Annotated in this window: 59 protein-coding genes (2 of these 59 cut by a window edge); 23 read left to right on the top strand and 36 right to left on the bottom strand. The window is 69.7% G+C overall.

Annotation, left to right across the window (positions count from 1 at the left end):
- Positions 1-305, top strand: partial view of a DUF1295 domain-containing protein gene (locus L324_RS18575; protein ID WP_037309650.1) — the final stretch only. It extends 481 nt beyond the left edge of the window; 305 of the gene's 786 nt are visible here — the last part of the coding sequence; its start codon lies beyond the left edge, outside the window; its stop codon occupies positions 303-305.
- Here L324_RS18575 and L324_RS18570 read toward each other — a convergent pair.
- Positions 292-801 carry a DinB family protein gene (locus tag L324_RS18570; protein WP_037309647.1) on the bottom strand — a complete coding sequence of 170 codons (510 nt, stop codon included), beginning with the start codon at positions 799-801 and terminating at the stop codon, positions 292-294. The two genes, L324_RS18575 and L324_RS18570, sit on opposite strands and share 14 nt — an antisense overlap.
- Positions 802-1,011: 210 nt before the next feature.
- On the opposite strand from L324_RS18570, the gene L324_RS18565 reads away from it, so the two are divergent.
- Positions 1,012-2,331, top strand: a complete 1,320-nt coding sequence (locus L324_RS18565; protein WP_081736391.1) for a wax ester/triacylglycerol synthase family O-acyltransferase — start codon at positions 1,012-1,014, stop codon at positions 2,329-2,331.
- A gap of 225 nt (positions 2,332-2,556) precedes the next feature.
- Here the strand turns inward: L324_RS18565 and L324_RS18560 are convergent, their stop codons facing one another.
- From L324_RS18560 to gltB, 4 genes are all read right to left on the bottom strand, one after another.
- The gene (locus L324_RS18560) at positions 2,557-3,948 is read right to left on the bottom strand and encodes a class II 3-deoxy-7-phosphoheptulonate synthase (protein WP_037309643.1); all 1,392 of its coding nucleotides are present in this window, start codon (positions 3,946-3,948) and stop codon (positions 2,557-2,559) included.
- 80 nt (positions 3,949-4,028) lie between these two features.
- The gene (locus L324_RS18555) at positions 4,029-4,961 is read right to left on the bottom strand and encodes a trypsin-like serine peptidase (protein WP_037309642.1); all 933 of its coding nucleotides are present in this window, start codon (positions 4,959-4,961) and stop codon (positions 4,029-4,031) included.
- Positions 4,962-5,186: 225 nt separating this feature from the next.
- Complete coding sequence (locus L324_RS18550; RefSeq protein WP_037309641.1) at positions 5,187-6,695, bottom strand: glutamate synthase subunit beta; 1,509 nt, start codon at positions 6,693-6,695, stop codon at positions 5,187-5,189.
- The gene (gltB, locus tag L324_RS18545; protein WP_037309640.1) at positions 6,688-11,256 is read right to left on the bottom strand and encodes a glutamate synthase large subunit; all 4,569 of its coding nucleotides are present in this window, start codon (positions 11,254-11,256) and stop codon (positions 6,688-6,690) included. Before gltB ends, L324_RS18550 begins: the two co-directional genes overlap by 8 nt.
- Positions 11,257-11,576: 320 nt before the next feature.
- Between gltB and L324_RS18540 the strand changes: the two genes are divergently transcribed.
- Both L324_RS18540 and L324_RS18535 read left to right on the top strand, forming a co-directional pair.
- Complete coding sequence (locus L324_RS18540) at positions 11,577-12,362, top strand: SDR family oxidoreductase (RefSeq protein ID WP_037309637.1); 786 nt, start codon at positions 11,577-11,579, stop codon at positions 12,360-12,362.
- Between the two features lie 189 nt (positions 12,363-12,551).
- The gene (locus tag L324_RS18535; RefSeq protein WP_037309634.1) at positions 12,552-13,616 is read left to right on the top strand and encodes an NAD(P)H-dependent amine dehydrogenase family protein; all 1,065 of its coding nucleotides are present in this window, start codon (positions 12,552-12,554) and stop codon (positions 13,614-13,616) included.
- Positions 13,617-13,902: 286 nt separating this feature from the next.
- Here the strand turns inward: L324_RS18535 and lgt are convergent, their stop codons facing one another.
- From lgt to L324_RS18495, 8 genes are all read right to left on the bottom strand, one after another.
- Positions 13,903-14,988, bottom strand: a complete 1,086-nt coding sequence (gene lgt / locus L324_RS18530) for a prolipoprotein diacylglyceryl transferase (RefSeq protein ID WP_037309632.1) — start codon at positions 14,986-14,988, stop codon at positions 13,903-13,905.
- 29 nt (positions 14,989-15,017) lie between these two features.
- Entirely contained in the window at positions 15,018-16,187 is a 1,170-nt protein-coding gene (locus L324_RS18525) for a M20 metallopeptidase family protein (protein ID WP_037309630.1), read from the bottom strand.
- A complete protein-coding gene (locus L324_RS18520) occupies positions 16,184-17,326 on the bottom strand; it encodes an amidohydrolase family protein (RefSeq protein ID WP_037309628.1) in 1,143 nt (380 codons plus the stop codon). The genes L324_RS18525 and L324_RS18520 overlap by 4 nt, the downstream gene beginning before the upstream one ends.
- A gap of 660 nt (positions 17,327-17,986) precedes the next feature.
- Positions 17,987-18,778, bottom strand: coding sequence for a tryptophan synthase subunit alpha (trpA, locus tag L324_RS18515; protein WP_037309625.1), 792 nt, complete (start codon positions 18,776-18,778; stop codon positions 17,987-17,989).
- Positions 18,775-20,004, bottom strand: a complete 1,230-nt coding sequence (trpB, locus tag L324_RS18510) for a tryptophan synthase subunit beta (protein WP_051173963.1) — start codon at positions 20,002-20,004, stop codon at positions 18,775-18,777. The genes trpA and trpB overlap by 4 nt, the downstream gene beginning before the upstream one ends.
- Positions 20,001-20,810 carry an indole-3-glycerol phosphate synthase TrpC gene (gene trpC / locus L324_RS18505; RefSeq protein WP_005155232.1) on the bottom strand — a complete coding sequence of 270 codons (810 nt, stop codon included), beginning with the start codon at positions 20,808-20,810 and terminating at the stop codon, positions 20,001-20,003. Before trpC ends, trpB begins: the two co-directional genes overlap by 4 nt.
- Positions 20,811-21,002: 192 nt before the next feature.
- The gene (locus L324_RS18500) at positions 21,003-21,578 is read right to left on the bottom strand and encodes a Trp biosynthesis-associated membrane protein (RefSeq protein WP_081736392.1); all 576 of its coding nucleotides are present in this window, start codon (positions 21,576-21,578) and stop codon (positions 21,003-21,005) included.
- On the bottom strand, positions 21,571-23,133 hold the full coding sequence (locus L324_RS18495) for an anthranilate synthase component I (RefSeq protein ID WP_037309619.1): 1,563 nt from the start codon (positions 23,131-23,133) through the stop codon (positions 21,571-21,573). The genes L324_RS18500 and L324_RS18495 overlap by 8 nt, the downstream gene beginning before the upstream one ends.
- A 95-nt stretch (positions 23,134-23,228) precedes the next feature.
- On the opposite strand from L324_RS18495, the gene L324_RS18490 reads away from it, so the two are divergent.
- Positions 23,229-23,834 carry a TetR/AcrR family transcriptional regulator gene (locus tag L324_RS18490; RefSeq protein WP_037309616.1) on the top strand — a complete coding sequence of 202 codons (606 nt, stop codon included), beginning with the start codon at positions 23,229-23,231 and terminating at the stop codon, positions 23,832-23,834.
- 21 nt (positions 23,835-23,855) lie between these two features.
- On the opposite strand, the gene L324_RS18485 is transcribed toward L324_RS18490, so the two are convergent.
- From L324_RS18485 to hisF, 7 genes are all read right to left on the bottom strand, one after another.
- The gene (locus L324_RS18485; RefSeq protein ID WP_037309613.1) at positions 23,856-24,734 is read right to left on the bottom strand and encodes a hypothetical protein; all 879 of its coding nucleotides are present in this window, start codon (positions 24,732-24,734) and stop codon (positions 23,856-23,858) included.
- Positions 24,731-25,465: a hypothetical protein gene (locus tag L324_RS18480; RefSeq protein ID WP_037309610.1), complete on the bottom strand. Its 735-nt coding sequence runs from the start codon at positions 25,463-25,465 to the stop codon at positions 24,731-24,733. The genes L324_RS18485 and L324_RS18480 overlap by 4 nt, the downstream gene beginning before the upstream one ends.
- Before the next feature lie 199 nt (positions 25,466-25,664).
- Entirely contained in the window at positions 25,665-26,141 is a 477-nt protein-coding gene (locus L324_RS18475; RefSeq protein WP_037309607.1) for a hypothetical protein, read from the bottom strand.
- Positions 26,142-26,375: 234 nt separating this feature from the next.
- Positions 26,376-26,738 carry a DUF1304 domain-containing protein gene (locus tag L324_RS18470; RefSeq protein WP_037309605.1) on the bottom strand — a complete coding sequence of 121 codons (363 nt, stop codon included), beginning with the start codon at positions 26,736-26,738 and terminating at the stop codon, positions 26,376-26,378.
- Positions 26,735-27,097 carry a phosphoribosyl-AMP cyclohydrolase gene (gene hisI, locus L324_RS18465; protein WP_037309602.1) on the bottom strand — a complete coding sequence of 121 codons (363 nt, stop codon included), beginning with the start codon at positions 27,095-27,097 and terminating at the stop codon, positions 26,735-26,737. Before hisI ends, L324_RS18470 begins: the two co-directional genes overlap by 4 nt.
- Positions 27,087-27,476: a hypothetical protein gene (locus L324_RS18460; RefSeq protein WP_037309600.1), complete on the bottom strand. Its 390-nt coding sequence runs from the start codon at positions 27,474-27,476 to the stop codon at positions 27,087-27,089. Before L324_RS18460 ends, hisI begins: the two co-directional genes overlap by 11 nt.
- The gene (gene hisF, locus L324_RS18455) at positions 27,473-28,246 is read right to left on the bottom strand and encodes an imidazole glycerol phosphate synthase subunit HisF (protein ID WP_037309597.1); all 774 of its coding nucleotides are present in this window, start codon (positions 28,244-28,246) and stop codon (positions 27,473-27,475) included. The genes L324_RS18460 and hisF overlap by 4 nt, the downstream gene beginning before the upstream one ends.
- A 38-nt stretch (positions 28,247-28,284) precedes the next feature.
- Between hisF and L324_RS18450 the strand changes: the two genes are divergently transcribed.
- The 9 genes from L324_RS18450 (at position 28,285) to L324_RS18410 (ending at position 35,121) form a co-directional block, all read left to right on the top strand.
- On the top strand, positions 28,285-28,887 hold the full coding sequence (locus L324_RS18450) for a TetR/AcrR family transcriptional regulator (protein ID WP_037309595.1): 603 nt from the start codon (positions 28,285-28,287) through the stop codon (positions 28,885-28,887).
- A 10-nt stretch (positions 28,888-28,897) separates the two neighbouring features.
- A complete protein-coding gene (locus tag L324_RS18445; RefSeq protein ID WP_037309593.1) occupies positions 28,898-30,115 on the top strand; it encodes a phytase in 1,218 nt (405 codons plus the stop codon).
- 91 nt (positions 30,116-30,206) lie between these two features.
- The gene (locus L324_RS18440) at positions 30,207-30,716 is read left to right on the top strand and encodes a sigma-70 family RNA polymerase sigma factor (RefSeq protein ID WP_037309590.1); all 510 of its coding nucleotides are present in this window, start codon (positions 30,207-30,209) and stop codon (positions 30,714-30,716) included.
- The gene (locus L324_RS18435; RefSeq protein WP_037309587.1) at positions 30,713-31,711 is read left to right on the top strand and encodes a hypothetical protein; all 999 of its coding nucleotides are present in this window, start codon (positions 30,713-30,715) and stop codon (positions 31,709-31,711) included. The genes L324_RS18440 and L324_RS18435 overlap by 4 nt, the downstream gene beginning before the upstream one ends.
- A gap of 28 nt (positions 31,712-31,739) precedes the next feature.
- Positions 31,740-32,654, top strand: coding sequence for an NADP-dependent oxidoreductase (locus L324_RS18430; protein ID WP_037309585.1), 915 nt, complete (start codon positions 31,740-31,742; stop codon positions 32,652-32,654).
- Positions 32,651-33,211: a putative glycolipid-binding domain-containing protein gene (locus L324_RS18425; RefSeq protein WP_037309582.1), complete on the top strand. Its 561-nt coding sequence runs from the start codon at positions 32,651-32,653 to the stop codon at positions 33,209-33,211. Before L324_RS18430 ends, L324_RS18425 begins: the two co-directional genes overlap by 4 nt.
- A 48-nt stretch (positions 33,212-33,259) precedes the next feature.
- A complete protein-coding gene (locus tag L324_RS18420) occupies positions 33,260-33,994 on the top strand; it encodes an ABC transporter ATP-binding protein (protein WP_037309579.1) in 735 nt (244 codons plus the stop codon).
- Positions 33,991-34,725 carry an ABC transporter permease gene (locus L324_RS18415; RefSeq protein ID WP_037309577.1) on the top strand — a complete coding sequence of 245 codons (735 nt, stop codon included), beginning with the start codon at positions 33,991-33,993 and terminating at the stop codon, positions 34,723-34,725. Before L324_RS18420 ends, L324_RS18415 begins: the two co-directional genes overlap by 4 nt.
- Before the next feature lie 9 nt (positions 34,726-34,734).
- Positions 34,735-35,121 carry a PPOX class F420-dependent oxidoreductase gene (locus L324_RS18410; protein ID WP_037309574.1) on the top strand — a complete coding sequence of 129 codons (387 nt, stop codon included), beginning with the start codon at positions 34,735-34,737 and terminating at the stop codon, positions 35,119-35,121.
- Positions 35,122-35,167: 46 nt separating this feature from the next.
- Here the strand turns inward: L324_RS18410 and L324_RS18405 are convergent, their stop codons facing one another.
- The 3 genes from L324_RS18405 to hisH form a co-directional block, all read right to left on the bottom strand.
- The gene (locus tag L324_RS18405; protein ID WP_037309571.1) at positions 35,168-35,518 is read right to left on the bottom strand and encodes a DUF1330 domain-containing protein; all 351 of its coding nucleotides are present in this window, start codon (positions 35,516-35,518) and stop codon (positions 35,168-35,170) included.
- Positions 35,519-35,723: 205 nt separating this feature from the next.
- Positions 35,724-36,461 carry a bifunctional 1-(5-phosphoribosyl)-5-((5-phosphoribosylamino)methylideneamino)imidazole-4-carboxamide isomerase/phosphoribosylanthranilate isomerase PriA gene (gene priA, locus L324_RS18400; protein WP_037309567.1) on the bottom strand — a complete coding sequence of 246 codons (738 nt, stop codon included), beginning with the start codon at positions 36,459-36,461 and terminating at the stop codon, positions 35,724-35,726.
- A gap of 103 nt (positions 36,462-36,564) precedes the next feature.
- Positions 36,565-37,185 carry an imidazole glycerol phosphate synthase subunit HisH gene (gene hisH, locus L324_RS18395; RefSeq protein ID WP_037309564.1) on the bottom strand — a complete coding sequence of 207 codons (621 nt, stop codon included), beginning with the start codon at positions 37,183-37,185 and terminating at the stop codon, positions 36,565-36,567.
- Positions 37,186-37,320: 135 nt separating this feature from the next.
- Here hisH and L324_RS18390 point away from each other — a divergent pair, with 135 nt between their 5' ends.
- From L324_RS18390 to L324_RS18380, 3 genes are all read left to right on the top strand, one after another.
- Complete coding sequence (locus L324_RS18390) at positions 37,321-37,500, top strand: hypothetical protein (protein ID WP_037309560.1); 180 nt, start codon at positions 37,321-37,323, stop codon at positions 37,498-37,500.
- Between the two features lie 72 nt (positions 37,501-37,572).
- Entirely contained in the window at positions 37,573-38,745 is a 1,173-nt protein-coding gene (locus L324_RS18385; RefSeq protein ID WP_037309558.1) for an acyl-CoA dehydrogenase family protein, read from the top strand.
- Between the two features lie 42 nt (positions 38,746-38,787).
- Positions 38,788-39,456 (top strand): NIPSNAP family protein, encoded by a 669-nt coding sequence (locus L324_RS18380; protein ID WP_037309557.1) that lies wholly within the window; start codon positions 38,788-38,790, stop codon positions 39,454-39,456.
- Here L324_RS18380 and L324_RS18375 read toward each other — a convergent pair.
- The 3 genes from L324_RS18375 to L324_RS18365 are packed head-to-tail and all read right to left on the bottom strand — an operon-like array spanning position 39,442 to position 41,467.
- A complete protein-coding gene (locus tag L324_RS18375) occupies positions 39,442-39,870 on the bottom strand; it encodes an NUDIX hydrolase (protein WP_037309553.1) in 429 nt (142 codons plus the stop codon). The two genes, L324_RS18380 and L324_RS18375, sit on opposite strands and share 15 nt — an antisense overlap.
- Before the next feature lie 9 nt (positions 39,871-39,879).
- Positions 39,880-40,770 (bottom strand): transketolase family protein, encoded by an 891-nt coding sequence (locus tag L324_RS18370; protein ID WP_037309549.1) that lies wholly within the window; start codon positions 40,768-40,770, stop codon positions 39,880-39,882.
- A gap of 4 nt (positions 40,771-40,774) precedes the next feature.
- Positions 40,775-41,467, bottom strand: coding sequence for a thiamine pyrophosphate-binding protein (locus L324_RS18365; RefSeq protein WP_037309546.1), 693 nt, complete (start codon positions 41,465-41,467; stop codon positions 40,775-40,777).
- A gap of 53 nt (positions 41,468-41,520) precedes the next feature.
- Between L324_RS18365 and soxR the strand changes: the two genes are divergently transcribed.
- Both soxR and L324_RS18355 read left to right on the top strand, forming a co-directional pair.
- The gene (gene soxR, locus L324_RS18360) at positions 41,521-41,982 is read left to right on the top strand and encodes a redox-sensitive transcriptional activator SoxR (protein ID WP_037309544.1); all 462 of its coding nucleotides are present in this window, start codon (positions 41,521-41,523) and stop codon (positions 41,980-41,982) included.
- A 46-nt stretch (positions 41,983-42,028) separates the two neighbouring features.
- Positions 42,029-42,574: an RNA 2'-phosphotransferase gene (locus tag L324_RS18355; RefSeq protein WP_037309541.1), complete on the top strand. Its 546-nt coding sequence runs from the start codon at positions 42,029-42,031 to the stop codon at positions 42,572-42,574.
- Positions 42,575-42,605: 31 nt separating this feature from the next.
- On the opposite strand, the gene L324_RS18350 is transcribed toward L324_RS18355, so the two are convergent.
- Positions 42,606-43,187: a TetR/AcrR family transcriptional regulator gene (locus L324_RS18350; RefSeq protein WP_037309540.1), complete on the bottom strand. Its 582-nt coding sequence runs from the start codon at positions 43,185-43,187 to the stop codon at positions 42,606-42,608.
- A 160-nt stretch (positions 43,188-43,347) separates the two neighbouring features.
- Here L324_RS18350 and L324_RS18345 point away from each other — a divergent pair, with 160 nt between their 5' ends.
- Positions 43,348-45,522 (top strand): MMPL family transporter, encoded by a 2,175-nt coding sequence (locus L324_RS18345; protein WP_037309536.1) that lies wholly within the window; start codon positions 43,348-43,350, stop codon positions 45,520-45,522.
- Positions 45,523-45,720: 198 nt separating this feature from the next.
- Here L324_RS18345 and ybiA read toward each other — a convergent pair whose 3' ends face one another.
- The 5 genes from ybiA to hisD form a co-directional block, all read right to left on the bottom strand.
- Positions 45,721-46,359 carry a riboflavin biosynthesis intermediates N-glycosidase gene (gene ybiA, locus L324_RS18340; RefSeq protein ID WP_235783566.1) on the bottom strand — a complete coding sequence of 213 codons (639 nt, stop codon included), beginning with the start codon at positions 46,357-46,359 and terminating at the stop codon, positions 45,721-45,723.
- A 58-nt stretch (positions 46,360-46,417) separates the two neighbouring features.
- Positions 46,418-46,573, bottom strand: coding sequence for a CG2302 family histidine operon protein (locus L324_RS43105; RefSeq protein WP_162835868.1), 156 nt, complete (start codon positions 46,571-46,573; stop codon positions 46,418-46,420).
- A 121-nt stretch (positions 46,574-46,694) separates the two neighbouring features.
- Positions 46,695-47,294 (bottom strand): imidazoleglycerol-phosphate dehydratase HisB, encoded by a 600-nt coding sequence (gene hisB, locus L324_RS18335; protein ID WP_007029930.1) that lies wholly within the window; start codon positions 47,292-47,294, stop codon positions 46,695-46,697.
- The gene (locus L324_RS18330; protein WP_037309532.1) at positions 47,291-48,391 is read right to left on the bottom strand and encodes a histidinol-phosphate transaminase; all 1,101 of its coding nucleotides are present in this window, start codon (positions 48,389-48,391) and stop codon (positions 47,291-47,293) included. Before L324_RS18330 ends, hisB begins: the two co-directional genes overlap by 4 nt.
- Positions 48,388-49,713 (bottom strand): histidinol dehydrogenase, encoded by a 1,326-nt coding sequence (gene hisD / locus L324_RS18325; RefSeq protein WP_037309529.1) that lies wholly within the window; start codon positions 49,711-49,713, stop codon positions 48,388-48,390. The genes L324_RS18330 and hisD overlap by 4 nt, the downstream gene beginning before the upstream one ends.
- An 84-nt stretch (positions 49,714-49,797) precedes the next feature.
- Here hisD and L324_RS18320 point away from each other — a divergent pair, with 84 nt between their 5' ends.
- Positions 49,798-50,592 carry a carbon-nitrogen hydrolase family protein gene (locus L324_RS18320; RefSeq protein WP_037309730.1) on the top strand — a complete coding sequence of 265 codons (795 nt, stop codon included), beginning with the start codon at positions 49,798-49,800 and terminating at the stop codon, positions 50,590-50,592.
- Here L324_RS18320 and L324_RS18315 read toward each other — a convergent pair.
- Complete coding sequence (locus L324_RS18315; RefSeq protein ID WP_037309525.1) at positions 50,540-51,028, bottom strand: Lrp/AsnC family transcriptional regulator; 489 nt, start codon at positions 51,026-51,028, stop codon at positions 50,540-50,542. The two genes, L324_RS18320 and L324_RS18315, sit on opposite strands and share 53 nt — an antisense overlap.
- 69 nt (positions 51,029-51,097) lie before the next feature.
- On the opposite strand from L324_RS18315, the gene L324_RS18310 reads away from it, so the two are divergent.
- Entirely contained in the window at positions 51,098-51,994 is an 897-nt protein-coding gene (locus L324_RS18310) for an SMP-30/gluconolactonase/LRE family protein (RefSeq protein WP_037309522.1), read from the top strand.
- A 90-nt stretch (positions 51,995-52,084) separates the two neighbouring features.
- Here L324_RS18310 and L324_RS18305 read toward each other — a convergent pair whose 3' ends face one another.
- From L324_RS18305 to eccB, 3 genes are read right to left on the bottom strand one after another with little or no spacing between them, the layout of a single operon-like run.
- Entirely contained in the window at positions 52,085-52,741 is a 657-nt protein-coding gene (locus L324_RS18305; RefSeq protein ID WP_037309519.1) for a response regulator, read from the bottom strand.
- Complete coding sequence (locus L324_RS18300; protein ID WP_235783565.1) at positions 52,738-53,460, bottom strand: response regulator transcription factor; 723 nt, start codon at positions 53,458-53,460, stop codon at positions 52,738-52,740. Before L324_RS18300 ends, L324_RS18305 begins: the two co-directional genes overlap by 4 nt.
- A gap of 14 nt (positions 53,461-53,474) precedes the next feature.
- Positions 53,475-54,899, bottom strand: a complete 1,425-nt coding sequence (gene eccB, locus L324_RS18295; protein ID WP_037309513.1) for a type VII secretion protein EccB — start codon at positions 54,897-54,899, stop codon at positions 53,475-53,477.
- Positions 54,900-55,045: 146 nt separating this feature from the next.
- Here eccB and L324_RS18290 point away from each other — a divergent pair, with 146 nt between their 5' ends.
- Positions 55,046-55,160: the beginning of a type VII secretion protein EccE gene (locus L324_RS18290; protein WP_037309511.1), read on the top strand. 959 nt of this gene lie beyond the right edge of the window; the window shows 115 of its 1,074 coding nt (coding positions 1-115); it begins with the start codon at positions 55,046-55,048; its stop codon lies beyond the right edge, outside the window.

Here is a 55,160-nt window from a genome sequence, read left to right as displayed (position 1 = left end):
GGTTCAAGGCCGATCCGGACAACAAGGGGAAGGTGCTCGACAAGGGGCTGTGGCGGTACACGCGGCATCCCAACTACTTCGGGGACGCGTGCGTGTGGTGGGGCCTTTACCTGCTCGCGTGTTCGAGCTGGGCGGGGGCGGCGACCGTGCTCTCCCCGGTCGCGATGACGTACACGCTGGCCAAGGGCACCGGAAAACCTTTGCTGGAAAAGGGATTGCGGCGCTCCCGGCCGGGATACGCGACCTACGTCGAACGCACCAGCGGGTTCTTCCCGCTGCCCCCGCGCCGCGTCACTCCCCGGTGAGCCCGTCGATCAGTTCGCGCAGCAGGTCGAGGTGGCCGGCGTGCCTGCCGGTCTCCTCGATCATATGCGTGACCACGAACCGGACGTTGACCTTGCGGTCGCCCCGGAACTCGACCTCGTCGTCCAGCCCCATCCTGGCGACGACCTGGCGGCTTCGTTCGCACTCGGCCTCGTAGGCGGCGATCAGCCGCTCGATCGGGGTCTCCATGGCGACCCGGAATTCGGCGTCCGGATCGACCTCCAGCGCCTCCTTCCAGACGTCCTCGGCGCCGTCGAGCACCACGGTGAACCAGTACTGCTCGACGAGGGTCAGATGCCCGAGCAGACCGGCGACGGTGGTCAGTTCGCTGGGGACGAGCCGGCGCCGGGCCTGCTCGTCCGTGAGGCCCGAACACTTCCACACGACCGTGGCGCGGAGGAAGTCGAGGAAGCCGTTCAGCTGGGTGCGCTCGTCGCCGGTGAGCGGCGGTTCGGGACGCTTCGGTTCGTCGGTCATGGTGCTGCAGTCTGCCGGTTTCCTCGGATGATCCGCTAACGAGTCACCCCTGTCCACCATCTGCCGCAGAGCGGTGGTCCATGTCCGAACATGATCCCATCGTTCGAGTGAAACCAGCGGTAGTTAGCGCCCGCGAAACATGACGACCACCCGCCCGTCATGTCAGGCTGGTGCAGTGGGTGCCATACCCGGAGCACCCAGGAAAGGCAGATGATGTCAGGCCCCCAGCTGAGCGCACTCGATGTCGCTTTCCTTTGCCTGGAAAGCGAAACGACGCCCATGCACATGGGCGCGGTGGTCACCTTCCGTCCGCACGGGCAGGTGCACGCGCGTAAGCTGATCGCGTTGCTCGCCGAACGTGCCGCGCGCATCCCGAAGCTGCGCCAGCGCCCCCGCACCGCGCTGTTCCCACCCGGCGCCGCGATCTGGGCCGAGGACCCGGATTTCGTTGCCAGTGAACATATTTCACATCATCACCTGAGTTCCCTGTACGAACCGGACCCGCTGTCCGCCCACGCGTCACGCTGGATGGGACGGCCGCTCGACACCGGAAAGCCCTTGTGGGACCTGCAACTCGTCACCGGCCTGCCGGACGGCGAGTTCGCGCTGCTGCTGAAACTGCACCACGCGCTCACCGACGGGGCGGGCGCGTACGCCGTCGCCGCGGGTCTGCTCGACGAACTCCCCCGCCCGCCCAGGCGGGCGCACAGCGGCGCCGAGCCACCCGCGCCACGCTCCCCTGTGGACGCCGTCAAGGACGTCCTCGGCGCCACCCTGGCCCAGGCCGGGGAGTCCGCCGGGATCGCCTCGTCGGTCGTCCGCGCGACCCGCTCGCCGCTGTCCCCGATCAGCGCGCCGCCGTCGACCGAACGACGGCTCGGTTTCGCCCGGCTCGACACCGCCGACCTCCGGCGGATCCGCCGGGCCCACGGCGGCACCGCCAACGACGTCGTGCTGGCGATCCTCGCCGGTGCGCTGCGCGAATGGATGATCAACCGCGGCCAGCGCGCCGACGACCGGACGCTGCGGGCGCTCATCCCGGTCAGCGTGCGCGGGCGGTCCGCCGAGCAGCTGGGCGGCAACAAGCTGTCCGGGTACCTCTGCGAGCTCCCGGTCGGCCTCGACCACCCGGTGGAGCGGCTGCTGGCCGTCCAGCGCGCGATGAGCCGGAACAAGGCCGCCGGTCCCGCCCGTGGCGCCGGCGCGTTCCCCCTGCTCGCCGACCGGATGCCGCCGATGCTGCACCGGCTCGGCAGCAGGGCCGCCGGGCTGGCCGCGCCGCTGCTGTTCGACCTCGTGGTGACCACGGTGCCGGTGCCGCCCAACCGGCTCACCCTGGACGGGACCCGGCTCGAAGGGGTGTACCCGTTCGTGCCGCTGGCGCCGCGGCAGGCGCTCGGGATCGCGGTGGCGACCTACCGCGACTCGGTCCACATCGGACTGCAGGCGAACGGGGCGGCTGTCCCGGACGTGGGCTCGCTGCGGGACGGGGTGCTCAAGTCGGCCGCGCGGTTGCTGGACGCCGCTTGAGCGGGTCGTGCCCCGCTCCCCTCGCGACCTGATCAAGCCCCGTCCGCCTAGCTGAAGGGCCCTTTCCCCTCATCTCACGCGGCGAAGGGCGCTTTCCCTTCATGCGATGAGGGGAAAGCGCCCTTCAGCCCCGGGCCGTAACCAGGATGAAAAGACGCCATGAAAGGTCCTTTCCTTGCAAATTTTGCAAGGAAAGGACCTTTCATGGCGCGCGTAGGGGCTAGGTCAGCCGCGAAGCATCTCGGCGACCAGGAAGGCCAGCTCCAGCGACTGCTGCGTGTTCAGCCGCGGGTCGCAGGCGGTCTCGTACCGGCCCGAGAGGTCCAGATCCGAGATCTCCTGCGCGCCACCGAGGCATTCGGTGACGTCCTCGCCGGTCAGCTCCACGTGGATGCCGCCCGGGTAGGTGCCGAGCTTGCGGTGCACCTCGAAGAAGCCCTGGACCTCGTCCACGATCCGGTCGAAGTGCCGGGTCTTGTACCCGGTGGAGGATTCGTGGGTGTTGCCGTGCATCGGGTCGCACTGCCAGATGACCTTGTGCCCGGACGCCTCGACCTTCTCGACGATCGCGGGCAGCACCTCGCGGACCTTGCCGTTGCCCATCCGGGCGATCAGCGTCAGCCTGCCGGGCTCGTTGCGCGGGTCGAGCCGCCGGACGTACTCGACGGCCTGCTCGGGCGTGGTCGTCGGGCCGATCTTGAGGCCGATCGGGTTGGCCAGCAGTTCGGCGAACGCGATATGCGCGCCGTCGAGCTGCCGGGTCCGCTCGCCCACCCACAGGAAGTGCGAGGACAGGTTGTACAGCTTGGGGTTCGCCGCGTCCGCGCGGTCCATCCGCAGCATGGAGCGCTCGTAGTCGAGCAGCAGCGCCTCGTGGCTGGCGAAGATCTCGGTGGACTGCAGCGAGGAGTCGGTGACACCGCAGGCCGACATGAACCGCAGGCCCCGGTCGATCTCCGAGGCCAGCGCCTCGTACCGCTCGCTGGCGGGCGAGGACTTCACGAAGTCCTTGTTCCAGTCGTGCACCTGGTGCAGATCCGCCATCCCGGCGCCGGTCAGCGCGCGGACGAGGTTCATCGCGGCGCCCGCGTTGGCGTAGGCGCGGATCATCCGGCCGGGGTCGGGCACGCGCAGTTCGGGCTTGGCGACGAGCGAGTTGATGATGTCGCCGCGGTAGACCGGCAGGCCGAGGGCGTCGGTGGACGCCGAACGCGGCTTCGCGTACTGGCCGGCGATCCGGCCGACCTTCACCACCGGGAGGCTCGCGCCGTAGGTGAGGACGACGGCCATCTGCAGCAGGGTGCGCAGGTTGGCGCGGATATGCGGTTCGGTGTTCGACTCGAACGTCTCCGCGCAGTCACCGCCCTGCAGCAGGAACGCCTCGCCGCGGGCGACCATGGCCAGCCGGTCGGAGAGCCGGTCGATCTCGGCGGGGACGGTGATCGGCGGCACGCTTTCGAGCACCCCGCGCACCCGCTTCGTCAGCTCGGGGTCCGGCCACTCGGGCTGCTGCGCGGCGGGCCGGGCGAGCGCGTCGTCGAGCCGGTTGCGCAGCTCGGGCGGCAGAGGAGGCAATTCGGGGAGCGTGTCGACGGGAACGTCCACTGTCCAGTTCACCGGCCCAGGATATGCCGGGCCGGAAGCCGCCCGCCCACCGGGACGAAAGTCCCAAAAGGTGGACGGGCGGTCCGGGACGGTCAGGCGGCCTGCGCCTTGTTGTAGAGGTTCTGGGCGTCGGTGCCGAAGTACGGACCGAACATGTACCCCGGCAGGAAGGTGTAGCCGAAACTGTTCACCGACGCCTGGACACCGGCACCGGTCGCCTCGCTGAAGTTGAGGAACCACGGGCCGCCGCTCGAACCACCGGTCATATTGCAGTTCATCCCGTGGTCCTTGGTCAGCAGGAAGTCGGTGAACGTGCTTCCGCTGCAGTAGATCAGCTTCGTCCCGTCGTACGGCGCCGCCGCCGGATAGCCGAACGTGTACATCGACTGGTTGCGCGCCTGGTTGAAGGCGATGCCCTGCGCGCCGACCACGTCGGTCAGCCGCTGCCCGTTGAGCGGGTTGACCACGGCCGCGCCGACGTCGTAGTTCATGTCCTCGCTCGCTTCCCACTGCGGAGTGGTCAGCGTGCTCTTCGCGGCCCAGGTGCCGTAGGGCGTGTTGCCGTTGTTGTAGCCGGGCGCGAAGGTCCAGTTGGTGTGCCACGCGCCCTGGTACTTCACGCAGTGCCCGGCGGTGATGACGACACTGCCGTTCGCGCTGGTGACCGCGTCACCGGAGCAGGACGCGTTCCGCCCGCCCATGGTGAAGAACACCCGGCCGGCGGTCTGCACGACCTTGCCGGCCCCGGTCCACGCGCCGCCGCCGTTGGGGATGCTCTGGATGATCGTGCTCTCGCCCTTCGCGACGTCCTTGAGCGAAAGGGGCGGGGCCTGGACCAGTTGTTCGATCGGCACCGCCGACCGCATCCGCTCGGGTGTCCAGTAGGCCGCCACCGCCTGCGCGTCGGCCGCCGCCTGATGATGGACCGGTCCGGCTTGAGCGGGACCCGCGACCGCCGTCAGCCCCGTCACCGCCAGCCCCACGAGCGCCGCCAGGATCCCCGTCCGGGAAGCCGTCCTCTTCATGGCATACCACCTTTCGCCACCGGTGAATTGCCGTATGACGTGCACGACTTTCTGAAAGTATTTGCCCTGCTACGGGGCGTACAAGCGGCCGTTCGGCCGCATCCGGGGCGACGTATGGGCCGTTCGGCCCAGCAGGACGAACAGGGTCCTGAAACAGGCTCGTGAGTGGTAATGACGGTTAGAACCGTCATTACCACTCACGAGACCCAAAGCTGTTCTGGAGCTTTACACCACCGCGAGCGGCAGCGCCGTGGGGTGCACCGGGGCCGGGAGGTCGGACGCGCCGGTGAGGTACGCGTCGACGGCGCTCGCCACCGACCGGCCCTCCGCGATCGCCCACACCACCAGCGAAGCGCCGCGATGCGCGTCACCGCAGACGAACACGCCCGGCGAGGAGGTCTGCCAGTCCGCGCCGCACGAGAGCGTTCCGCGTTTCGTCAGCGAAAGGCCGAGCCCGTCCAGCAACGGCATGTGCTCGACACCCTCGAACCCGATCGCGAGCAGCACGAGGTCGGCGGGCAGTTCCTCGACCTCGTCGTTGACCGGGGTCACCATGCGCTTGCCGGTCTCGGGGTCCTTGACCACGCGGACCTGCCGGAGTTCGACGGCACGCACGTTGCCGTCGTCGTCACCGATGAACCGGGTGACCGCGACGGCGAACTTGCGCTCGCCCGCCTCCTCGTGCGCCGGATAGGTGCGCAGGATGTACGGCCAGGTCGGCCACGGCGAGCGTTCGTCGTCCCTTGTGGACGGTGGGGTCGGATACTGGTCCAGCTGGGTCACCGAAAGCGCGCCCTGCCGGGTCGCGGTGCCGTACGAGTCGGCGCCGGTGTCGCCACCGCCGATGATGACCACGTGTTTGCCGGCCGCGTCGACCGGCGACGGGCCGTCGCCCTCGACGTACTTGTTGGCGGGGACCAGATGTTCCATCGCCAGGTGGATCCCGGACAGTTCGCGCCCCGGCGTCGTGGTGTCGTCACGGCCGCGCAGCGCGCCCACCGCGAGCACGACGGCGTCATAGGTGGCGCGGAGTTCCTCGACGGTCAGGTCGACGCCGACCTCGCAGCCGGTGACGAACTTCGTGCCCTCCTTGCGCAGCTGCGCGAGCCGCCGGTCGAGGACTTTCTTCTCCATCTTGAACTCGGGGATGCCGTACCGCAGCAGGCCGCCGAGCCGGTCGTCCCGTTCGTAGACGGTCACCTCGTGACCGGCGCGGGTCAGCTGCTGCGCGGCGGCGAGGCCGGCGGGACCGGAGCCGACGACCGCGACCCGCTGGCCCGACGACACCGCCGAGATCTGCGGCTGCACGTAACCGGCTTCCCAGGACTGGTCGGCGATCGTCTGCTCGACCCGCTTGATCGACACCGGCCCGCCGGACAGCGGTGAGATCGACAGGACGCAGCCCGCCTCGCACGGCGCGGGGCACAGCTTCCCGGTGAACTCGGGGAAGTTGTTGGTGGCGTGGAGCCGGTCGCTCGCCGCGGCCCAGTCACCGCGACGCACCAGGTCGTTCCACTCCGGGATCAGGTTGCCCAGCGGGCAGCCGGAACCACCGGAATGACAGAACGGGATGCCGCAGTCCATGCACCGCGAAGCCTGCTTGCGCACCTTTTCGTTGCGCTCGCCGGGTTCCACGTCGGCGTACACCTCGCCCCAAGTGGCGAGACGTTCCTCTTTGGACCTCTTCTTCGGCTCTTCGCGTTCGTACTTCAGGAAACCCGTCGGATCAGCCACGAGCGGCCTCCATGATCGCTTCGTCGACGTCGCGGCCGGCGGCGCGCGCCGCCTTCGCCGCGTCAAGGACACGCTGGTAGTCGCGGGGCATCACCTTGGTGAACGCCGCCGAACGACGCGGCCAGTCGCCGAGCAGCGACGCGGCCACGGCCGAACGTGTGAGGTCATAGTGTTTCTGCACGGTCTTCTTGAGCCAGGCGAGATCCTCGGACGTCGGGGTCAGGAGGTTCACCATCTCCTCGTTGACCCGGCCGCGATCGAGGTCGAGCACGTACGCCTCACCGCCGGACATCCCGGCCGCGAGGTTGCGCCCGGTCGGGCCGAGCACGACGGCCTGTCCGCCGGTCATGTACTCGAAGGCGTGGTCGCCGACGCCCTCGGCGACGACCACCGCACCGGAGTTGCGCACGCAGAACCGTTCGCCGACCTGGCCGCGCAGGAACATCTCCCCGCCGGTGGCCCCGTAGGCGAGCGTGTTCCCGGCGATGGTCTGGCCCTCCGCGGCGAACTTCGCGTCCGGATGCGGGCGCACGATGATCCGCCCGCCCGAAAGCCCCTTGCCGACGTAGTCGTTCGCGTCGCCGACCATGTCGAGCGTGATGCCGCGCGGCAGGAACGCGCCCAGCGACTGCCCGGCGGATCCGGTCAGCAGCACGTGGATCGTGTCCTCCGGCAGGCCCTCGCCGCCGTAGCGGCGGGTGATCTCGGACCCCAGCAGGGTGCCGACGGTCCGGTTCACGTTCCGCACCGGCAGTTCCAGTCGCACCGGATGCGCGTCCTCCAGCGCCGCCTCGGCGAGCTGGATCAGCGTCCGGTCGAGCGCGTGCTCGAGGCCGTGGTCCTGCCCGCGCGTGCGCCGCTTCGCCCCGCCGTACGGGGTTTCCGTCGGCATCTCGAAGATCGGCGAGAGATCGAGCCCGGAGGCTTTCCAGTGCTCGATCGCCTTGTCGGTGTCCAGCACCTCGGCGTGCCCGATCGCCTCGTCGAGGGTGCGGAAACCGAGCGCCGCCAGCGTTTCCCGGACCTCTTCGGCGACGAACCGGAAGTAGTTGACGACGTGCTCGACCTGTCCGGTGTACCGCTTGCGCAGCTCCGGGCTCTGGGTCGCGACGCCGACCGGGCAGGTGTCGAGGTGGCAGACGCGCATCATGACGCAGCCCTCGACGATCAGCGGCGCCGTCGCGAAGCCGTACTCCTCCGCGCCGAGCAGCGCGGCGATGACGACGTCGCGGCCGGTCTTCATCGCGCCGTCCACCTGGACGGTGATCCGGTCACGCAAACCGTTGAGCAGCAACGTCTGCTGCGTCTCGGCGAGGCCGATCTCCCACGGCGTCCCCGCGTGCTTGAGCGAGTTCATCGGGGAGGCGCCGGTGCCGCCGTCGTGGCCGGAGATCAGCACGACGTCCGCGTGCGCCTTGGACACGCCCGCCGCGACCGTGCCGACCCCGAGCGAGGACACCAGCTTCACGTGGATGCGGGCGTTCTCGTTGGCGTTCTTGAGGTCGTGGATCAGCTGGGCGAGATCCTCGATCGAGTAGATGTCGTGGTGCGGCGGCGGCGAGATGAGCCCGACGCCCGGCGTCGAGTGCCGCGTGCGGGCGATCCACGGGTAGACCTTGTTGGGCGGCAACTGCCCGCCCTCGCCCGGCTTCGCGCCCTGCGCCATCTTGATCTGGATGTCGTCGGCGTTGACCAGGTACTCGCTCGTGACGCCGAACCGGCCGCTCGCGACCTGCTTGATCGCGCTGCGCCGCTCCGGGTCGTAGAGGCGCTCGGGGTCTTCCCCGCCCTCACCGGTGTTGGACCGGCCGCCGATGCGGTTCATCGCGATGGCGAGGGTTTCGTGCGCCTCGGCCGAAATCGAGCCGTAGGACATCGCACCGGTGTTGAACCGCTTGAAGATCGCCTCGGCAGGCTCGACCTCGTCCAGCGGGACCGGCTCACGCGCGCCCTCGCGGAAGGAGAACAGCCCGCGCAGCGCGCCGCCCTGGCGGTAGAGCCGGTGCACCTCGTCGGAGTACTTCTTGTACACCTCTTCCCGGCCGGTCTTCGTCGCGTGCTGCAACAGGAAGACGGTCTCCGGGGTGAACAGGTGCAGTTCGCCCTCGCGGCGGTACGCGTACTCGCCGCCGGTCTCGAGTCCACGGTGGACCCGGTCGGTCGGGTTGTCCGGGTACGCGCGGCGGTGGCGGACGGCGACCTCTTCGGCGAGCACGCTCAGCCCGACGCCGCCGAGCTTCGACGACGTCCCCGTGAAGTACTCGTCGAGCAGATCCTGGGCCAGGCCGAAGGATTCGAAGACCTGGGCCGCGGTGTAGGCGCCGACGGTCGAGATGCCCATCTTCGACATGATCTTCAGGACGCCCTTCACGAGCGCCTTGACGTAGTTGCGGATCGCCTTGGCGGGCTCGATCCCGGTGATGGCACCGGTCGAGATCATGTCCTCGATGGTCTCGAAGGCCAGGTACGGGTTCACCGCCGCGGCACCGTAACCGAGCAGCAGCGCGATGTGGTGGACCTCGCGGGCGTCCCCGGTCTCGACGACCAGTGCGACGCGGAGCCTTTCCTTGGTACGCACCAGATGGTGGTGCACCGAGGAGACCAGCAGCAGCGACGGGATCGGCGCCATGCGGTGGTCGGAATCGCGGTCGGACAGCACGAGCGTGCGCGCGCCCGCCGCGATCGCCTCGGAGGCCTCGCGCCGGACCCGCTCGATCGCCGACGCCAGCGCGTCGGCCCCACCGTCCACTTCGTACAGTCCGGAAAGGACACTGCAGGCGAAGCCGGGAAGGTCGCCGTCGTCGTTGATGTGGATCAGCTTGGCGAGTTCGTCGTTGTCGATCACCGGATACGGCAGCTGCACGTGACGGCAGGACGCCGGGCCGGGGGCGAGCAGGTTCCGCTCCGGGCCCATGATCCGGCTCATCGAGGTGACGAGCTCTTCGCGGATCGCGTCCAGCGGCGGGTTGGTGACCTGGGCGAAGTTCTGCTTGAAGTAGTCGTAGAGCAGCCGGGAACGCTGCGACAGCACCGCGGGCGGGGTGTCGGAGCCCATCGAACCGATCGGCTCGGCGGCCTTGACCGCCATCGGCGCGAGCAGGATCTTCAGCTCTTCTTCGGTGTAGCCGAAGGAAAGCTGGCGCCGCAGCACCGAATCGTGGCTCTGCACGATGTGGTCGCGATCCGGCAGGTCGGCGATCTGCAGGAGACCGGCGTGCAGCCACCCCTCGTACGGGAGTTCCTTGGCCAGCTCGGACTTGACCTCTTCGTCGTCGACGATCCGGCCGGCCTCGGTGTCCACCAGGAACATGCGGCCGGGCTTGAGGCGGCCCTTGGCGACGACGTCCGCGGGGGCGACGTCGAGGACGCCGGCCTCACTGGCCAGCACGACGCGGTCGTCCGCGGTGCGCCACCAGCGGGCCGGGCGCAGGCCGTTGCGGTCGAGCACCGCGCCGACGAGCGTGCCGTCGGTGAAGGTGACACAGGCCGGGCCGTCCCACGGCTCCATCAGGCTGGCGTGGAACTGGTAGAACGCACGACGCTGGGCGTTCATCCCGGTGTGGTTCTCCCACGCCTCGGGGATCATCATCAGCACCGCGTGCGGCAGCGACCGGCCACCGAGGTGCAGCAGCTCCAGCACCTCGTCGAAGGAGGCGGAGTCCGACGCGTCGGCCGAGCAGATCGGGTACAGCCGGGTCAGGTCGCCGGGGATGAGGTCCGATTCGAGCAGTGCCTCACGGGCGCGCATCCGGTTGCGGTTTCCCCGGATGGTGTTGATCTCGCCGTTGTGCGCGACGAAGCGGAACGGGTGCGCCAACGGCCACGACGGGAAGGTGTTGGTGGAGAACCGGGAGTGCACGAGCGCGATAGCGCTGGTGAGCCGGGTGTCGGTCAGGTCGGTGAAGAAGAGCGGGAGCTGCTCGGGGGTCAGCATTCCCTTGTAGACGATCGTGCGCGAGGACAGGCTCGGGAAGTACGTCCCGCACCCGTTGGTCAGACTCTCGTTCTCGACGCGTTTGCGCAGGCAGAAGGCCAGCCTGTCCAGTACGAGCCCGCCCGGCCGCCTGCCGTCGGTCTCCTGGGCCGCGACGAACAGCATCGCGAAATGCGGCATCACCGAACGCGCCGTGGGGCCGATGTCGGCCCGGTCGGCGTCGACCGGGACTTCGCGCCAGCCGAGGACCTGGAGGCCCTCTTCGGTGGCGATCCGCTCGATCAGGGCGACGGCCTTGCCGCGCTCCTCGACGTCCGAGGGCAGGAAACCGATACCGGTCGCGTACGTCTGGTGACCGTCGGCGTCCGGCTCGGGCAGGATGAAGTCCGCTTCCGCGCGCAGCAGCTCGTCGGGCAGCTGCAGGAGGATGCCCGCGCCGTCACCACTGGTCGGCTCCGCGCCGGCGGCGCCCCGGTGGTCGAGGTTCGTCAGCGCGGACAGGCCGTCGGTGACGATGCCGTGCGAACGGCGCCCGCGGATGTCGGCCACCATGGCCACACCGCAGGAGTCCTGTTCGGATTCGGGATCGTAGAGACCTTGTTTGCCGGGAATGGCGGAGAAGATCATGAAGGGACCTCCTTCGTCGTCTGTGCTCAGCGACCGGACAGGCCGGCCGGGGGAATGCGCACGGGACGACGATGGCCCGTTCGTTGACGCGACTTTAACACCTAGGAAACATGGCGGCATCAGTTCAGCGGGCGCGAAATTCCGCCGATGGGTAACGATCTGGGTGATCGGAACGACGCAGTTCCTGATGGGGACGCGGTAGTTCGTACCGCTAAGTATATGTCCCGTTCGGGCATGGTGAGTAGTGCGGTGAGGCGACCCTAGTCACTCCGGACTTCTTCCGCAGCACGAGGTAAGTAGAACGTGTTACAGTTTCGCGCATGATCCTGGACCGCTTCCGGCTCACCGACCAGGTCGCCGTGGTCACCGGCGCCGGACGCGGCATCGGCGCGGCGACGGCCGTGGCCCTCGCGGAGGCCGGTGCCGACGTGCTGATCTCGTCCCGCACCGAATCCCAGCTCGCTGAGGTCGCCGGGAAGGTCGCCGCGACCGGCCGCCGGGCGCACGTGGTGCCCGCCGATCTGAGCGATCCGGCCACCGCCGGCGAGCTGGCGCGGATCGCGACGGCGGAATTCGGGCGGCTGGACCTGGTGGTCAACAACGTCGGCGGGACCTATCCCCGCCCGCTGCTGGAAACCACCGCCGATTTCCTGGAAGAAGCCTTTCGCTTCAACGTTTCCACCGCCCACGCGCTGACCGTCGCGGCCGCACCGTCCTTACTGGAGACGGGCGGATCGGTCGTCAACATCTCCTCGGTCATGGGCCGCGTGACCGGCAGGGGCTTCGCCGCGTACGGGACGGCGAAGGCCGCGCTGGCGCACTACACCCGGCTCGCGGCGGCCGACCTCGCCCCGAAGGTGCGGGTGAACGCGATCTCGGTCGGTTCGGTGGCGACCTCCGCGCTCGAAGTGGTGGTGGGCAACGACGAGCTGCGCGGCCGGATGGAGGCCGCCACTCCCCTGCGCCGGATCGGCGAGGCCGAGGACATCGCGGCCACGGTCGTGTTCCTGGCGTCGCGGGCGGGCCGGTACGTCACCGGCAAGATCCTCGAAGTCGACGGTGGACTGCAGGCCCCGAACCTGGAACTGGGCCTGCCCGATCTGTAGGAAACGGTTGGCGGAGCTGAGAGGCACCGGGGAAGTGACCATACGCGTGAACCCGCCCTGGCCGAAGGCCCCGCTATCGCGGTGGCAGGACGCCCTGTTCGTCTACCGTGAGGTGCTCTACCAGGCAGCGTCCTGCCGACGTCGATCGCGGACGCGGGTTCACCAATCAGACATCAGGAGGCGAACGCCGTGCGCGTGGTCCAGTGGAGTACCGGGAACGTCGGCTGCCACGCGCTGGCCGGAATCGCGGCGCGCCCCGACCTCGACCTCGCCGGGGTCTGGGTCTCGAGCGAGGCGAAGGCGGGCGTGGACGCCGGGGAACTGGCCGGGCTCGGCCGTCCGCTCGGCGTCGCCGCGACGACCGACGCGGACGCGCTCATCGCACTGAAGCCGGACTGCGTGGTCTACACGGCGATGGCCGACGACCGGCTGACAGAGGCCGTCGAGGACCTGAAACGGTTCCTGCGCGCGGGGATCAACGTGGTGTCCAGCAGTCCGGTGTTCCTCCAGTACCCCGAAGGTGTCGTCCCGCCGGAGATGATCGAGCCGATCCGTGAGGCGGCGCGAGAGGGCGGCGCTTCGCTGTGGGTCAACGGCGTCGACCCCGGTTTCGCCAACGACTGGCTGCCGCTGGTGCTCACCGGCGTCTGCGAACGGATCGACGAGGTGCGATGCCTGGAGATCCTCGACTACTCCACCTACGACAACGGCAAGGTCCTGTTCGACATCATGGGCTTCGGCCGGGAGATGGACGACCTGCCGCTGTTGCTGCAGCCTGGCGTGCTGTCGCTGGCCTGGGGCAGTGTCGTCCGGCAGCTGGCGGCGGGACTCGACGTCGAACTCGACGGCGTCGAGGAGAGTTACGAGCGCCTTCCGGCTCCCGAGACGTTCGAGATCGCCTCCGGGACGATCAAGGAGGGGACGGCGGCGGCGCTGCGGTTCGAGGTGCGCGGGATGCGCGGCGGGCGGGCGGTGTGCGTGCTGGAGCACGTCACGCGCCTGCGGGGCGACCTCGGCCCGGACTGGCCCCAGCCGACCGGGCAAGGCTGCTACCGCGTCCAGGTGACCGGGGAGCCCGAATACGTGCTGGACCTGCGGCTGGTCGGGACCGACGGCGACCACAACACGGCCGGGCTGAAGGCGACCGCGATGCGGCTGGTGAACGCGATCCCGGCGGTGGTGGCGGCTCCGCCCGGGCTGCTGACCGCGCTGGACCTGCCGTTGGTGACGGGACGGGGCCTGGTCGCTCCCTGAGGTCTGGCGCGCTTGGCGGTCTGGCGCGTTTAGTCGACTGGTTGCGAGGTAGCGCCGGGTCGCGGCCCTGGGGCTGAAGGGGCCCTTCACCGCATCGCATGCGGGGAAAGCGCCCTTCACCGCATGAGATGAGGGGAAAGGGCCCTTCAGCCCCCCGCCCCGGGCCGCGACCCGTAGTCGCCCGCCCCTGCGGAACCCCAGGACGAACCAGTGCCATGAAAGGTCCTTTCCTTGCAAATTTTGCAAGGAAAGGACCTTTCATGGCACGCGCGAAGGGTGAAGTGGGCTACTTCTCGGCCTCGGGTTTCGGGTCCTCGGTCGCCTTGTCGGCGGCGGAGTCGCGCACGGTGTCCGGGACCGCCGCGACGTCGGCATGCGCCTCGCCCTCGGTCGCTGAAGCGGCCACAGAGGCGCCCTCGCCGTCGGAGGCCACAGAGGCGTCGGAGCCGTCGGAGGCGGCGGAGTCCTCCCGCGGCACGTCCTTGCTCCACAGCGTTTCCGGCGCTTCCCGCGGTCCCCGCTTGGCCGCCAGGACGAAGTACGCGATCGCCGCGGCGAACAGCAGGATCGAGGTCCACACGTTGACCCGCAGGCCGAGGATGTGGTTCGCGGAGTCGGTCCGCATCAGCTCGATCCAGAACCGGCCGGCGGTGTATCCGGCGACGTAGAGCGCGAACACGCGGCCGTGGCCGAGGCGGAACTTCCGGTCCGCCCAGATGACCAGCAGTGCCACGCCGACGTTCCAGAGCAGCTCGTAGAGGAACGTGGGATGCACCGGGCTGTCCGGCAGCGGGACGTGCCCGATCGCGACGCCGTTCAGGAAGTCGTTCGGGTCGGTCGGGTTGTAGCGCTGGTAGATCTCCAGGCCCCACGGCAGGTCGGTGTGCGCGCCGTAGAGCTCCTGGTTGAAGTAGTTGCCGAGCCGCCCGACGGCCTGCGCCAGCACGATGCCCGGCGCGAGCGCGTCGGCCATCGCGGGCAGCGGGATCCCCTTGCGGCGGCAGGCGATCAGCGCGCCGACCGCGCCCAGCGCGATGGCGCCCCAGATGCCGAGGCCGCCGTCCCAGATCTTCAGCGCGTTGAGCGGGTTCTTGCCCGGGCCGAAGTAGAGCTGGTTGTCGGTGATGACGTGGTACAACCGCCCGCCGACCAGGCCGAACGGCACCGCGAAGACGGCGACGTCGATGACCGTCCCCTTCGTGCCGCCCCGGGCGATCCATCGCCGCTCGCCCAGCCAGATCGCCGCGATGATGCCGGCGATGATGCACAGCGCGTAGGCCCGGATCGGGATCGGCCCGATATGCCAGACGCCCTGGTCGGGACTGGGGATGGTCGCGAGGAACGCTGCCGAGGCGGTATTCACGTCGGCCACCGTAGCGCTTCGGGCGCGTCTTGGGGGCGTCAGCCCTCGACGGCGGCCAGATAGCCCGCGATCAGTGCGGACGCGACCTGCCCGACGGCGCCGTCCGGCGGCAGGAAGAGCTCGTCGTGCAGGCTCGGCGCGCCCGCCGTGTCACCGAGGCCGACGAACATCATCAGCCCGCGGGTCACCCCGCAGTAATGGGCGAAATCGTCGGCGCCGAACGACCGGAAGTCGGTGTCGACGCCCGCCCCGGCCCGGACGAGCCGCCGGTGCGCGTGCTGGGTGAGCCCGGCGTCGTTGTGCAGCACCGGTTCGCACGGGCTGATCTCCAGTTCGGCTCGGCAGCCGTGCGCCTTCGCGGTGCCGTGGACGACCTCGGCGAGCCCCTCGAGCGCGAGGTCGCGGTCTTCGGCGCGCATCAGCCGCAGCGAGCCGGACAGACGGGCCTCGTTCGGCACGACGTTCGCCGTCGTCCCCGCCTCGATCCGGCCGACCGAGCAGACCGCGCCGAACACCGGGTCGACCCGGCGGCTGGCCAGCTGCTGCAGGCTCACCACGAGCTGGCTGAGCGCGAGGATCGGATCCCGCAGCAGATGCGGGTAGCCGGCGTGCCCGCCCTGGCCGCGGACGATCACTTCGAACTCGTCGGTGGAGGCGTTGACCGGGCCCGGCACCGCCGAGACCACGCCCGCCGCGAGCCGGGGCTGGACGTGCGCGCCGATGACCGTGTCGACGCCGTATTCGGTGAGCACGCCGGACTCGACGATGTCCAGCGCCCCGGACGGCGACGTCTCCTCGCGCGGCTGCAGGAGCGCGAGGAGCGGCCTCGGCACCCCGACGACGGCCGCGGCGCGGCAGGTGGCGACGAGTGCGGCCATGTGCACGTCGTGGCCGCACGCGTGCATCAGCGACGTCTCCGAAGCCCACGGGACCCTGGTCCGCTCGGTGACCGGCAACGCGTCCAGTTCGGCGCGCAGGGCCACGGCCGGTCCGGGCCCGGTGCCGGGGAACAGCACGGCACGGCCGGTCTTGGCGACCCGGACGCCCTCGTCCCCGCCCAGCGCCTCGACGAGGACCCGCGCGGTGTCCTCTTCGTCCCCCGACGCGCGGGGATCCGCGTGCACCCGGTGCCGCAGCTCGATCGCGGACGGCAGCTCCGCCTCGACGGCGGCCTCCCACCGGTCCTGTAGTTCGTCCAGTTCCGTCATATCCCCTCCAGCCCGTACACCCGTTCGGCGTTGCGGTGCCCCACCAGCGCCGTGATCCGGCGCGCGTCCACTTCGGACAGTACGTCCGCGCTGAGCCCCGCGTACAGGAAATCCGACAGCCCTTGCCGGAAGAGCGCGGTGCCGAGGTGGTACAGCTCGGCCAGCCCGAACGCGTCCGTGGAGAACAGCAGTTTCCCGAACGGCACGATCTCCATTGTCTCCGCGATGATCGCCGCCGCACGGTGACCGGCGTTGTGCGTCGCGAGACCCACGTCGATGAACACGTGCTCGAAGACCTGCGCCAGATACGCGGCGTTCCGGTGGAAGGGATAGTTGTGCAGCAGCATGATCGGCACCCCGCACGACCGGGTCGCCCGCAGCAGCCCGGTGAGCAGCAGGGGATCGCAGCGGTGCAGGTCCACGTCGGAATCGCCGAACCCGACGTGGAACTGGACCGGCAGGGCCAGGTCGATCCCGGTCCAGACGAGGAACCGGTGCAGTACCTCGTCCGCGAGCCGGACCGGTTCGCCCGCCTCGATCCGGGCGAGCCAACGGCCCGCCGCTTCGGCCACCTCGGCGTCGGTGGGCCGCTCCCCCGCCAGGTCCAGGCCGACCCGGTAGGCGGCGATGGACTTGAAGCCGACCGCCGTCGTAGAACGTTTCGCCAGCTCCCCGGCGAAGGCCGAGGCGAATCCGGCCGCCGAGGTGGACTCGATCACCGCTTCGGCGACCTGTTCGAGCCGGACGATGTCGCGGGCGCGGGCGCCGGACAACGCCGTGAACTGCTCGGTCGTGGTCAGCGTGTCCGGCAGGAAACCGCCGTCGAGGAGGAAGTCGGTCGTGCCGGTGGCCCTCAGGAACCGCGCGTTGACCTCGGTGGCACCCAGTTCGGCGCGGCGGGCCAGATACGCCTCGGCCGGGACATGCGGCGGCAGGCCGAGCATCGGGGCGCAGCGGGCGCGGACGGCGAGCCCGATCAGCGAGTCGAACAGGGTCGTACCCAGTGACGAGACGGTGTCGGCCTCGGTGAGCAGCTGCTCGAACTCGATCCGGCCGAGGTCTCCGGTGACGACCCCGTGGCAGTGGTGGTCCACCAGCGGCGCCTCGGCCACGAACGGCAGGATCCCTCTTCCCGGCATGGCATGTCCCTTCCCGTGATCGACGAGTGCGCCCCACCCTAGGGACGGAAGCCGTCATGGCAAGCGGCACTGTCCACTTTGGACGAACGGACGCGGCACCGGCCGAAAGGGACGATTCAGTCACCGAAACAGACCTGGTCCGGCCGCGCTCGTGCTGACCGGGTTGGTCTCGACCGCTCCGATGGCCAGCGCCGCAGTCCGCCCACCTCGTCGTCAGCAACGTCGCGCTCAGGACCATCTGCTACATCGACCAGGGCGGTGTCCGCTGGAACCTGATCTACGACGACTTCCAGATGCGGACCGGCTACACCTACGCGTCCTACCTGACGACGCAGTCGACGCAGTGGTGCGGGAACGTCGGCATGAAGACAGGCGGCGCCAAGGGCGAGACGTGGGTGCATCTCTACCCGAGGCCCGACTGGGCCTATGAGGCGATGTACCCGGGACACGACGTCGCGGCCGTCTGCACGCTCGGGTTCATCACCGACCCCGATGGCGTGTCCCGGCGCTGGGATCTGTACGTCGACCACGCGACAACGTCGCCGGATTCACCTGGTACACCAGCTTCTACTCGTCGCCACTGTCCATCACCGAGTGCTGAACCGAAAGGGCCCTTCACCGCGTCGCACGCGGTGAAGGGCCCTTTCGGTTCACGTCAGATCAAGCGGGAGCGACGGCTTTCCGCACCCCGGCGGCCAGTTCCGCCGAAAGCTCGCGCACCGCGTCCAGTCCGCTCGCCGCGGCGGTCACCAGGGCCGAGCCCACGATGACACCGTCGGCGAAACCGGCGACCTGGGCCGCCTGCGCGCCGGAGCGGACGCCCAGCCCGACCCCGATCGGCAGCTCCGTATGCGCGCGGGTTCGGGCGACCAGATCCTCGGCGTGCACGCCGACCTGGTCACGGGCACCGGTCACGCCCATCACCGCGGTGGCGTACACGAAACCCGAAGCGGCTTCGACGGTCTTCGCGATCCGCTCCTCCGAGGAGGACGGCGCGACCAGGAAGATCCGGTCCAGGCCATGTTGTTCGGACGCGGCCATCCACTCGTCGGCCTCGTCCGGGATCAGGTCCGGGGTGATCATCCCGAGCCCGCCCGCGGCGGCGAGGTCCCGCGCGAAGCGGTCGACGCCGTAGCGGTGCACCGGGTTCCAGTACGTCATCACGACGGCCTTGCCGCCGCGCGACGACACCGACTCGACGACCTCGAACAGGTGCTTGAGCTTGAAACCGCTGGTGAGCGCGCTCACCGAGGCGGCCTGGATGGTCGGGCCGTCCATCACCGGGTCCGAGTAGGGCACGCCCACCTCGACCAGGTCGGCGCCGCCGTCGACCACCGCGGCCAGCAGGTCCTTCGACCCGTCGACCGTCGGGAAGCCCGCCGGGAGGTACCCGATCAGCGCTCCGCGACCCTCTTCGCGCGTCTTGGCGAAGACGTCACTCAACTCGCTCATGCGTTCTCCACCAGGCCGAAGTACTTCGCGGCGGTGTCCATGTCCTTGTCGCCACGACCGGACAGGTTCACCACGATCAGGCCCTCGGGGCCGAGTTCACGGCCCAGCACCAGCGCGCCGGCCAGCGCGTGCGCCGACTCGATCGCCGGGATGATGCCCTCGGTGCGCGAAAGCAGCTTGAACGCGTCCATCGCCTCGGCGTCGGTCACCGGCCGGTACTCGGCGCGGCCGCTGTCCTTGAGCCACGAGTGTTCCGGGCCGACACCCGGATAGTCCAGGCCCGCGGAGATCGAGTGCGACTCGACGGTCTGGCCGTCCTCGTCCTGCAGCAGGTACGTCATCGCGCCGTGCAGGTTGCCCGGGGTGCCCTTGGTCAGCGTGGCGCCGTGGCGGTTGCCCTCGACGCCCTCGCCACCCGGCTCGAGACCCACGAGACGGACCTCGGGGTCGTCGATGAAGCCGTGGAAGATGCCGATCGCGTTCGACCCGCCGCCGACGCAGGCCGCGACGACGTCCGGCAGGCGTCCGGCCTGCTCCAGGATCTGGGCGCGGGCCTCCTCGCCGATGATCTTGTGGAAGTTCCGCACCATCATCGGGAACGGGTACGGGCCCGCCGCCGTGCCGAACAGGTAGTGCGTGGTGTCGGCGTTGGTGACCCAGTCACGCAGCGCTTCGTTGATCGCGTCCTTGAGCGTGCGCGAACCGGTCTTCACCGGGACGACCTCGGCGCCGAGCAGCTTCATGCGGGCGACGTTCAGCGCCTGCCGCTCGGTGTCGACCTCGCCCATGTAGACGATGCATTCCAGGTCCAGCAGCGCGCAGGCGGTGGCGGTGGCCACGCCGTGCTGCCCGGCCCCGGTCTCGGCGATGACCCGCTTCTTGCCCATCCGCTTGGTGAGCAGCGCCTGGCCCAGCACGTTGTTGATCTTGTGCGAACCGGTGTGGTTCAAATCCTCGCGCTTGAGGAAGACGTGGGCGCCACCGGCGTGCTCACCGAAGCGCTTGGCCTCGGTGAGCAGCGACGGGCGACCAGCGTAGTCACGCAGCAGGCGCCGGAACTCGTTGACGAAGTCCGGGTCCGTGCGGGCCTTGTCGTATTCGGCCGCGACCTCGTCGACGACGCCGATCAGGGCCTCGGGCATGAACCGGCCGCCGTACGGGCCGTAATAGCCCCGGTCGTCCGGGTCGTGCTCGCCGTGCGGTGTTTCGGTGTACTCCACGCTCATCGAGACGGCCTCGGGCAAGCGGGGTGCGAACCGGCGGTCACGAGCTTGACCAGGGCGCCCTTCGGGTCGCCCGAAGCGACGAGCCCTTCGCCCACGAGGACGGCGTCGGCGCCGTGGCCCGCGTAGGACATCAGGTCACCGGGGCCGCGGACACCGGACTCGGCGATCTTGAAGACGTCCATCGGCAGGCCGGGGGCCAGCCGCGAGAAGACGTCCCTGTCGACCTCGAGGGTGTGCAGGTTGCGGGCGTTGACGCCGATCACCTTCGCGCCGGCTTCGAGGGCCTTGTCGGCCTCTTCGGCGTTGTGGATCTCGACCAGCGCGGTCATCCCGAGGGATTCGACCCGGTCCAGCAGCGCGATCAGGGCGTTCTGCTCCAATGCCGCCACGATCAGCAGGACCATGTCCGCGCCGTGCAGCCGCGCCTCGTGGACCTGGTACGGGCTGACGATGAAGTCCTTGCGCAGCACCGGGATGTCGACCGCCGCGCGGACCGCGTCGAGGTCGGCGAGCGAACCGCCGAACCGCCGCTGCTCGGTCAGCACGCTGATCACCCTGGCGCCGCCGTCGGCGTAGTCCTTCGCCAGCGCGGCCGGATCCGGGATCTCGGCCAGATCGCCCTTGGAGGGGCTGCGCCGCTTCACCTCGGCGATGACGCCGATACCGGACTCACGCAGGGCCGCGAGCACGTCACGTGGGGGCGCGACCTGGGTCGCGCGCTTCTTCAGTTCGTCGAACGGCAGAGCCGCCTCGCGCTCGGCGAGATCGGCGCGGACGCCGGCGACGATGTCTTCGAGCACGCTCACCGGCGGACCTCACCGGCTGTCGTACTCACGGATTCCTTCGCAAGGTCGCTCACAAAAACCTTCCCCTTCCCGCCGAAACGATGCTAACCCCCGCACGGATACGGCCTGGTTCCGGGTATGTCCGTTACTCCGAATGCCCACCGTGCCATCTTTCCCGGCGTAGATCTCCGAAACCCGCGAATTCCGCTGTCGTCACCGGGCCGCGGTGGGATCTTCGCCGTCGCTCAGCGCCTCCCACAGCTCGGTCTCCGGATCCTTCGCGGCCCGCTTCTTCGCCCCCGGCGCCGAGTACTTCGCGCCGAGGCGCGGCATCCGGCCCGCGCCCTTGATGGCTGCCAACCCCCCGGCGGTCACGAGAATTCCCCCGAGGATCGCCAGTCCCCTGGCACCCAGCATCTGGGCGACGGGCAGCCCGTCGGCGAATCCGGTGAACGCGCCACCGACCACGCCGATCCACCCGGCAGCGACGCCCGCGACCGCGAGTACCACGCCGAGCACCCGGCGTGGCCAGCCACCGGTGGCGATCAGTCCCGCCGTACCCGCGAGCGCGAGCAGGGCGAGCGGAATCAGCGCAACAGCACGCTGTGACCCGGTTTCGGTGTACAGCACCGTGCCGCGCACGCCGCCGTCGCGGAACTCGGCGAACCAGACGAGCCGTGAAGATCCCCACAACGCCACCGCGCCCAGCAGCAGCCCGGCCACGGCGATCCACAGTGGACGCTTGGCCTTCCCTGCCCGCGGGGCGGCGCCTTCCGGGTCCTCAGACACGAGTGCGGTCACCCGCCGGGTCGAGTTCGTCCGCCGCGATCATCGTCTGCGCCGCCGCGACGGCGGACAGCACGGTGCGGGCCTTGTTGAGGGACTCGGTGTCCTCGTAGTCGGGCACCGAGTCGGCGACGACGCCGCCCCCGGCCTGGACGTACGCGACACCGTCCTTCATCAGCGCGGTGCGGATCGCGATCGCGGTGTCGGCGTCCCCGGCGAAGTCGAGGTACCCGACGACACCGCCGTAGAGCGCCCTGCGGGTCGGCTCCAGCTCCTCGATCAGCTGCATCGCGCGGACCTTCGGCGCGCCCGAGAGCGTCCCGGCCGGGAAACAGGCCGTGACCGCGTCGAAGGCCGTCTTGTCGTCCAGGAGTTCGCCCGTGACCGTGGAGACGATGTGCATGACGTGGCTGTAGCGCTCGACGTCGAAGAAGTCGACGACGCGCACGGTGCCGGGCTTGCAGACCTTGCCGAGGTCGTTGCGGCCGAGGTCGACGAGCATCAGGTGCTCGGCGCGCTCCTTCTCGTCCGCGAGCAGGTCCTTGGCCAGCTGCGCGTCCTCTTCCGGATCGGCGCCGCGCCAGCGGGTGCCCGCGATCGGATGGGTGGTCGCGCGGCCGTCCCGGACGGTGACCAGCGACTCCGGGCTGGAGCCGACGATGTCGAAGCCGTCCAGGCGCAGCAGGTACATGTACGGGCTCGGGTTGGACGTGCGCAGCACCCGGTAGACGTCCAGCGCGTCGGCCTGGGTTTCGATCTCGAACCGTTGCGACGGCACGATCTGGAACGCTTCGCCCGCCTTGATCGCTTCGACGGCCTTCTCGACGGCGGCGTGGAAGTCCGGCTTGGTCCGGCGGCGGGTGAACTCCGGCGCGGGGCGGTCGAACACGGCGGCCGTGGCCGGGGCCGCGACGTGCAGCTGCTGGGTCATCGCGCCGAGGCGCGCGACCGCGTCGTCGTACGCGGCGTCGACCCGCTCGGGCGAGTCGTCCCAGTTGACCGCGTTCGCGATCAGCGTGACCGTGCCCTCGTGGTGGTCGAAGGCGGCCAGGTCGGTCGCCAGGAGCATGGTGAGCTCGGGGATGTCGAGGTCGCGTTCGGCGAGTTCGGGGAGCCGTTCAAGCCAGCGGACGGCGTCGTAGCCGATGTAGCCGACCATGCCGCCGGTGAGCGGCGGCATCCCGGGCAGCTGCTCGGTGTGGAGCGCGGCGACGGTCTCGCGCAGCACCGTCAGCGGGTCGCCCTCGGTCGGCAGGCCGACCGGCGGCGTGCCGGTCCAGACGGCCCGGCCGTCACGCACGGTCAACGCGGCGGGGCTGTCGACGCCGATGAACGACCATCGGCTCCAGGAGGCGCCGTTCTCCGCCGATTCGAAGAGGAACGTCCCCGGCCTGTCGGCGGCGAGCTTGCGGTAGACCCCGATGGGGGTCTCACCGTCGGCGAGCACGCGGCGGACAACGGGGATGACGCGACGGCCCTCGGCGAGCGCGCGGAACTCGTCGCGCGAAGGGCTGACCGAGCCGAGCCCCGACGGGCTGGCGTGTGCGGCGCTGACCATGTCGCTCATTGTGCTGCAACGGTGCCGGGGGCCGGGACCGGGGGCAAAATTCAAGCATTGTTGAATTTTGCGGCGGGTCCGTTCATGATGACGCCATGGCTGGTGAAGACACTACCGTCCGGCGACGGGGACGGCGGCCCGGCGGGCAGGACACCCGCACGGCGCTGATCGAGGCCGCGCGCGCGGTGTTCGGCGAAAGCGGCTTCGACGGCGCGACCGTGCGCGCGATCGCGACGCGCGCCGGGGTGGACGCCGCGATGGTCAACCACTGGTTCGGCAGCAAGGAAGGACTTTTCGCGCAAGCCATCCTGAAGCTCCCGTTCGACCCGCACGAACTGCTGACGGCACTTCAGGACGGGCCCGACGACGAATTCGGCCAGCGGATCGTGCGCACCTTCCTCACCCGCTGGGACGGCGCGGGCGGCGAAGTGTTCCAGGCGCTCGTCCGCAGCGTCGCCGGGCACGAGCAGGCGGCGGCCGTGCTGCGCGGGTTCTTCCAGAACTTCTTCACCAAGGTGATCGGCGACATCGGCTCGGACGACATCGCACTGCGGACGACCCTGTGCGCGTCGCAATTGGTCGGCATGGGGATGGTGCGGTACGTCGCGAAATTCGAGCCGATGGCTTCGAGTGAGATCGAGCCTTTGGTGACCGCGATCGCGCCGACCGTGCAGCGGTACCTGACCGGCAAGATCGACTGAAGCGGCGGTGCCGCGAAACGATCAGGGATCCGTCCTCACGCCGGGCATTTCGGCGGCGGGAACCGCGTACCTCTTGGCCGAAATCCGGCTGTAGGGGAACAGCACGATCATGTCCTCCTCTTCCCCGCCGACCCAGACCGGCACGTCCTTCCTGTCCCGGTAAGGACGAACGACATGGGAGGTGGAATCCCACGTCGCCACGTGCAATTCGGACCCGTCCGGGAAGTCGAGCCGGAGGTCCGCCGGCGAGCCGCGATACGGCGCCAAGAAGCGTGGTTCCCCCGTCGCCCTCGCCGCACGCCAGCCCGTCGCCACGACGGACCGGTACCGCCGCGGCCACCGCGCCGCGGCCGACAGCGAATTCAGTCCGATGACGGCACCGAAGGCAAGAGCGAGGATCGAGCCGAGCACGAGCAGACCGTGCCCCGCGGAAGTCGTGTCATAGGCGGGCACCGACGAGTTCGCCACGGCGCGGAGAATGCCCGCTATCCCTGCAGCGAGCACCGTCGCCCAGAAGATCGTCCACAGGAGCGCACGACGCCCCAGCAGGCGCAGTCGTCGCGTTTCGAGGTCCCCGGCGACCTCATCGAGCTCCATGCCGAGCGCTTCCGCCGGAATCGGCTCCTCAGCGGTCTTCGCCGCCGCGAACGTCGCGTCGAACCGGCGCGCGTCGCTCCTGCTGCGACGATCGGCGAACACCGCGCCGATCGTCCCTACCGCAAAGAGACCGATTTCGTCGGCGATCCCGTTCCACAGCCATTCGACTTCGGACCCGCTGATCCGACGGATGAGCCCGATCGCACCGATGACCGCGATCATTCCCCCGACATAGGAGAGCACCCGGAAAAGATCCCGCCGGTTCATGTAGGTCTCCGGCCAGACGTACCTGCCGTCGCTCATGGGATGAGCCTCGCCGGCACCGCGCACGGAGGAACCGAGGGTCCACGGGAGAACAGCAAGACCATGGTTTCGCCTTCACCGCCGACCCAGACCGGGATGTCGGGACGCCAACCGAAACGATGGCCGTTGCGGGACGTGTACTGCACGCCACGCAACCGGCTCCGCTCGCCGCCGGGGAACCTCACGTCGAAGATCCGCGGCTCGCCCTCCGGGTTCGTCCGGTCGTGGTCCAGGTTCACGGTCACCGTCGCGGGTCGCCACCCGGTGGCAAGGACGGACCGATACCGCCGGTGCCAGACCTCGTTCATGACCTGTCCGAACACGACGCAGCCCAGGCTCAGCACCACCGTCACCGCGACGACGGCCTGGCGATCCTCGGCCGGATCAGGCAGGTAGTTCACCTCCAGGACCACGATCGCGACCGCGAACGGGACCCATCCGATCGTGAAGCGAGTGACCCTCCGGGCCAAGGCGAGCAGCCGCCGCGTCTCCGTTTCCGGATCGACGCCATCGAACTCGTCTCGGCGGGGCGACGAGCCCGCGAGTCCGGCGACCGTCCTGTCCAGGAGGCGATCGTTGACCCACACCCGATGCCCGCAGACCACCGCCAGCGCCGCCGTCACGAGCAGGACGCCGATCGCGATCATGCCCGCGCCGTCGGACCAGCCTTCGACGACCCCGGCTTCGGGACCGAGCTGGAGGATCCCCACCATCACGGCGGGCCCGCTCATACCCAACAGCGCGCTGAATGCGAAATACCTGGTTCGTCTGAGCCAGTACGTCTCCGCCGGCACTTCCTTGACAGGCATGCGAAACGCCCCCATTCAGGCGGCCGACGTCGTTCCCCCCAGAGGAACTCGTCCGGTCGCCCTTGACCTGACAAGAGGCTACGCCCGCAAAGTCCTCCCGGAGAAGGGACCAAGGTCCTGCTCAGTCCGTGTCCGGCTCGATCTCCTTGGCGGGAACCGTATACAGCGTGTCCTTGTGGAACCGGCCGCGCGGGAAGATCACGATCATGTCGGTTTCCTCGCCGCCGATGAAGACGGGAACCTTTTGGATCCCCTTGAACCGGGGAGCGATCCGCAACGACCGTCGCGTCTGGAGCAGTTTGTAGTCGTTCTCGAGATAGACGTCGATCTTGGGGAACAACCAGCCGGGTCGCACCGTCGCCGTGGCCTCGCGCAGGCCGGTCTTCGAGGCCGAGCGATATCGGCTCCGCCAGAGCCAGGCGGCGTACAGACACGCCGGAATTCCGTAGAAGGCCGCCAGAGAAAGCGGGACCAGCACCTCGAACCGAGGATGATCCGAAACCAGTTGGCAGACGACGAAGTAAGCCACCCAGAACCCCGACAACGCCACCGCCCGGGTCTCGAAGTTCGACAGCTTCTCGATCAGGGGAACGGCCACGTCTTCGTGTATCGCCGACGTTTCAAGGTCTTCGGCGGCCTCACTGTCCGAAATGGACCGAGGTCGCCCGGCGACGCTCGGACGCCGTCTCGGTCCCTCGCGCTCGACCGCTCTTCTCCGTCGCCCCAGTCTCATACGGTGAGAATAGCCGGGAACAGCCGCTTTACCGGAGAACGAGTTCACCGTCGCTGCGGGGCAACCGAACGGCGGCCCCGCGCGTGCGAGTGAGCAGGGTCAGCCGGCGAGCAGCACCGCGATCAGCGCCAGCGTGCCGGGGACCACCTGCACGAAGAAGATCTTCTTGCTCGCCGTCGCCGTCCCGTAGAGCCCGGCCACGATCACGCAGGCGAGACCGAAGATCTTGAACTGCCACGCCGTGCTCCCGGTCGCGATCAGTCCCCAGATCAGCGCGGCGGCCAGGAAACCGTTGTACAGCCCCTGGTTCGCCGCCAGCGTCTTGGTCTCCTCCGCGAACTCCTCGGTGGTGCCGAACGAGGCGCGGGCGCGCGGGGTGGTCCACAGGAACATCTCGAGTACGACGATGTACAGGTGGATCAGGGCGACGATGCCGACGAGGACGTTGGCGACGACGTTCACGGGTTCTCACTCTCGTCGGCCAGCAGCAGCCGTTCGTCGGTGTCGAAACAGGTGTGCGTGCCGGTGTGACAGGCCGGGCCGGTCTGGTCGACGCGCAGCAGGACGGTATCGCCATCGCAGTCGATCCGCACCTCGCGGACGTGCTGGACGTGACCCGACGTCTCGCCCTTGACCCACAGTTCCCCGCGGCTGCGCGAGTAGTAGGTCCCGCGCCGCGTGGTGAGGGTGCGTTCCAGCGCCTCGTCGTTCATCCACGCCATCATCAGGACGTCCGATGTGGAGTGTTCGACGACGACGGCGGCGATCAGCCCGTCGGCGTTGCGCTTCAAGCGATCCGAGAGGGCGGGGTCAAGCGTCATTCGTGGCTCCGAGCAGGTGCCGTTTCACCGGCATCGAGTTGAGCAGGACCGCCGTGTAGATGTACCCGGCGAAAAGGAGACCGGAGACGATCTTCACCCAGAAGAGTTCCGCCGCGAGCATGGACAGCGCGTGCAGCAGACCGAACAGGAAGCTGACGCCGAACCCGGCGAACCGTGCCGACGACATCCTCAGCACCAGCCCGGCCACGACGAGCCCGCCGAGGACCACCGAAGTCACCGGCAGCAGGAACGTCCGCGCGGTGGAGTACGGCGCGAACATGAGGATCGCGGCCATGCCCACGTACGCGAGGCCGAGCCCGGCCAGCAGCGCGCAGACGACCTTGACCTCGGTGGCGGCCTTCCACTTGGCCGGGATCATCGGACCACGACTCCCCCGGCGCGCAGCGCGCCCTTGACCTCGCCGATCTTCAACTGTCCGAAGTGGAACACGCTGGCCGCGAGCACCGCGTCCGCGCCGGCCTCGACGGCGGGGAGGAAGTGTTCGAGCGCGCCCGCGCCGCCGCTGGCGATCACCGGGACGCGGACCGCCCGGCGCACCTGGGCCAGCAGTTCGAGATCGAAACCGTTCTTGGTGCCGTCGGCGTCCATCGAGTTGAGCAGGATCTCACCGACGCCGAGCTCCTCGCCGCGCGCGGCCCATTCGACGGCGTCGATCCCGGTGCCGCGGCGGCCGCCGTGCGTGGTCACCTCGAACCCGGACGGCGTCGGTTCGGTCCCCTCGGGCACCCGGCGGGCGTCCACCGACAGGACGACGCACTGCGCGCCGAACCGGCGGGACGCCTCGCGCAGGAACTCCGGCCGCGCGATGGCCGCGGTGTTGATGCTCACCTTGTCCGCGCCCGTGCGCAGCAGGCGGTTGACGTCGTCGTTCGTGCGCACGCCGCCACCGACGGTGAGGGGGATGAACACCTGCTCGGCGGTCCGGCGCACGACGTCGAAGGTGGTCTCGCGGTCCCCGGAGGACGCCGTGACGTCGAGGAACGTGAGCTCGTCGGCGCCCTCGGCGTCGTACAGGCGGGCGAGTTCGACGGGGTCGCCGGCGTCACGCAGGTCGGCGAAGTTGACACCCTTCACCACGCGGCCCGCGTCGACGTCGAGACACGGGATGACCCTGACTGCGACTGACATGGGGACAAGGGTAGTCAAGGTCGTTCTAAGCTCGCGGAATGGCACAGGCGGGACGGCGGCCGGGGCAGACCGAGACGCGGGAGGAGATCCTCGACGCGGCACGGCGCAGGTTCGCGGAGCAGGGTTACGACGGGGCGACCGTCCGCGCCATCGCGGCCGACGCCGGGGTCAACGCCGCGCTGCTGCACCACTTCTTCGGCACCAAGCAACGGCTCTTCGCCGCGTCGATGAACCTGCCGGTCGACCCGGGCGAACTGGTCCCCCGCATCCTCGACGGTCCCGAAGAGGAGATCGGCGAGCGCCTCGTCCGCGCCTTCCTCGGCCTCTGGCAGGCCCCGGAGGGCCGCGCGCCGTTCCTGGCGATGATCCGGTCGGCGACCACCAACGACCAGGTCGCGACCATGATGCGGCAGTTCCTGGAACGCGCGGTACTGGCGAAGGTGGCCGAGGCCCGCGGCGTGCCCAAGGTCCGCGTGGCCGGGATCGCCGCGCAGATGATCGGGTTCGCGCTGCTGCGCTACGTCATCGGCCTTCCGCCGTTGGTCGCCGCCTCGGAGGACGAGGTCGTCGCGATGCTGGCCCCGGTCGCGCAGTACTACCTGACCGACGGCGTTCACCGGCCGGACACCCCGCGCGGCTAGCTTCCCCGGAATGCGCATCGCTGCCCTCCTCCCCCTGCTGCTGGCGGCCTCCTTGCTCACCGGGGTGCCCGCCGAAGCGAGTCAGAACCCCTCACCCGTGGCCCAGACCAGGGCGTTCGTCGACGACGCCGGTGCGGACCCGGCGAACGCCGACGCCGACGACCCGGCGATCTGGGTCCACCCGGAGAACCCTTCGGCCAGTGTCGTGCTCGGCACCCTCAAGGAAGGCGGGCTGGCCGCCTTCGATCTGAAGGCGCGGCAGCTCCAGCACCTCGCCGTGCCCGCGGGCGGCCGGTTCAACAACGTCGACGTCGTCGGTGACCTCGCGGTGGTGAGCGACCGCGGCCGGGACCGTGTCCGCGTCTACCGGATCGACCCGGCCGGTGCCGCGGCGGGCTCGCGGGTGCTGCGGGACGTCACGGATCCCGCCGCCGCGCCGGTCTTCTCCGCGTCGGAGTCCGAAGTGGACGAACAGCGGACGGCTTACGGGCTCGCCGCCGGACGCGATCCGCGCACCGGCACACGCTGGGTCGCGGTGACCCGGCGGCACGAGACCCGCGTGGCGCTCTTGCGACTTGTCGACAAACCGGACGGCACCGTCGGCACGGCGCCGATCGGCACGATCGACCTGCCCGCGTCGTTCCGGCTGCCGAACGGGAGGACGTGGTCGCCGTGCGGTGAACCGGACGAGCGACCGCAGCTGGAGGGTTCGGTGCTCGATGTCGGGCACCGGGTGCTCTACACGGCGCAGGAGGACGTCGGGATCTGGCGGATCCCGCTGGGCGAGGAAGGTTTCGGCCGTCCCGCGCTGATCGACAAGGTGCGTTCGTTCGGGGTGCCGCAGCGCTTCGACGAAGCCACCGAGGAGTGCGTCGCCGACGGTCCCGATCCCGGTTTCGGCGGCAAGTGGCTGACGGCGGACGCGGAGGGGCTGACGCTGGCCGACGGCAAGCTGCTCGCGTCGAGCCAGGGCGACTCGCGCTTCGTGGTCTACGACCGCGCCGGTACCCCGAGGCGCGATTTCCGGATCGTCGCCGGACGCGGGACCGATTCGGTCGAGCACTCCGACGGCGCCGCGATCACCACCCGGTCGCTGGGCCCGCTGTTCCCGCACGGCCTGCTGGTGGTGCACGACGGCGAACGCCGTCCGGCGGCCACCGGACCTTCCGGCGAGGAGCTCGCGACGACCGGGTTCGCCTTCGTCCGGCTGGAGGCCGTCGTGCGGTGACCGTGTTCACCGACAAAGTTCCGCTCCCGACGCATCAGCCGGGCGGTCTCGCGCGTCCATAGTGTCGAGACCACCGGCTGAGGGGGAACACGTGCCTGCGACCTTCGACGAGTTCGTCGCGGATCGCCTGGACGGGCTCCTGCGCTACGCGACCGTCCTGACCGACGATCCGTATCTGGCGCAGGACATCGTGCAGGAGGTGCTGCTGCGTGCTCAGCAACGCTGGCCGAAGATCGACTCGCCACCGACGTACGTCCGCCGGATGGTGACCAACGAGTACCTGTCGTGGCGACGGCGCCTGTCGGTCCGCCGGGTGGTGTCGTCGTCGCCGGAGGTCCTCGACCTGGTGAGCCCGCCGGTCTCCGATCACGCCATCGAGTACGACGAACGCGACGCGATGCTGGACAGGCTCGCGAAGCTCCCGCGCAAACAACGTGCCGCGATCGTGCTCCGCTACTACGAGAACTACTCCGACGAGGAGATCGGCGCGGTACTCCGCTGCGCGACGTCGACCGTGCGCAGCCAGATTTCGCGCGCGCTCGCGACGCTGCGGGAAACCGGGTCGTCTTCGTCTGTTCAGCCCACGGGAGCGCGCAAATGACCCGACTGAGTGAAGAGAACACCGAACTCCTGATCCGGGAGAGCCTCGAACACCTGGCGACCCGGGCGCCCGACGGGGCCGAGATCCGCGACGCGCTGGACCAGCGATCGCGAAGCCGTCCGACGATGGCCTTGGCACTGGTCGCGGCGGCGGTCGCGCTCATCGCGCTCGGGGTGCCGCTGGCGCTGCGGGCCTACACCGCCGTCCCCCCGGCTTCGCAGGTGAACGCCGACTGGGCGGTGCTGCCCTACAAACCGGGGTGGCTGCCCGACGGTTTCAAGGAGACCCTGCGGGCCGCCAAGCCGAACCCCGGACCGCAGACGCGGGAGTGGAGTGCCGGCGAACAGGGTCAGATCCAGCTGACCAGCACCCCGCTGGCCAAGGGCGGCGGGCCGTGGACGATCGCGCCCGCACCCAACCAGATCATCGTGCACGGCCGGGTCGGCATGGCGGTGGAGGTCTACGGCCAGGGGCTGCTGCTGACCTGGTCGCCCGACGACGTCTACCTGCTGAACCTGAGGCTGCTCAACGTCAAGGACCCGCGCGTGGTCGGCCAGCGGGTCGCCGACGAGATGGTCAGGGACGACCATGCCCGGGTGTCGGGCGAACTGCGGTTCGGCAAGCTGCCCGACGACCTGGAGTTGTCCGGGGTGAGCACGTTCATGACGGTCGGCGGGGGCGCGACCGATCTCGAAGCCACCCGCGCCGGGCAGCCCACGGCGGCGGTGGTCGTCACGGCGTCGCTCCGGGCCGAGCGGCCGGACAACGGCGACGCCACGCCCGTGCCGCTCAGGGTCCGGGGCCTCGACGGTTTCGCCCTGCCGCCCAGGGAAGGCAGGCTCGGGCACCAGGACGAAACGGTCGCCGTCCAGGTGGAGGGCGGGCGGTGGCTCATCGTGTCGGGGAAACGGGACCAGGCCACCCTGCTCGACATCGCGAACGGCGTCCAGCTGATCCCCGGCGACTACGGCTGGTTCGGGAAGGTGCCGGAATAGCGGCGGGCGGGCACGGGTTGTCGACGGCATGACGGACACCTACCGCGCCATCGCGTTCACCGAATACGGCGACTCCGGGGTCCTGCGTGTCCTCGAACGGGAGCTTCCCGAGCCCGGCCCGGGCCAGGTCCGGATCGCCGTCCGCGCCGCGGGCGTGAACCCGATCGACTGGAAGATCCGGTCGGGTCTCATGGCCGAGGTGTTCCCGACGACGTTCCCGGCCGTCCCCGGTGGAGACGTCGTCGACGCGGTCGGCGAAGGGGTGTCCGGCTTCGCCGCCGGTGACGAGGTCCTCGGAACCGGCATCGGCGGGTACGCGGAGTACGTCCTCGCGGATCCGGCGAAACTGACCCGCAAGCCCGAAGCGCTCTCGTGGGAGCTGGCGGCGGCGCTGCCCGTCGTCGTCGACACCGCCTATCGCGCCCTCAACCTGCTGAGCCTCGGCGAAGGCGAGACGCTGCTCATCGACGGCGCCGCGGGCGGTGTCGGCACCATCGCCGTCCAGCTCGCCGTCGCGCGGGGGCTCACCGTCGTGGGCACCGCGAGCGAAGCGAACCACGACTACCTGCGCTCACTGGGCGCCGTCCCGGTGCAGTACGGCGAAGGACTCGCCGCACGCGTAGGCGAAGTCGCGCCCCAGGGCATCGACGCGTCCTTCGACGCCTCCGGCCGGGGCTCGCTGGGCACCCTGGTCGAGCTGACCGGTGGACCGAAGCGCGTCGTCACCATCGCCGCGCCGGACGCGGCCGACCACGGCGTCCACTTCACCTCCGGGACGCCGTCGGAGCGGGTGCCCGGGGCGCTCGCCGAAGGTGCCGCACTCGCCGCCGAAGGCAAGCTCGACCTGCCGATCGCCCGGGTCTATCCGCTCGCCGAAGCGGCGGCCGCCCAGGACGAGAGCGAAGCGGGACACGTCCGCGGCAAGCTCGTCCTGGTGCCGTGAGCCTGCCGGCGGCGGCGAGCTGGCGGCATCAGGATTCGAGGACCGGTCTCGAGGTCGCGTTCTTCCAGGGCCACGAAGGCGGCTGGCGGATCAACGGTGCCACGACGGCTGTCGAGGACGGCGAATCCTGGTTCGTCGAATACTCGATCGCCGTCGACGCCGGCTGGCATACGCGCCGGGCGGAGATCTCCGGCCGGTCGGCCACCGGGACGCGGCGCACGGTGCTCGAAGCGGACGGCGGCGGGCGATGGTGCGTGGACGGTGTCCCTGATCCGCGCCTCGACGGCTGTTTCGACGTCGACCTCGAGTCGTCGTCGATGACGAACACGCTGCCGGTGCACCGGCTCGGCCTCGCCATGGGCGCCGCCGCGGAGGCACCGGCCGCGTACGTCCGGGCCGGTGATCTCGCCGTAGAGCGCCTGGAGCAGCGCTACGAGCGGATCGGTGACCGCGATTTCGCTTATACGGCACCGGCTTTCGCGTTCTCCTGCGTGCTGCGCTACGACGAGCACCTGCTGGTCGTCGACTATCCGGGCATCGCGGTCCGGCTGCCCTGAACCACGCCCTCTTGACGAGCGGTTCTCAACGGGCGCAGAATTAAACACATGGCTAATTCGGCGATCACCGTGACGGGCCTGCGGGTGGTCCGCGGCGGCCGCGAAGTCGTCAAGGACATCGGGTTCGAGACACCGCGCGGCCGCATCACCGGCCTGCTCGGCCCCAGTGGCTGCGGCAAGACGACACTGATGCGCTCGATCGTCGGCGTGCAGATCGTCGCGGGCGGCGACGTCACAGTGCTCGACCTTCCCGCGGGCAGCCCGCCGCTGCGGAGACTGATCGGCTACGCCACCCAGAACCCGGCCATCTACGCCGACCTCACCATCGCGGAAGCCTTGCGCTACTTCGCTTCCGTCCTCCGCGCGCCACTGTCCGATGTGGACAGAGTGATCGCCGAAGTCGGTCTCACCGATCACGCGGACAAGCTGGTCGGCTCCCTTTCGGGCGGCCAGCACAGCCGCGCCAACCTCGCCGTCGCCCTGCTCGGGAAGCCCGAGCTGCTCGTCCTCGACGAACCGACCGTGGGGCTCGATCCCCTGCTCCGCGACGAACTCTGGGCGCTGTTCCGCCGCCTCGCCGACGGCGGGGCGACGCTGCTCGTGTCGAGCCACGTCATGGACGAGGCCGCGCGCTGCGACCATCTCCTGCTCATGCGCGAGGGCCGGATCCTCGCCGACGACACCCCCGACAGACTGCGCGAACGCACCGGCACGGCCGATCTCGAGCAGGCCTTCCTGCGGCTGGTCCGCGCCGCGTCGAAGCCGGAGGTGACCCCGTCGTGAATCCCGCGCTGACCCTGGCCACGGCCCGCCGCATCCTCCTGCAGCTACGGCACGATCCGCGCACCGTCGCGATGCTGATCGTCGTCCCGTCCCTGCTGATGGTGCTGCTGCGCTTCGTCTTCAACTCCGAGCAGGTCTTCAGTCACGTCGCGCCGGCGCTGCTCGGCGTCTTCCCGTTCACGATCATGTTCCTGATCACCTCGATCACCACCCTGCGCGAACGCACCACGGCGACCCTGGAACGGCTGATGACCCTGCCGATCGGCAGGCTGGACCTGCTCTTCGGCTACGCGATCGCGTTCGGCTCGATCGCGATCGTGCAGGTCGCCGTCGCGGCCGGGATCTCGCTCGCCTGGCTGGGCCTCGACATCGCGGGCTCGATCGCGATGCTGCTGCTCATCGCCGTCCTCGACGCCCTGCTCGGGATGGCGCTCGGCCTGTTCGTGAGCGCGTTCGCGCGGACGGAGTTCCAGGCGGTCCAGTTCATGCCGCTGTTCGTGCTGCCGCAGCTCCTGCTGTGCGGGCTGTTCGTGCCGCGCGGCCAGATGGGCTGGCTGCTGAACCTGCTGTCCGACGTGATGCCGCTTTCGTACGCCGTCGAAGCGCTCACCCGCGTCACCACTTCGGGCACCGTGGACGCGACGCTGATCCGGAACCTGATCATCGTCGGCGCGTGCGCACTGGCCGCGCTGGTCCTCGGCGCGGCGACGCTGCGCCGCCGGACGCCCTAGACTCTCCACATGGGATCGGAGTTCGAGCGGCTCGCCGCCGAGAAGTACGTCGTCCTGACCACCTTCCGCAAGAACGGCACCCCGGTGCCGACCCCTATCTGGCTGGCGGGTGACGGCGGCGAACTGGTGTTCTGGTCCGAGCGGAAAGCGGGCAAGGTCAAGCGCATCCGCAACAGCGGCCGCGTCGAGGTCCAGGCCTGCGACCTCCGCGGCACCAAGACCCATGGCGCCGTCGTCGCGGGCGAGGCGCGGCTGCTGGACCTCGAGGAGACCGAACGCGCGCGCAAGGTGATCGCCCGGAAGTACGGGATCGTCGGGCAGGTGACCATGTTCTTCAGCAAGCTGCGGGGGCCGAAGGACCGGACCGTGGGGATCGCGGTCAAGCTGGCGGAATGACCTCGGTCTCGTGAGTGGTAATGAGGGTTCTAACCGTCATTACCACTCACGAGGCGTTTTGGTGGGCCCGCATGGCCGCCGCCATCGCCGCCGAGTCGTGGTCCGGTCCGCAGCCCTCGACCAGGATCAGGTCGCCCGGGATGTGGTCCGCCCGCAGATGCAGGATCTCCTGGTACGCGGGCGAGTCGTACCATTCGCGCGCGGCCGCGGCACTCGGGAACTCGATCATCACCAGCGTCCCCGGCCATTCGCCTTCGAGGACCTGGACCTCGGCTCCGTGCACGAGGAACTTCCCGCCGAAGGGATCCAGCGTGCCCTGGATCCGCTCCAGGTATTCGAAGACCTCTTCGGCCGTCACGGCGGGCGGGCGAAGGTGGGCGAGTCCGTACGCGGTCATGATGTCCCTCCAGGTTTTCGTTGTCCTGGAAGGAATCCTGGCCGAACGTGCGCGTGGCGTCGATTACCTGGGAGGTAAAGCCGGCCGTGAGGCTCGGCGTCACGGTTGTGCCCATGCCGCCTTGCCTCGCCTTGGCGGGTAGGCAAGGAGGCCTTCACGGCGCGGCGACATCGGCGGCGGGGTCGGTCCCGCCACGGTGTGAAGCTCAGAACTCCGCGACGGCCGCGAGTGCCTCGGGAAGGGTGAACGCCCCGGCGTAGAGCGCCTTGCCGACGATGGAGCCCTCGACGCCGTCGCGGGCCAGCGCGGCCAGCGCACGGAGATCGTCCACACTGGACACCCCGCCGGAGGCGATGACCGGCGCGTCGGTGCGGGCGGCGACCTCGCGGAGCAGCTCGATGTTCGGGCCCTGGAGGGTGCCGTCCTTGCTCACGTCGGTGACCACGTAGCGCTGCGCGCCGTCACGGTCGAGCCGGTCGAGGACCTCCCACAGGTCGCCGCCGTCCTGCGTCCAGCCGCGCGCGGACAGCCGGTGCCCGGCCTCGGTGATGCGCACGTCCAGCCCGATGGCGACGCGGTCGCCGAAGGACGAAACGACCTTCGCGGTCCACTCCGGGTCCTCCAGCGCGGCGGTGCCGAGATTGACCCGGCGGGCGCCGGTGGCCAGCGCGGCCTCCAGCGAGGCGTCGTCGCGGATGCCGCCGGACAGCTCCACCTGGACGTCCAGCTTGCGGACGACCTCGGCGAGCAGTTCACGGTTCGAACCCTTGCCGAACGCGGCGTCGAGGTCGACCAGATGGATCCACTCCGCCCCGTCACGCTGCCAGGCCAGCGCCGCCTCCAGCGGGCTGCCATAGGAGGTCTCGGTGCCGGCCTCGCCCTGGACGAGTCGCACGGCCTGGCCATCGGCCACATCAACGGCGGGAAGGAGCGTGAAAGTCACGGGCACACTCTATGACAGGCGATTACGGGATGCCCCCAAGGGCGCACCCCGCCACGGTCGTGAGTGGTAAGTGCGGTTAGAACGTCACTCAGCACTCACGAGGTCAGAGGGTGCCCAGCCAGTTGCGCAGCAGGTGCGCCCCGGCGTCCCCGGACTTCTCCGGGTGGAACTGCGTCGCCCACAGCGGCCCGTTCTCGACGGCGGCGACGAAGTCCTGGCCGTGGTGCGCCCAGGTCACCTTGGGCTGCTGCCCGGCGAGCCCGGAGTCCAGCTCCCAGGTCCGCGCCGCGTAGGAGTGCACGAAGTAGAACCGCGTGTCGGCGTCGAGCCCGGCGAAGAGCTGCGAGTCCTCCGGAGCGCGCACGGTGTTCCAGCCCATGTGGGGCAGGATCTCGGCCTCCAGCCGGTCGACCGTGCCGGGCCACTCACCGGTGCCCGCGGCCTCCTCGCCGTGCTCGACACCGCGTTCGAACAGGATCTGCATCACGACGCAGATGCCCAGCACGGGACGGCCGCCGGCGAGACGTTTGCCGATGATCTTCTCCCCCGACACCGAGAGCAGCCCCTCCATACAGGCGGAGAAGGCGCCGACACCGGGGACGACCAGGCCGTCCGCCTCGAGCGCGGCATGGGGATCGGCGGTGACCTCGACGTCCGCGCCGGCGCGCTGGACGGCGCGTTCGGCGGACCGGAGATTGCCGGACCCGTAGTCCAGGATCACCACACGAGGAGTAGCCACGCGTCCCAGGTTAGCGGACCGTATTTTCTCCGGATTCCACGTTTAACCCTTCACTCGTTCGGGTAGTAACCATGCCGAGTGAAAGGCCGGCGCAGGACCGCCTGCACTTCTGGAGGAACGATGCGGGACGCCGACGACCTGACCAGCCTTCTTCACGCCTGGCGCGAGGACATCGAGAGTGTCCCTTTCCCGACCTTCGCGGAGCTGCTGATCCCCGCGCAGAAGCAGCGCTCCGCCCCCGCCCGGACGGCCACGGCATCGGTTCAGGTGACGAAGACCACCGGATGGCGCGATCTCTGACACCCGACTCCGGTCGTGTGTGTGGTTTTCTTCGTAGAGCCACACCCCACCGAGCCGACCAGGAGTGACCGCATGAGCAGCAGCCCGGATCCGCGCGACTTCCTCGATCTCGACGCCGAACTCTCCGCGGAGGACCGGGCCATCCGTGACGCCGTGCGCGCGTACGCGCACGATCAGCTCCTGCCGAATATCGCCGAATGGTACGAAACGGGCGCCCTCCCCGCCGCCGAACTCGCGAAGGGCTTCGGTCAGTTGGGCCTCCTGGGCATGCACCTGGAGGGCTACGGCTGCGCCGGGACCAGCGCCGTCGCCTACGGCATCGCCTGCCGCGAACTGGAGGCCGTCGACTCCGGGCTGCGCAGTTTCGTCTCGGTGCAGGGGTCGCTGGCGATGTACGCGATCCACAAGTGGGGCACCGAGGAGCACAAGCGGGAATGGCTGCCGCGGATGGCCGCCGGCGAGGCGCTCGGCTGCTTCGGCCTGACCGAACCGGACGCCGGCAGCGACCCGGGCAGCATGCGGACCCGTGCGGTGCGCGACGGCTCGGACTGGGTGCTGAGCGGTACGAAGATGTGGATCACCAACGGCACCGTCGCCGACGTCGCGGTCGTGTGGGCGCAGACCGACGACGGTGTGCGCGGCTTCGTCGTCCCCACGGACACGCCGGGGTTCACCGCGAACGAGGTCAAGCACAAGCTGTCGCTGCGGGCCTCGCTGACCGCGGAACTCGTGCTCGACGGCGTCCGCTTGCCGGACTCGGCGGCGTTTCCCGAGGTCCGGGGGCTGCGCGGGCCGCTGTCCTGCCTGAACGAAGCGCGCTACGGGATCCTGTTCGGCGTCGTCGGCGCCGCGCGGTCCTGCTACGAATCCGCGCTCGAATACACGCTGAGCCGCGAACAGTTCGGCAAGCCGCTGGCCGGGTTCCAGCTCACCCAGCGCAAACTCGCCGACCTCGTCGTCGAGGTCAACCGTGCCGGGCTGGTGGCGCTGCGGATCGGACGGCTCAAGGACGCGGGCACGCTGCACCACAACCACGTCAGCTTCGGCAAGCTCGCCAACGTCCGGTCGGCGCTGGAGGTCGCCAGGACCGCGCGCGCCATGCTCGGCGCCAACGGGATCTCGCTGGAGTATCCGGTGATGCGGCATATGTCGAACCTCGAAACGGTGCTGACCTACGAAGGCACCGAAGAGATGCACGCGCTGTCACTGGGCCAGTCGGTCACCGGGCTCGCCGCCTTCCGCTGAGCCGCTCCGAAACTGTCGGTGGGCCCCTCTAGGGTCCGCCGCATGACCGATTCCGCCGAGTTCCAGTCCGTCGTCGAGCTGCGCCGGTACACGCTGCACCCCGGCCGCCGGGACGAGCTGATCGAACTCTTCGAACGCGAGTTCGTGGAAACACAGGAAGCCTGCGGGATGCGCTTGTTCGGCCAGTTCCGTGAGGTGGGCGAGCCGGACAAGTTCGTGTGGCTGCGCGGTTTCCGGGACATGGAGACCAGGCGGGCCGCGCTGGAGTCGTTCTACTTCGGACCGGTGTGGCGCGAACACGGTCCGGCGGCGAACGAGACGATGATCGACGCTTCCGACGTCCTGCTGCTGCGGCCGTCCGGGCCGGGATTCCCCGCTCCGGACGGCGCACCCGATTCACGGGTGCTGGTGACCATCTGCCATCCCACCGGGCCGGTGAAGGAGTTCTCCGAGTACTTCGCGGACACCGTGGCTCCGGCCCTGCGGGAGTCCGGTGTGGAGACCTTCGGCCACTTCGAGACCGAGCCCGCCGAGAACACCTTCCCCCGGCTGCCCGTGCGGGAGGACGAGACGGTGTTCGTCTGGTTCGCCAAGGCCGCCGAAGAACACCGGGAACTTCTCGACCGGACGGGTGCCGGACTCGCGAGCAGGCTCGAACGTCCCTGGCAGCGCTTGGAACTCACGCCGACCCCGCGATCACGCCTGCGCTGAAAGGAGGTCCGCCAGCCCATCCGGATAAAGGATCGCCCTGCCACTCGCCACGTCGGCCAGCGGCAGCCAGTGCACGCGTGCGCCCTCATCGAGGACGACGCCGACCTCGTCGCGCTCGTAGAACGCCTTGTCGGCCAGTTCGGCGGCGAACAGGAACACGATCTCGTGTCCCGGCCTGCCTTCGAAGGTGAACACGTTCTCCAGTACCGCGATCTGTTCGACGGCGGTCAGCTCCGCATCGAGTTCTTCTTTCAGTTCGCGGCGGACAGCCTCCGCCGCGGTCTCCCCGAACTCGATCCCGCCGCCGAGCGGCCGATGGTAGGTCTCCCCCTTGGCCTCGTCGCGGCCTTCGAACACGAGGAGGTCGTCACCACGGCGGACGACCGCGAGCGCGAGCGGGCGGATAGCGGGCATTCCCCGAACCTAGCGGAGGAATTCCTTGACCGACAAGGCGATGGACCCCGCGTCGAGACCGTGCGCGAGATCGTGGTCGGCCATCTCGCCGTAGATCCGCACCTCGGCCTCGCGCCGGACTCCGAGCGAGAGCAGGCGATGCGGCGTCCCGGACAACGCGTCCGAAACCGCGTGCGCCGACGTTCCCGCGAGGTAGGGCTCGATCAGCACGACGTCGGCGGTGCCCGCGGCGCCGACGGCCGACCGCAGCCCGGCGGCGTCGAACGGCCTGATCGTCGACGTGTACAGCACGGTCACGTCGAGATCGGCGGTCGCTTCCAGCGCCCGGTCGAGCATCGGCCCGACGGCCACCACGACGCCTCGGCCGCCTTCGCGCAGCGTCTGGAATCCCGCGCCCAGATGCGGTTCCGCGTTCTCCTGCGCGGAGAGCCGGAGGTAGACGCGCCCGTCGCCCGGGATGGATTCCAGCAGCAGCCGCCGCGCTTCTTCGGGGTGACCGGGCACGTGCACGGTCCAGCCGGGCAACGTGTCGATGAGGGCGACGTCCCCGGGCGCCTGATGCGTCCGCCCGGCGGTCGGCATGTCGTAGGAGGCACCCGAGGACACCAGCACGGCACCGGTGTCCTGGTGGCCGAGATCGAGTTTGACCTGCTCGAAAGCCCGCTCCACGAGGAACGACGAGAAGGTGTGGACGATCGGGCGCATCCCGGCCAGCGCCAGTCCGCCCGCGGTGCTCATCATCAGCTGTTCGCGGATGCCGACGCTGAGCACGCGGTCCGGATGTTTCCGCGCGGCGAAGGCGAGTTGTGCCGCGGAGATGTCGGCGAGCACGACGGCGACGTTCGGGTCGGCGTCGAGCACCTCGGCGGTGGCCTTGAGGAACGTTTCGCGCATGTCCACGGGTTCAGACCTTTCGCTCGACGGTCGCGACCACGGCGAGCGGCCGGTCCGGATGGGGTGCGATGAAGGCGGCGTAGAGGGCGTCGTGGTCCCGGCCGTCGACGGTACGGGTCGTCCAGCCCTCGACCTCGAATCGGCGCGCGATCCCGCCAGGCCAGCCATGGGTGGCCGAGGAGTTGTCGATGACGACAACGGTCAGCTGCGGCATGCCGATCCGGCCCGCGACCGCGATGGCCTCGGAGTTCGAGCCCTCGTCGAGTTCGGCGTCGCCGATCAGCGCGACGACCCTGGCGTCGCGGAATCCCTTGGCGCGCAGGCCGAACACGGTGCCGACGGCGATCGGGAGGCCGTGCCCGAGCGAGCCGCTGGAGATCTCGGCACCGGGCAGCCGCGCCCGGTCGGGATGGTGCCCGAGCCGGGATTCCGCCGAGGTCCAGCCGGCGAGTTCGTCCTCGTGGAGGAAGCCCTTCTTCGCCAGGACGGCGTAGTAGGCCATCGGGCCGTGGCCCTTCGACAGCAGGAAACGGTCGCGGCCGGGATCACGGAGGTTGTCGGGGGTGATGTCGAGCACGCGGTCGTAAAGCACCCACAGGACGTCCACAGTGGACTCGGCCGCGGCCTGGTGTTTCTCGTCCCCGGTCATCAACGAGATCAGTCTCGGCAGATCCTCGTAGCCGGTTTTCGTGTCGGTGGTCATGGAATCGAGCGTGCAACCTCGACTTAGGTCGAAGTCAAGGCTAGCCTGGCGACGTGACGAGACTGGCTGAACACCTGAGCATCGGGCAGGTCGCCGACCGCAGCGGCGTGCCCCATACCGCTTTGCGCTTCTACGAGGACAAAGGGCTGATCAGCTCGGAGCGCTCGGCGGGCAACCAGCGGCGGTATCCGCGTTCGGTGCTCCGCCGGATCGCCTTCATCCGGGCCGCGCAGCGGGTCGGTCTCAGTCTCGACGACATCAGCTCGGCACTGGAGACCTTACCGAAGGACCACGCCCCCACCAAAGCCGACTGGGCGCGGCTTTCGCGGGGCTGGCAGGACGAGCTCGACGCGCGGATCGACGCGCTGCAGCGGCTGCGCGACAGGCTGACCGGCTGTGTCGGCTGTGGTTGCCTGTCCTTGCGCAGCTGCGGGCTCTACAACGCCGACGACCAGATGTCCCGGTTCGGCCCCGGCGCGGGGAAACTGCGCCCGGCCGCCGAGGGCGGCATCTGAAATCCGTTGCCACGCGGGTGCCGGGTATGCGTCACTGGGACGCGAAATGGAAGAAAGACAGCTCATCCGAGTCTCGAAACGACTCTCCCGGCACCTGCGGCACGCGCCCGGTGACCTCGGTATCACCCTGACCCCCGACGGCTGGGTCGAAGTGGACATCCTCCTGGCCGCCCTGCGGCGCAACGGTCTGCACCTGACCAGGGCCCAGCTCGACGAAGTCGTGGCGGGCAACGACAAACAGCGGTTCGCCTTCGACGAAAGCGGGCTGCGGATCCGCGCCAGCCAAGGCCACAGCGTCGACGTCGACCTCGCGCTGCCCGCGGCCATCCCGCCGGACGTGCTCTATCACGGCACCGTGTCCCGGTTCCTGGACGCGATCCTGCGCGAGGGACTCCGGCCGATGAAGCGGCACGCCGTGCACCTGTCGGCGGACCCGGCCACCGCGCGGACCGTCGGGGCCCGGCGCGGTGTCCCCGTCGTGCTCACCGTCGATGCGCGAGCGATGGCCGGGGCGGGGCACGAATTCCAGGTGAGCGCGAACGGCGTCTGGCTCACCGCCGCCGTCCCGCCGGTGTTCCTGCGCCGCCCCTAGCGCAGGCGGTGCCCGCCTTGGCCCCCTCGCTTCACGCGGCGGGCCCGGAACGGCGGCGCGGGCGGTTGTAGAGCTTGCGGCCGACACTGAGGAGCGTTTCGCGCAGCGTCTCGTCGTCGAGCACGGCCACCTCGGGGGAACCGCCCGCGATGGCGATCCCCGCCAGCAGCACCTGCGCGGTCACGATCGCGGTGACGTCCGGATCCGGGCCGACCAGGATCTCCAGCAGCCGGTTCTTGAAGGTTTCCGAGCTGTGCACGGACTTCTCGATCGCGCGGGCGATACCGGGGTCGCTGGAGAACAACGCGACCAGCGCGCGGTGCCGCACCACGAGATCGACGAAACCGTCCAGCAGATGGTCGATCTGCGCGCCGCGGGTGCGCTGGGCGCGGGCGTCGTCGACGATGCCTTCCAGCTCGCGCAGCACCGGGTCGGCGACGGATTCGGTGATCTCCGCCTTCGTCTTGAAGTGGTAGTAGACGGCCGCCTTGGTGACGCCGAGGGCGTCCGCGATCATCTGCAGCGAGGTGCCTTCCACGCCGTGTTCGGTGAACAGCCGCAACGCCGTCTGGAGCAGTCGCGTGCGGGTGTCCTCCACGTGGACGACGTCCATGTTCCCTCCTCATTCAGCCGTCGGAGGCTACGCCAAGTGTAGGTCCACGGCCAACCGGGTACTAGCCGTGCGGCTAGTCACATACTTGCCGATCGGCTTGTTGGACCCTAGCCGATCGGCTAGCTTGGAATGAACCTGATCGAGTGAACGGGAGACTTTCGTGGCCAGCTTCCTTTACCGCCTGGGCCGGTTCTCGTTCCGGCGCCGGGCACTGGTGACGGCGGTGTGGGCCGCCGTCCTGGTCGCCCTCGGCGCGGGGGCCCTGACCCTGTCCGGCCAGCTTTCGAACTCGGTGACCATCCCCGGCACCGAGTCGCAGAAGGCGATCGACCAGCTCGCGGACCGGTTCCCCGAGGCGGCCGCCGGCGGCGCGACCGCGCGGGTGGTCATCTCGGCCCCCGGCGACATCACCGACGCCGCCGGGCAGGCGACGATCACCCGTCTCGTCGCCGGGCTCAAGAACGCGCCGAAGGTCGCCGGCGTGGTCGACCCGCTGCAGATGCAGGCGATCTCCCCCGACAAGCATGTGGCGCTGGCGCAGGTCAGCTACCGCGTGCCCGGCTTCGAACTGACCGACGCCGACCGTGCGGGCCTGATGGCCGCGGCGGATCCCGCCAAGGCCGCCGGGTACACCGTGGAGTTCGGCGGTGACGCCGTCCAGGCGATGCCCGCGACGAACGCCACCGAAGGCCTCGGGGTCGCCGTCGCCGCCGTCGTCCTGATCATCACCTTCGGCTCGCTGCTCGCGGCCGGGATCCCGCTGCTGACCGCGCTCATCGGGGTCGGCATCGGCATGGCGGGGATCACGACGGCGTCCGGTTTCCTCGAACTGAACACGAACACACCGGTGCTCGCGCTGATGATCGGCCTCGCCGTCGGCATCGACTACGCGCTCTTCATCGTCTCCCGCTATCGGCACGAACTCGGTATCGGCCGCGATCCGGAGGAGGCCGCCGGACGCGCCACCGGCACGGCAGGCTCCGCTGTGGTGTTCGCCGGGCTGACCGTGATCATCGCGCTGGCCGGCCTGACCGTCGTCGGCATCCCGTTCCTCGGCGAGATGGGCATCGCCGCGGCGATCACCGTCGCCATCGCCGTCGTCATCGCGCTCACCCTGCTGCCCGCCATCCTCGGTTTCGCCGGCGGCAAGCTCGCGGGCGGCAAGATCCGCCTGCGCCGCAAGGAAGGCGCGACGACACACGGCGAACGCTGGGCGCGTTTCGTGGCCCGCCACCGGATCCCGGTGCTGATCGCCGCGATCGCCGGACTCGCGATCGTCGCCGTCCCGGCCGCGAGCATGCAGCTCGGCCTACCGAACGACAGCACCGCCGCGCCGGACAGCACCCAGCGCAAGGCCTACGAAACCGTCAGCCGCAGCTTCGGCGAGGGCGCCAACGGCCCGCTGGTGATCGTCGTCGACCTCGGTGGCAGCACCGACCGGCAGGCCGCGCTCCAGCAGGCCGCGGCCGGGATCAGCGGACTCAAGGAACGCCCGATCGTCACGCCGCCGAAGGTCAACCGCGGCGGTGACCTGGCGCTGCTGACCGTCATTCCGAAGAGCGGTCCGAGCAGCACCGCGACCGAAGACCTCGTCAGCGACATCCGCGGCCTGAACGCCGGACTGGGCACGGCCACCGGCGCGTCGCTGGCGGTGACCGGCCAGACCGCGGCCAACATCGACGTCTCGGAGAAGCTCGCCGACGCGATGCTGCCCTACCTCGCGCTCATCGTCGGGCTCGCGTTCCTGTTGCTGATGCTGGTGTTCCGCTCGGTCGTCGTCCCGCTCAAGGCGACGCTGGGCTTCCTCGGCTCGGTGGTCGCGACGTTCGGCGCGGTGGTCGCGGTGTTCCAGTGGGGCTGGCTCACCGATCTGCTCGGGGTGAAGACGACCGGGCCGATCATGAGCATGCTGCCGATCCTGCTGATCGGTGTGCTGTTCGGGCTCGCGATGGACTACCAGGTGTTCCTGGTGACGCGGATGCGGGAGGAGTACGTCCACGGCGCCGATCCGCAGCAGGCGATGGTGACCGGTTTCCGGCACGGCTCCCGGGTCGTGGTCGCCGCGGCGCTGATCATGATCAGCGTGTTCGCCGGATTCGTCCTCGCGGAGTCCGCGCTGATCCAGTCGATCGGGTTCGCACTGGCCTTCGGGGTGCTGGTGGACGCGTTCGTGATCCGGATGACCATCGTGCCGGCCCTGATGTCGCTGCTCGGGCGTGGCGCCTGGTGGCTGCCGAAGTGGCTGGACCGCGTGCTGCCGGACGTCGACGTCGAAGGCGAGAAGCTCACGAAGCAGCTCGACACCCCTGACGAACGGGAGCTGGTCCGGAGCTGAAGGACGCTTTCCCCGCTTCCGCATTTAGTCCACTAATTGCGATGACCGGCGTGAGGGGTGTGTGGATTTAGGGACATTGAACGTCCCTAAATCCACACACCCCTCACCAGTGGTAACAGCCAGCCACAGCGAGTGACCATGACCAGCCGGTCGAACAGCGCGCCGCCGAGGCATGCCGTGAAACCACCTGCTCCAGGATCATCCTGTTCCCCTCCGCCACGGATCGTGCCCGGATACTGACAGCGGGCGGGTGCCCTGAAGGGCAGGAGAGCGGGCCGTCTCCGGTGCGAGTTTCGTCCTTGCTTCACCAAGGGCGAAGCCGAGGAGGTTCAGGCCACGCCAGTGCTCGGCGTTCTCCACCCGCGGATTGTCGGCGGCGAGACCGATCCCCCAGATCGTGTCCAGTGGGCTGGCTTCGACCAGCACGCGGTTCTTCGTGCCGAGCAGGAAGTCACGCAGTTCCGGATGCTGCCCGAACTTCGCGACGGTTCCGTCGAGGACGATGCCGTAGCGCTCGTCTTCCCAGTGGCTCTGCTCGAATCCCCGCACTTCCCGGCCCAACGCCTTGGCTTCACGCGGATGCCGGGCGCGGAGGATTCGCGCGGCGCTCTCGGCGTCGTCGAACAGGACGGCTTTGCGCCACATCATGTAATGCTCGGCCGTCGAGAAGGTTCCGCCGTCGACGGTGAACCGGGCGGGCCACCACTGGCTGAAGCATTCCGGCCCGATCGTGCCGTCACGCCGGGGCTGATGGCCCCAGAAGAACAGGAACTTGACGCGGTTCCCGGCTCGCTGGAGCCGGACGACCTCGTCGACCGAGCGCGGGTTCAGGGGCATGCGCGCAAGCATGCTCGCCCCTCGACCCGGCGCGCACGCGATTTACCGGACGGCGGCCTCAGGCCAGCCAGGCGATGGCGCCGCCGATCGCGAGGAGGGCGGCAAGGCCCAGCACGACGGCCAGGAACTTGACGCTCTTCCAGGTCGCGTAGACGCCGCCGATCAGGAAGCCGCCGAGCGCGAACAGCAGCACGGCGATGGTCGAGTTGCTCACGCGGCCACCTTGCCACACCCGCGCGCCCGAGCCCCCGACGCCCCCGGCTGCCCTCGCGTTTCGTCCTCTGGATGCGGTCCTTGCGCGTGCAACTACCGCATCCAGAGGACGAAACGCATGACTAGAGGACGCCCTTCGTGGACGGGATGCCGCCCGCGCGGGGGTCCGGCTCGGTGGCCGCACGCAGAGCGCGCGCGACGGCCTTGTACTCCGCCTCGGCGATGTGGTGCGGGTCCCGGCCGTGCAGGACCCGCACGTGCAACGCGATCTGGGCGTGGAACGACAGCGAGTCGAACACGTGCCGCGTGAGCACGAACGGGTAGTTCCCGCCGATGGTGAAGCTGTTGAACTGCTCCGGCTCACCGAGGTGCACGCAGTACGGGCGGCCGGAGACGTCGATCGCGGCGTGCGCGAGGGTTTCGTCCATCGGGATCCACGCGTCGCCGAACCGGCGGATGCCGCTCTTGTCGCCCAGCGCCTGCCGCAGCGCCTGGCCGAGCACGATCGCGGTGTCCTCGACGGTGTGGTGCGCGTCGATGTGCACGTCACCGGTCGCCTGCACCTTCAGGTCGAGCGAGCCGTGCACGCCGAACGCGGTGAGCATGTGGTCGTAGAACGGGACACCGGTGTCGATCTCCACCTGCCCCGTGCCGTCCAGGTCGAGCTGGACCGAAATGGACGATTCCTTGGTGGTGCGGTCCACCTTGCCGACGCGACTCATCGCGGCACCTCCTTGCTGGCCTCGAGAAAGGCGTCGTTCTCTTCCGGCGTACCGATGGTCACCCGCAGATGCCCTTCGATGCCGACGTCCCTGATCAGCACGCCGTTGTCCAAATAGGACTTCCAGGTCGCGGGCGCGTCCGCGAAGCGTCCGAAGAGGACGAAGTTCGCGTCACTCGGGACCGGGGTGAAGCCCAAGCCCAGCAACGATTCCACCACCCGGTCACGTTCGGCCGCGAGCTTGGCGACCGAAGCCAGTGTCGCGTCCGCGTGCCGCAGTGCCGCCCGAGCGGCGGCCTGCGTGAGCTTCGAGAGGTGGTACGGCAGGCGCACCAGCTGCAGCGCGTCGACGATCGCGGGCGCGGCCGCGAGATACCCGAGCCGCCCGCCCGCGAAGGCGAATGCCTTGCTCATCGTGCGCGACACGATCAGCCGCGACGGGTACTCCTCGATCAGCTCGACGGCGCTCGGCTGCGACGAGAACTCCGCGTACGCCTCGTCGACCACCACGATGCCCGGCGCGGCTTCGACCAGCCCGCGCAGCTCACCGAACGGGATCGACCCGCCGGTCGGGTTGTTCGGGCTGGTCACGAAGACGACGTCCGGACGGCGTTCGCGCACCAGCGCGGCCGCCTTTTCGGTGTCGAGGGTGAAATCGTCGCGGCGCGGCACCGGCAGCCAGTCGGTGCGGGTGCCCGCCGAGATGATCGGGTGCATCGAGTACGACGGCTCGAAGCCCAGCGCCGAGCGGCCGGGGCCGCCGAAGGCCTGCAGGATCTGCTGCAGGATCTCGTTGGACCCGTTGGCGGCCCACACGTTCGACTCCGAGAGCAGCACGCGGGTGGAGACCGCGAGGTAATCCGCGAGGTCCTGCCGCAGCGCGACGGCGTCGCGATCCGGGTAACGGTGCAGTGAAGCGGCCTCGGCGCGGACGGCTTCGGCGACGTCCGCCACCAGCTCGTCCGGCGGCGGATACGGGTTTTCGTTGGTGTTGAGCCGGATCGGCACGTCCAGTTGCGGCGCGCCGTACGGGGTCTTGCCCCGCAGGTCCTCCCGCAACGGGAGCGAGTCGAGCGTGATCTCCTCGCCGATGGTCATGCCCGCTCCCCCTCGAACCGCGCCGTGATGGCCTCGCCGTGCGCGGGCAGGTCCTCGGCGTTGGCCAGTGCGACGACGCGGCCGGCGATCTCGCGCAGCGCGTCCTCGTCGTAGTCGATGACGTGGACGCCCTTGAGGAAGCTCTGTACCGAAAGGCCCGACGAGTGCCGCGCGAACCCGCCGGTCGGCAGGACGTGGTTCGATCCGGCGCAGTAGTCGCCGAGCGAGACGGGCGCGTAGGCCCCGACGAAGATCGCGCCGGCGTTGCGCACGCGAGCGGCGACCTCCCGCGCGTTCGCGGTCTGGATCTCCAGGTGCTCGGCGGCATAGGCGTCGACGACCCGGATCCCGTCGTCCACGCCTGCCACCAGGATGACGCCGGACTGCTTGCCGCTCAACGCCTCCGTCACGCGCTCGGCGTGCTTGGTCGCGGCGACGCGGCCGGTCAGTTCCTTGTCGACCGCGTCCGCGAGTTCCTCGGACGTGGTGACCAGCACGCTCGCGGCGAGCGGGTCGTGCTCGGCCTGGCTGATCAGGTCGGCGGCGACGTGCACCGGGTCGGCGGTCTCGTCGGCGAGGATCGCGATCTCGGTCGGGCCCGCTTCGGAGTCGATGCCGATGATCCCGCGCAGCAGCCGTTTCGCCGCGGTGAGGTAGATGTTGCCCGGCCCGGTGACGATGTCGACCGGTTCCAGCGTCGTACCGTCGGTGTCGGTGCCGCCGTACGCCAGCAGCGCCACGGCCTGCGCGCCGCCGACGGCCCACACCTCGTCGACGCCGAGCAGTGCGGCGGCGGCCAGGATCGTCGGGTGCGGAAGCCCGCCGAACGCGGCCTGCGGCGGCGAGCACACCACGAGCGTGCCGACACCGGCGATCTGCGCCGGGACGACGTTCATCACCACGGTCGACGGGTACACCGCGAGCCCGCCCGGCGCGTACAGCCCGACACGCTCGACCGGGATCCAGCGCTCGGTGACGGTGCCGCCGTCGACGACCTCGGTCGTGACGTCCTGACGGCGCTGATCGCCGTGGACCTTCCGCGCGCGGACGATCGCCTCCTCCAGCGCCTCGCGGACGGCGGGGTCGAGGTTCTCCAGCGCGCTGGTGAGTTCCGAGGCGGCGACCCGCACCCCGGCGGGACGGACCTTGTCGAACTTCTCGGTGTACTCGAGAACCGCCTCGACGCCGCGCTCGCGGACCGCCTCGACCACCGGCCGTACGTGATGCAGCGCCGCGTCCACGTCGTACTCGGCACGCGGGAGCGTGCGCCTGAGTTCGGCAACGGACGGGACCTGTCCACGCAGGTCGGTACGGTTCAGCATGGCTCAAGGGTACGAGGTGGCCGGATCGCGCCGAGCAGGCACACTGGGGTGGTGACCAGCGATCCCACGATGAGGGAGGCCGCCGTGCCGCGAATCGCGTTGTGCCAGCTCACAGCGGCCGAGGATCCCGAAACGAACCTGAAGCTGATTCGCGAAGGTGTGGCGGCCGCGGTGGACGGCGGCGCGCGGCTCGTGGTCTTCCCCGAGGCGTCGATGGCGCGTTTCGGCGTCCCGCTGAAACCTCTCGCGCAGCCGCTGAACGGGCCGTGGGCGTCCACTGTGGCGTCCATCGCCGAAGAGCACGGCGTCGTGATCGTCGCGGGCATGTTCACGCCGTCGCCCGACGGCCGCGTGCGCAACACGGTGCTCGTCACCGGCGGCGGGCATCACCTCGGCTACGACAAGATCCACCTGTACGACGCGTTCGGGTTCGCCGAATCCGACACGGTCGCACCGGGGACGGCGCCGGTCACGTTCGAGGCCGAGGGGGTCACGTTCGGCGTCGCGACCTGCTACGACATCCGGTTCCCAGAACTGTTCCGGAAGCTGGCCGAGGAAGGCGCCGACATCGTCCTCGTGCCGACGTCCTGGGGCGCGGGCGAGGGCAAACGCGAGCAGTGGGAGGTGCTGGTGCGCGCTCGCGCGCTCGACTCCGGCTGCTGGGTCGTCGGCTGCGGGCAGGCCGACCCGGCCGCGAGCGGGACGCGGGTGAACCCGAAGGCGCCGACCGGGGTCGGTCACTCCACGGTGTCCGACGGCTTCGGGCGCGTCCACACCCAGCTGGGCGCGGGACCGGAGACGGTGGTCGTCGACCTCGATCCGGCGATCAGCGCGAAGGCGCGGGCGGCGACGGGGGCGTTGGCGAACCGTCGCCTTTGACGTCGACCGAGCGCTCGAAAAAGGACTCGAGCACCACGATCGTCTGCGTTCCGGTGACGCCTTCGATGGCGTACAGCCTGCGCAATGACGCCTGCAGTTCCTCGGTGGTCGGCGTGCGGACCTTCACCAGCAGCGAAGCCGGTCCCGCGATGATGTGCGCCTCCACGACCTCCGGCAACGCCTCCAGCGCGGCCTTGGTCGGCGAATCGCCCATCCAGGACTTGGCCTCGACCAGCACGAACGCCATCACTCCCCGGCCGACCGCGGCCGGGTCGACGTCGACGGTCGTGCGCCGGATGACGCCCTGCTCCCGCAGTTTGCGGACCCGTTCGTGCGCGGCGCCCGCGGACAACCCGACGGCCTTGCCGAGCGCGGCGTACGCCTGAGTCGCGTCCTGCTGCAGCTCGGTCAGCAGCATGCGATCTACGTCATCCATGTGTTGACCATATCAAGTTCAGCGTTACATGCTTTGGGCAAGATGTCATACAGAGTGACTGGGGTTTCCATGGACAAGGTCAAGGCACGTTTCGAGGTTCTCGACGAGCGGTTCGCCCGCGTCAACGGCGACGAGTGGATGCAGCGGCTGCACACCGGCTGCCGCTGGACCGAGGGGCCCGCCTACTTCCCCGCCGGCCGGTACCTGGTCTTCAGCGACATCCCGAACGACCGCGTGCTGCGCTGGGACGAGACCACGGGCGCGGTCGGCGTGTTCCGTGAGCCCGCCGGGTTCCACAACGGGCACACGGTCGACCGGCAGGGCAGGCTCGTCAGCTGCGAACAGGGCAACCGCCGGGTGACACGCACCGAGCACGACGGGAGCACCACCGTGCTCGCGGAGACGTATCAGGGCAAGAAGTTCAACAGTCCCAACGATGTCGTCGAGTCCTCGGACGGCGCGATCTGGTTCACCGACCCCAGTTACGGGATCGACAGCGACTACGAAGGCCACCAGGCCGAAAGCGAGATCGGCGCCTGCCACGTCTATCGCGCCGACCCGGTGGACGGCTCCGTGCGGATCGTCGCGGACGACTTCAGCCGCCCCAACGGGCTCGCCTTCTCCCTCGACGAGTCACTGCTCTACATCGCCGACACCCGGCAGAACCCCAGTCACCTCAGGGTGTTCTCGGTGGACGGCGGGCGGCTTTCGGGCGGCGGGATCTTCGCGACCTGCGATGCAGGCGGTTTCGACGGCGTTCGCGTGGACGCGGCGGGCCGGGTGTGGGCCGCTGCGCACGACGGCCTGCATTGCTTCGCGCCTGACGGAACGCGGATCGGGAAGCTGCACGTGCCCGAGGTCTGCTCGAACCTGACCTTCGGCGGGCCGCGTCGGAACGACCTGTTCGTCACCGCGTCGAGTTCCGTGTACACGCTGCGGGTGAACTTCTCCGGACCCCGCGTTTAGTCCTCTGGATGCGGTGCTTGCGCGGGGCAACTACCGCATCCAGAGGACGAAATGCATGGGTGACTGGCGCTTGGGTGGCTAGCGCAGGGGCTAGCGCAGCAGGCCTTCGCGGATCGCCACCCGGACGAAGCCGGCCCGCCGCCGTTCCCCGGTCTTGTCCCGGATCCGGTCGAGGTAGGACCGCACGGTCCGCACGCTGATGTTCAGGATCTCCGCCACGTCGACGTCGCGTTCGCCCGCCGCGACCAGCCGCAGGACCTGCTTCTCCCGTTCGGACAGCACGATCTTCGGACCGGCGTGCCGGTCTTCGCTGTCCTGGATGATCATTCCGGCCAGCGTCGGCGACACGTACGCGTTGTCGTCGGCGATGGTGCGGATGGCGCGCAGGAGTTCGTCGCCGTCGACGTCCTTGGACAGGAAACCCTTCGCCCCGGCCTGCATGGCGCCCAGCACCTCGGGTTGCTCGGCGTGCGCGGACACCACGAGCACCTTGTGGCCCATCTGCCCCACTTCGAGCACCGCGGCGGCGTCCTGGACGCCGCGCAGCTTCAGGTCGAGGACGACGACGCTGCCCGGAGGCTGCTCCTGGACGGCGAATCGCGCGACCGAGTCGGCGACGGCGCCCAGCGCGATGTCGGGCGCTTCGGTGAGGACACGTGCGACGGCGTCCCGGTACAGCGGATGATCTTCGATCACCCCGACGTTGATCGGTGTGGTGCGTTTCGGCTGCTGCTCGTCTGCGTTCACCGGCGTCCTTCGAATCCGCCCGCGTCGTCGCGGGGCGCGACCGGCCGAGACGGGCCGGGCACCTCCGGCGGAGACGCGAGCCCGAGCTGGATGGCCTTGCGGACCAGACCGGCCCGCCTTCTTTCTCCGAGTTTGTCACGGATCCGGTCCAGGTAACCGCGGACCGTCCGGACCCCGATCCCGAGGATGCGGGCGATGTCGACGTCGCGTTCGCCCGCCGCGACCAGCCGCAGTACCTGCTTCTCCCGTGCCGACAGCGCGACGTCCGGGGCCGGCACGGGACGGTCGGCGTTGTCCTTGATGATCATTCCGGCCACCACCGCCGAGACGTAGGCCCGCCCCTGCGCGACCGTCCTGATCGCGATCAGGAGTTCCTCCACGTCGACGTCCTTGGACAGGAAACCCTTGGCACCGGCGGCGATCGCGCCGAGCACCTGTTCGGACTCCGCCTGCGCGGACACCACGAGCACGTGATGTCCCAGTTCGCAGACCTGGAGCACGGCGGCCGCCCCGGCGATCCCCGGCAGGCCGAGGTCGAGCAGCACCACGCTGCCGGGCGGCTGCGGGTGCACGTGGAACCTGGCGACCGAATCGACGACCGCGCCCAGTTCGATCCCCTCCGCTTCGGTGAGGACCCGGACCACGGCGTGCCGGTACAACGGATGGTCTTCGATCACCGCGACGTCGACCCGGTCGGTCTCCGGCCTGTCTTCAGTCATCTGCACGTTCCCGCTCACCCCGTCCCACCCGCCGCGGACACCGTGCGGCCGGCCTGCGCCGGATCCAGCGCGGGTCCCCGCGGTACCAGTGCCAGCAACCCATTCGGAACCGGTTGCCGTTCGGCTTGGCCGTAACCGAGGGAAGCGAGGGCCTCGGTGCTCGCCACCGGGTACTTGAACCCCGTGTCGGTCACGACGTAAACCGTGCCGGAACCTGATTCCGTCACCACCGCGCCTCCTGACGGAGGCACGAAAACCTCGTCGGCGACCAGCGCGTCCGTCCGCGCCGTCACCGGGATCGCCTTCGCACCTTGCGGCAAGGGGACCTGCGCGGAGATAACGATTCGAGAACCCTGTGCGCATAACGTCACGGACTGTCCGGTAACGGGCGCTTTTCGCGGGATCCGGTCCGGATACTCCGCGGGATCGGCCCCGCCCGCCCTCGCCGTGCCGACCTTCGGCACCGCGGCGACGTCGGCCGCGCGCACCGCGACGGGGGCCGGGACGCCGTTGTAGGCATCCGCGTTCTGCGGCGTGTTGAGCACCAGGCTCGCCTCGGTCTGGCCGATCGGTTCGAGCCCGTCGGCGCGGACGAGGTAGTACGACGTCGCGTCGCCGGGTGACGCCATCGCGTCGATGACGCCGAGCACCGAACCGACCTTCGTCGCGGTGTCCCCGACCCGCGGGCCCGGTCGTCCGGCGTCCTCGATCGCGCGGTAGGCCAGATCGCGTCCGGCGGCGACGGTGCCGATCCAGCGCGACGAGACCGCGATCGCCGGATAGGTGTCGAACTGCAGGGCCGCGGCGGCCTCCGGGGTGAGCTTGTAGCGGCGCCCGGCCGTCACGAGATAGCGCTCTCCCTCGGGGACGCGGACCACGACGGCCTGGTCCTTCGGCAGGTCGATCCCGGCGGCGGGCGCGCCGAGGAGCACCGTCGTCGCCGGTTCCGCCGACGCCGGCGCGTCCTGGGTCGTGCGCGAGCAACTGGTCCACGGCGTGGTCACCAGCGCGGCTTTCGCGGGCAGCGAATCGGGGGCGCCGGGAATGCCGATCTGCGCACCACGCGGCGCCTTCGCGAGTTTGTCCGCGGGGACGGTCACGGTGGCTTCGCCGTTGCCACCGGCCATCAGCCGCGCGGAGGCGTAGTTGAGCACCGGATGCAGCGCGCCGTCCTGGCCGAGGATGTACCGCGCGCCGGTGTCCTCCTCGACGATCACCTTGCCGCCCGCCAGCCAGTCCTTACCGCCGGAAGGGTTCAGCAGGCCGATCACGCCGAACACCGCGGTGATCAGCAGGGCGACGCCGAGACCGCACAAGGTCCCGATGACCAGTCTGCGGCTCGGGGCGACCGGGTGGTTGGCGTCTGCCGAGACCAGGGCCGAAACCAGTCTCCTGCGGAGGAATTGGTAAGCCTGGATCTGGTCCCGCTGCGTCCACACGCTCCCGTCCCCCGCCGTTCGTAACCGCCCCGATCGAGGGTGCTCACGTTAGGTTCCGACCCGGTTCGCGGTGAGGGTAATTTTTACGCCCTCGCGCGCGCGAGAGCGCACTACCGTCGGGCGCGTGCACGGAGGAGGGGAATTCCTTGTCGGTTGAAGCCCCGGTCCGCCCGGTCCCGGATCAGGCGCCCGCGCGCGGCCCCGCCGGTGCGGCGCCGCTGCCCTGGCTGCTGCCGATCCGCCCGCTCCAGGCGGCGCTCT

Origin of the sequence: Amycolatopsis orientalis DSM 40040 = KCTC 9412, assembly GCF_000478275.1 — a bacterium.
GTDB lineage: Bacteria > Actinomycetota > Actinomycetes > Mycobacteriales > Pseudonocardiaceae > Amycolatopsis > Amycolatopsis orientalis.
Note: the sequence above shows the minus strand (reverse complement) of the source record. Positions and strands in the feature narration are given on the sequence as shown.

Excerpts from the sequence above, each read along its gene's own strand:
- L324_RS18570 (WP_037309647.1), bottom strand. The coding sequence starts at position 801 with ATGACCGACGAACCGAAGCGTCCCGAACCGCCGCTCACCGGCGACGAG.
- L324_RS18565 (WP_081736391.1), top strand. The coding sequence starts at position 1,012 with ATGATGTCAGGCCCCCAGCTGAGCGCACTCGATGTCGCTTTCCTTTGC.
- L324_RS18555 (WP_037309642.1), bottom strand. The coding sequence starts at position 4,961 with ATGAAGAGGACGGCTTCCCGGACGGGGATCCTGGCGGCGCTCGTGGGG.
- gltB (WP_037309640.1), bottom strand. The coding sequence starts at position 11,256 with ATGATCTTCTCCGCCATTCCCGGCAAACAAGGTCTCTACGATCCCGAA.
- L324_RS18540 (WP_037309637.1), top strand. The coding sequence starts at position 11,577 with ATGATCCTGGACCGCTTCCGGCTCACCGACCAGGTCGCCGTGGTCACC.
- L324_RS18525 (WP_037309630.1), bottom strand. The coding sequence starts at position 16,187 with ATGACGGAACTGGACGAACTACAGGACCGGTGGGAGGCCGCCGTCGAG.
- L324_RS18520 (WP_037309628.1), bottom strand. The coding sequence starts at position 17,326 with ATGCCGGGAAGAGGGATCCTGCCGTTCGTGGCCGAGGCGCCGCTGGTG.
- trpA (WP_037309625.1), bottom strand. The coding sequence starts at position 18,778 with ATGAGCGAGTTGAGTGACGTCTTCGCCAAGACGCGCGAAGAGGGTCGC.
- trpB (WP_051173963.1), bottom strand. The coding sequence starts at position 20,004 with ATGAGCGTGGAGTACACCGAAACACCGCACGGCGAGCACGACCCGGAC.
- L324_RS18495 (WP_037309619.1), bottom strand. The coding sequence starts at position 23,133 with ATGGTCAGCGCCGCACACGCCAGCCCGTCGGGGCTCGGCTCGGTCAGC.
- L324_RS18490 (WP_037309616.1), top strand. The coding sequence starts at position 23,229 with ATGGCTGGTGAAGACACTACCGTCCGGCGACGGGGACGGCGGCCCGGC.
- L324_RS18485 (WP_037309613.1), bottom strand. The coding sequence starts at position 24,734 with ATGAGCGACGGCAGGTACGTCTGGCCGGAGACCTACATGAACCGGCGG.
- L324_RS18480 (WP_037309610.1), bottom strand. The coding sequence starts at position 25,465 with ATGAGCGGGCCCGCCGTGATGGTGGGGATCCTCCAGCTCGGTCCCGAA.
- hisI (WP_037309602.1), bottom strand. The coding sequence starts at position 27,097 with ATGACGCTTGACCCCGCCCTCTCGGATCGCTTGAAGCGCAACGCCGAC.
- L324_RS18460 (WP_037309600.1), bottom strand. The coding sequence starts at position 27,476 with ATGATCCCGGCCAAGTGGAAGGCCGCCACCGAGGTCAAGGTCGTCTGC.
- hisF (WP_037309597.1), bottom strand. The coding sequence starts at position 28,246 with ATGTCAGTCGCAGTCAGGGTCATCCCGTGTCTCGACGTCGACGCGGGC.
- L324_RS18450 (WP_037309595.1), top strand. The coding sequence starts at position 28,285 with ATGGCACAGGCGGGACGGCGGCCGGGGCAGACCGAGACGCGGGAGGAG.
- L324_RS18445 (WP_037309593.1), top strand. The coding sequence starts at position 28,898 with ATGCGCATCGCTGCCCTCCTCCCCCTGCTGCTGGCGGCCTCCTTGCTC.
- L324_RS18435 (WP_037309587.1), top strand. The coding sequence starts at position 30,713 with ATGACCCGACTGAGTGAAGAGAACACCGAACTCCTGATCCGGGAGAGC.
- L324_RS18430 (WP_037309585.1), top strand. The coding sequence starts at position 31,740 with ATGACGGACACCTACCGCGCCATCGCGTTCACCGAATACGGCGACTCC.
- L324_RS18420 (WP_037309579.1), top strand. The coding sequence starts at position 33,260 with ATGGCTAATTCGGCGATCACCGTGACGGGCCTGCGGGTGGTCCGCGGC.
- L324_RS18410 (WP_037309574.1), top strand. The coding sequence starts at position 34,735 with ATGGGATCGGAGTTCGAGCGGCTCGCCGCCGAGAAGTACGTCGTCCTG.
- L324_RS18405 (WP_037309571.1), bottom strand. The coding sequence starts at position 35,518 with ATGACCGCGTACGGACTCGCCCACCTTCGCCCGCCCGCCGTGACGGCC.
- L324_RS18390 (WP_037309560.1), top strand. The coding sequence starts at position 37,321 with ATGCGGGACGCCGACGACCTGACCAGCCTTCTTCACGCCTGGCGCGAG.
- L324_RS18385 (WP_037309558.1), top strand. The coding sequence starts at position 37,573 with ATGAGCAGCAGCCCGGATCCGCGCGACTTCCTCGATCTCGACGCCGAA.
- L324_RS18380 (WP_037309557.1), top strand. The coding sequence starts at position 38,788 with ATGACCGATTCCGCCGAGTTCCAGTCCGTCGTCGAGCTGCGCCGGTAC.
- L324_RS18375 (WP_037309553.1), bottom strand. The coding sequence starts at position 39,870 with ATGCCCGCTATCCGCCCGCTCGCGCTCGCGGTCGTCCGCCGTGGTGAC.
- L324_RS18365 (WP_037309546.1), bottom strand. The coding sequence starts at position 41,467 with ATGACCACCGACACGAAAACCGGCTACGAGGATCTGCCGAGACTGATC.
- L324_RS18355 (WP_037309541.1), top strand. The coding sequence starts at position 42,029 with ATGGAAGAAAGACAGCTCATCCGAGTCTCGAAACGACTCTCCCGGCAC.
- L324_RS18350 (WP_037309540.1), bottom strand. The coding sequence starts at position 43,187 with ATGGACGTCGTCCACGTGGAGGACACCCGCACGCGACTGCTCCAGACG.
- ybiA (WP_235783566.1), bottom strand. The coding sequence starts at position 46,359 with ATGCCCCTGAACCCGCGCTCGGTCGACGAGGTCGTCCGGCTCCAGCGA.
- hisB (WP_007029930.1), bottom strand. The coding sequence starts at position 47,294 with ATGAGTCGCGTCGGCAAGGTGGACCGCACCACCAAGGAATCGTCCATT.
- L324_RS18330 (WP_037309532.1), bottom strand. The coding sequence starts at position 48,391 with ATGACCATCGGCGAGGAGATCACGCTCGACTCGCTCCCGTTGCGGGAG.
- hisD (WP_037309529.1), bottom strand. The coding sequence starts at position 49,713 with ATGCTGAACCGTACCGACCTGCGTGGACAGGTCCCGTCCGTTGCCGAA.
- L324_RS18315 (WP_037309525.1), bottom strand. The coding sequence starts at position 51,028 with ATGGATGACGTAGATCGCATGCTGCTGACCGAGCTGCAGCAGGACGCG.
- L324_RS18310 (WP_037309522.1), top strand. The coding sequence starts at position 51,098 with ATGGACAAGGTCAAGGCACGTTTCGAGGTTCTCGACGAGCGGTTCGCC.
- L324_RS18300 (WP_235783565.1), bottom strand. The coding sequence starts at position 53,460 with ATGACTGAAGACAGGCCGGAGACCGACCGGGTCGACGTCGCGGTGATC.